The sequence below is a fragment of the Pseudomonas sp. A-RE-22 genome, from assembly GCF_019956035.1.
GTDB lineage: Bacteria > Pseudomonadota > Gammaproteobacteria > Pseudomonadales > Pseudomonadaceae > Aquipseudomonas > Aquipseudomonas brassicacearum.
Window position 1 is genome coordinate 1 of record NZ_JAHBCZ010000036.1, and the last position, 52,023, is coordinate 52,023.

A 52,023-nucleotide genomic window follows, 5' to 3' on the forward strand; every position below is an offset into this window, starting at 1 on the left:
AAGCTCAGCTCCCACAGAACATCCCAGAGTCCATGTGGGAGCAAGGCTTGCCCGCGATGACGGAGGTACATCCAGCATCTGTGGTGACTGATACACCGCTATCGCGAGCAAGCCCAGCTCCCACAGAGCATCCCAGAGTCCATGTGGGAGCAAGGCTTGCCCGCGATGACGGAGGTACATCCAGCATCTGTGGTGACTGATACACCGCTATCGCGAGCAAGCTCGCTCCCGCAGGGAATCGATCGAGTCCACTACGCCACTGTTCCCGTCGGGCGGCGATGCAGGCAAGATGAAGGCCTGCAAGTCAGAACACAGGAAGCTGATCGTGACCGAAGCGTTTATTGTCGTTCAAACCGCCGAACAAGCCGTGGATCGTCTGGCGGCCCTGCACGAGCGTGCGACCACCGCGTTGAACCAGGCGCTGATGCGTTATCTCAAGGACCGCGTCGAGCCGGATGCCGAACAGCGTGCGTTGTTTCGCTATCCGGCCTTGCGGCTGACTTATCACTGCCACGGCGAAGTCCCGCAAACCACGCGTGCCTATGCCAAGGTCCAGTTGCCCGGCACCTACAGCGTCACCGTCACCCACCCCGCCGCTTTCCGTAAGTACCTGCTGGAACAGCTGGTCCCGCTGATGCACGACTTTACCGTCACCGTGGAAGTGGGCGTCAGCGAGCAGAACATTCCGTACCCGTACGTGGTGGAGCAGGGCGACGAACTGGCCGGCTCCGGCGTGACCGCCGCCGTGCTGGCGCGGGTTTTCCCCAGCACCGACCTGTCGGCCGCCACCGATGGCATTGCCGACGGCCTCTATGACTGGGAAAACACCGACCCACTGCCCTTGGCGCTGTTCGACGCCGCGCGGGTGGATTTTTCCCTGCGCCGGCTGGTGCATTACACCGGCAGCGACTGGCGCCATGTGCAGCCGTGGATCCTGTTGACCAACTATCACCGCTATGTCGACCAGTTCATCGTCCATGGCCTGGAGCAACTGCGCAGCGACCCGCGCTTTGTGCGCATGGTCCTGCCGGGCAACGTGATCATCGACAAGAACATGGAGCACAGCGAAGCATCGGCCATCGCCGCCGGTGTGGTCTGGCACCGCTACCAGATGCCGGCCTATCACCTGCAGACCAATGATGGCCATGGCGTGACCCTGGTGAACATCGGCGTCGGCCCTTCCAACGCCAAGAACATCACCGACCACCTGGCCGTGCTGCGCCCGCATTGCTGGCTGATGATTGGCCACTGCGGCGGGCTGCGGCAGTCCCAGACCATCGGTGACTACGTGCTGGCCCACGCCTACATGCGCCGCGACGGCATTCTCGACCGGGTGGTGCCACCGAACATTCCGATTCCGGCCCTGGCCGAAGTGCAGATGGCGCTTCAACAGGCCGCGGCGAACATCACCGGCGAAAAGGGCGACGAGCTGAAAAAGCGCCTGCGCACCGGCACCGTGCTGACTTACGACGACCGCAACTGGGAGCTGCGCTGGGCCCAGGAGCGTCCGCTGATCAACCTGTCCCGCGCGGTGGCGGTGGACATGGAAAGCGGCACCATCGCTGCCCAGGGTTATCGCCTGCGGGTGCCTTATGGCACGTTACTTTGCGTCTCGGACAAACCGTTGCACAGCGAAATCAAGCTGCCGGGCTCGGCCAACGCGTTCTATGAGCGAGCGGTCAACCAGCACTTGAAGATCGGCATCGAGGCGTTGGACTTGTTGCGCACCGAACTCAACTCGTTGCATTCGCGCAAGCTGCGCAGCTTCGACGAGCCGCCGTTCCGCTGATGCCCCGTTGGAGGGGATGGTGGTTATTTAACGGTCGGGCCACTAGCATGGTCGGCCCTGACCGTTAGATATTGTATTCGCCATGCCCCGTCCTCCACGCCCTGCTTCCCGTCGCCCTGGCGCGAAGCTTCCAGCCTCCGCCCCGCGCCGTGTGGCCAAGGCCCCGCCGGCCGAGCCGAAGCTGATCCTGTTCAACAAACCCTTCGATGTACTGACGCAATTCAGTGACGGTGAAGGGCGGGCGACGCTCAAGGATTTTATCGACGTACCGGGCATCTACCCGGCCGGACGACTGGACCGCGACAGCGAAGGCTTGCTGTTGCTGACCAACGATGGGCAGTTGCAGGCGCGGATTGCCGACCCCAAGCACAAGCTGGCCAAGACCTATTGGGTGCAGGTGGAGGGCGAGCCGAGTGCCGAACAGTTGCAGCGATTGCGCGATGGGGTGGAGTTGAACGACGGCATGACCCTGCCGGCCGAGGCGCGCTCATTGGATGAGCCGCAACTGTGGCCGCGCAACCCGCCGGTACGTTTTCGTAAAAGCGTGCCCACGAGCTGGGTGGAGCTGGTGATACGCGAGGGGCGCAATCGCCAGGTACGACGCATGACGGCCGCCGTGGGTTTGCCGACATTGCGTCTGGTACGGGTCAGGATCGGCGACTGGACGATCGAAGGGCTCGATCAGGGCCAGTGGAAGGAAGTGCCAGCGCGCTTATAACGCCCCGGACTCGATCAGGCCGATCACCACGCTCTTGATGACGAACGCGGCCACGCCGAGGCCCAGCACGAAAAACAGAATGAACGAGCCGAAACGTCCGGCCTTGGACTTCTTCGCCAGATCCCAGACGATGAAACCCATGAAAATGATCAGGATGCTGACCAGGCCGGTCATCATCCACTCTTCGAAAACAGCAGGATCCATCAGGACACTCCGGCGTGGGCGGGGTTGAAAAGGCGCGGCGAGTATAAGGCATGGGACGCGGGCGCGGGATTGGCCTGCGGCGGTGTGTCGCAGCTATTCATCGGCTGGGCTGACGCCATCGCGAGCAGGCTCGCTCCCACAGTGGATCTGTGTCAGGGCGCAATTCCTTGTGGGAGCGAGCCTGCTCGCGATGGGGGTTTCAGCTGCGCAGATGAGTCAACGGCAGTTCGGTGCTGTTGAGTACCTGGTTCAGCACAAAACTTGAACGCACGCTGGTGACGCCATCGATCCGGGTCAGGTGCCCCAGCAGCAGTTTCTGGTAGTGGTCCATGTCCGGCACCACCACCTTGAGCTGGTAGTCCGCGTCCATCCCGGTCACCAGGCTGCACTCCAGTACTTGCGGCAGGTTACGGATGGCGGCTTCGAAGTTCTCGAAACGCTCGGGGGTGTGGCGGTCCATGCCGATCAGCACATAAGCCGTCAGGCTCAGGCCCAGCAGCTTGCGGTCGAGCAGGGCGACCTGGCGGGTGATGTAGCCGTCATCCTCCAACTGCTTGACCCGTCGCGAGCAGGGGGAGGGCGACAGGCCGATGCGTTCGGCCAGTTCCTGGTTGGAGATGCGCGCGTCGCGCTGCAATTCCGCCAGAATGCTCAGGTCGTATCGGTCGAGTTTGCTCATCGGTCGGGCCTTTATCTTGATAATTGCGGAAGATTATCTATCCGAGGTTAAAAATTGCGCAAGTGGTGTTTATTTCCGCAATCTTCGCAATCATCTGTCGGCACCTCAGGTTTACTCTTATCACCAAGATCACTGCTCGGACAAACAGTCCAGTGCAGCCCGCCCAATCAGGCCGGCTGCGGTCGCAGTACCCACCGGTACTGGCAGACCCCCGAGCTGCACACTGTCCAGAAGACGGCGTGAGGTGAGCCGACGTCATAAGCGTCGAGCACGGACGAAATTCTCAAGGGGAGGCCGACGGGCCTCCCTTTTTTAATGCCTGCGAAATAAACCCCGTGGCTGATAACCTATCGCAGAACCGGCCTGGGCTTTTCCAGTCTTACTATCAGGCCCTGAACCGTTGTGAGGAATTTCATGAAGTCGCGCATCTGGCGTTTGGCAGGTGTTGGTCTGTTGTGGGCAAGTGTCAGTGCGCAGGGTATGGCCGACGATCAGCAAAACCGTGGCGGCCCCGACGGCGGTCGTGGTCAGGACGGACGCGGCGGCAACGGCCAGGGTTACTCGGGCCAGCCACGGGCGCAGAGCAACGAAATCATTCGGGGCGACAACAGTCGTCAGTTCGAGGTCAAGCCACAGCCGCAATACCAGGGCGGCCAGCGCTATGATCGTGGCCCTCAAGACCCCAACGACCATGGCCGTCCGCAGCCGCAGCCCGGCAACAACCTGCCGATCCAGGGCCGGCCCGACAGCGTGACCCAGACCCGCGAACCGCAACCAGGGTATTACCGCGATGTCCCGCGTCGCAACGACGGTTATCCAAACGGCGGGCCACGCCCAAGCCACGACAATCGTCCCGAGCAGCATTGGCCCGGTCGACCGGACGGCCATGGCAACGGCTGGGGCCCGGGACCGCAGTATCGCCCGGGTTACGTGATCGACCGTTTCCCGGATCGCAACTACCGCGTGCCCTATCGCGGCCAGGATTATTTCTACTCGGGCGGCTACTGGTATCGCCCTCAAGGGCCGCGTTACATCGTGGTCGAGCCACCGCGGGGCATCCGTACCCGTTACCTGCCCGATTACGCCAGGGAAGTGTGGATCGGCAGCTCGCTGTTCTTTCTCGCTGCCGGCGCCTATTACATCTACGAAGCCAGCACCCAGGACTACGTCGTGGTCGAGCCGCCCGTGGCCAACCCGCAGCCTCAACCCCAAGGCAACAGCTTTGACGTGGTGGCCTATCCGGCTAACGGCCAGTCGCCCGAGCAGGTCAATCAGGATGGCTACGACTGCTATCGCTGGGCAGTGCAGCAGAGCGGTTTCGACCCGCGCAACTACAGCTACCCACCGGCGCCGGAAGTGGTGCAGGCCTATCGCCAGGCCCAGGGGAGTTGCTTGAGTAGTCGTGGGTATCAGGTGACGTACTGAGACGCGGTAAAGATCGTGCGGACGCTGCTTTTTGTGGCGAGGGGATAAATCCCCTCGCCACAAGTTATGCGCTGACGGCTTTTACCACTTCCGACGGATCGGCATGCACCAGCACTTCGGCCTTCGGATAAGCATGATGGATCGCATCGGCGGCCTGGTCGCTGATGCCGTGGGCCACTGACAGGGTCAGTTCTCCCGGCAGCTCCAGGTGCAGTTGCACGAACCAGTGGTTGCCGGAGATCCGCGTACGCAGGTCATGGGCACCGAGCACGCCGGGCACGGCGCAGGCCAGTTCCAGCATGTGCTGGCTGACGTCGGGCGGCAGTTCCTGATCCATCAGCACGGCAAAGCTTTCCCGGGCGATCTGGACGGCGCTCCACAGAATGTAAATGGCGATCCCCAGGCCGAACCAGGCATCGAGTTGATACCAGCCGAACCCGGCCAGCACCAGCGCGACCAGGATGCTGCCGTTGAGCAACAAGTCGGAGCGATAGTGCAGCGAGTCGGCGCGCACGGCGTTGGAGCCGGTGGCGCGGATGACCCGATGCTGCAACGCCAGCAGCGCCAGGGTCAGCCCCAGGGAAAACACGATCACGCCGACGCTCAGCCAGGGGGCATCCACCGGCACCGGATTTTTCAGCCGCTCGAAAGCCTGCAAGGCAATCAATACCGCACTGCCGCCGATAAACAGCGCCTGGGCCATGCCGGCCAGGGATTCGGCCTTGCCATGACCGTAGCGATGGTCATCGTCGGCGGGGCGCAGCGCGTAATGCACCGCCAGCAGATTGAGCAGCGAGGTGACGCCGTCCAGTGCCGAGTCGGTCAGGCCGGCAAGCATGCTCACCGAGCCGCTCAGCCACCAGGCCAGGGCCTTGGCGACGACCAGGGTAAGCGCCACGGCCACCGACGCCCGGGTGGCCAGGCGCAGCAGACGGGCGTGTTCGGTGCTGGTGGTCATGGTGCGGTCGTTCCTTGGGTGGCGCCTGTCATGCGGCGGGCTTGAGGCCGAGGGCAGCCAGTTGTTGCGCGCTGCCCTTGTGCTGGATCAGCCGAGGATCGTCCAGCGGGAAGCTGCGGCCCAGTTCGCGTTCCAGGATCGCCTGCAACACGTGGTTATTGACGGTGCCATCGGGGTTGATGGCCGGCTTGAGTTTCTCTGGCTCGATCTGGACGCTCTTGCCCGGCTCGAAGTAAATGGCGCCGGTGGCGAAGTCCACGGCGAACGCGATCAGGCCGGGGATGATGTAGAACAGCAGGCCGACGGCATCGAGCGCGGCAATCGCCGGGTCGATCTTGCCATCGATCTGGCCGCGACGGTCCGGGTAGAAGATCGAGCCACAGGCGCTGATTTGAGTCAGCAAGGAGGCGACCAGGACGCCACCGATCACGCGAAAGGGAATACGCATAGCAATCTCCTGAACAGGTAAAGGCGTTGCTGGTTGGAGTCCAGACCACGCTAAACAGTTCGCCGTTATACTCGGCCCTCTGTTTTGGAGCCAGCATGATTTCTTTGCCGATTGATGAAGTTTTACCCGCCCTGCGTCAAGCCTTGGCATCGCGCCACGAAGCCGTGCTCGAAGCGCCGCCCGGTGCCGGTAAAACCACCCGTGTTCCCCTGGCCTTGCTGCACGAGCCCTGGCTGGCTGGGCAGACCATCCTGATGCTCGAACCCCGGCGCCTGGCGGCACGGGCGGCGGCCGAGCGGCTGGCCAGCGAGCTGGGGGAAAAGGTCGGTGAAACCGTCGGCTACCGGATTCGCCTCGACAGCAAGGTCGGCCCCAAGACCCGCATTGAAGTGGTCACCGAAGGCATCCTCACCCGGCGCTTGCAGGACGACCCGGCGCTGGAAGGCGTGGGGCTGCTGATTTTCGATGAATTCCATGAACGCAGTCTCGACGCCGACCTGGCCCTGGCCCTGAGCCTCAACGGTCGGGAGCTGTTTCGCGAAGACCAGCCACTGAAGGTCCTGCTGATGTCCGCCACCCTGGAAGGTGAGCGCCTGGCCGGGTTGCTGGACAACGCGCCGATCCTGCGCAGCGAAGGCCGCATGTTCCCGGTGACGGTGCGTTGGGGCCGGCCGTTCCAGCCCGGCGAGTTCATCGAGCCGCGGTTGGTGCAGACCGTATTGGATGCACTGGGGGATGAAACCGGCAGCGTCTTGGTGTTCTTGCCCGGGCAGGCCGAGATCCGCCGGGTCCATCAGCAACTGGCCGAGGCCTTGGGCGAGGGTGGCAATGTGTTGCTCTGTCCGCTGCACGGTGAACTGGACCTCGCCGCCCAGCGCGCCGCCATCGACCCCGCGCCACTCGGCCAGCGCAAAGTGGTGCTTGCCACCAACATCGCTGAAACCAGCCTGACCATCAATGGCGTGCGGGTGGTGATCGACGCCGGACTGGCCCGGGTGCCGCGTTTCGACCCGGGCAGCGGCATGACCCGACTCGACACCCAGCGCATTTCCCGAGCCAGCGCTACCCAGCGGGCTGGTCGGGCCGGGCGTCTGGAGCCTGGTGTCTGCTATCGATTGTGGTCCGAAGACCAGCATGAGCAATTGGCCGCCTACGGCAGCGCGGAGATTCTGTCGGCGGACCTGGCCGGATTGGCCCTGCAGTTGGGACGCTGGGGCGTGACGCCGCAGCAATTGGTCTGGCTCGACATTCCGCCCACCGCTGCGTATGCCCAGGCCCAGGACCTGCTGCAACGCCTGGGCGCGCTGGAGGGCGAGCAACTGACCCGCCACGGCCAGGCCATGGCCGAATTGCCGGCCCACCCGCGTATCGCTCATCTGCTGCTGCGCGGTCAGGCGCTGGGACTGGCGGACATGGCCTGCAACGTCGCCGCACTGTTGGGCGAGCGCGATATTCTGCGCGGCGCCGGCGCGGATCTGCACAGTCGCCTGGCCTTGCTGTCCGGCGAAGAACGAGCCGCGCGCGGCGCCCAGGGCGGGGTGCAGCGGGCGCGACAACTGGCCCGGCAATATCGCGGTTACCTGCGGGGCAAGGCCGAAGAAGCCGTGGTCGATCCCGATCATCCGCGCTGGCTCGGCGCGTTGCTGGCGTTGGCCTACCCGGACCGCGTCGCCCAGCAACGCCGGCCCGGCGGCGCCGAATACCGTTTGGCCAACGGCCGTGCGGCGCTGTTTGCCGAGGCTGACAGCCTGATGAAACAAGCGTGGCTGGTGATCGCCGACCTGGGCAGCCGTCAGGGCCAGCGCGAAGAGCGGATCTACCTGGCGACGGATTTCGACCCGGCGCTGTTCGATTCGGTGCTGGCTGAGCAAGTCCGTGTTGTGGATCAACTGGATTGGGACGAGCGCGAAGGCGTGCTGCGCGCCGAGCGCCAGCGCAAGGTCGGCGAACTGGTGCTCAGCCGCGAACCGCTGACCGGCCTGGATGAGTCGGCCCGTAGCCAGGCCCTGGTGAACCTGGTGCGGCGCAAGGGCTTGGAATTATTGTCCTGGACCCCGGAACTGCGGCAATGGCAGGCGCGGGTGGCGCTGCTGCGCCGCCTGGACCTGGACGCCAAGGGCGAGAGCGAATGGCCGGATGTCAGCGATGGCGCATTGCTGGGCAGCCTAGAGCATTGGTTGATGCCGTATCTGGGCCGAGTCTCGCGCCTCAGCCATTTTGCCAACCTGGATTTGTCGAGCATCGTTCACGCGCTGTTGCCCTGGCCCCTGCCGCAACGCTTGGATGAATTGGCGCCGCACCATTTGAGCGTGCCCTCGGGGTCGTCGATCCGCCTGGACTACAGCGAGCATCCGCCGATCCTGGCGGTGCGCTTGCAGGAGCTCTTCGGCCTGGCCGACACCCCGCGCATCGCTGGCGGGCGCCAGGTGGTCAAGTTGCACTTGCTGTCACCGGCGCGCCGGCCGGTGCAGGTCACCCAGGATCTGGCGAACTTCTGGCGCAGCACCTACGCCGAGGTGAAGAAAGACCTCAAGGGGCGCTATCCCAAGCATTACTGGCCGGACGATCCGCTGGTGGCGGAGGCGACGGCGCGGGTCAAACCGCGTAAGTGAGCTGAGGATATTCAGGATATGAAATACAAACTCTGTGGGAGCCGAGCTTGCTCGCGATAGCGGTGTGTCAGTCAATGACCGTGCTGCTGATCCACCGCAATCGCGAGCAAGCTCGGCTCCCACAAAGGGCTAAGGCGCTGCCGGCAACAGGAACCGTGCAATCACCGGCAAGTGATCGGAGATGCGCAAGGTATCGTCCTGCCTTACCTGGGCTTCGACCCGTTTGAGGCGCGGGCTGTAGAAGAGGTAGTCGACGGTGCGGTCGGGGCCGTTGAGGCCGGGGTCGTTCGGGTAGTGGGTCAGCCAGTGTCCGCGGTCGATACCGCTGGCCTCGTTGTTGGTGGGGATCATCGGGTATTTGTCCCACAACAGGTGCAGGGGGCTGTCGGCGGAATAGGGCGTGCGTTGCTCGGCCGGCAGGCGCCGGTACTGGCCCAGGGGCAGCAGGTTGAAGTCGCCGCCGATCAGCCAGGGTGTGCCAGCGGATTCGAGTTTATCCAGGGCCTTGGCCACGGCGGTGATTTGTCTGGGTAGGGTTTCGTCTGGCTCGGTGGCCCGTTCCAGGTGGGTGTTGAGCACCGCCAGTCGGCCGCCGCCGCTCAGCGGCAGATAGCTCACCAACAAGGCATTTTTCGGCTGGAACTGACAGCTGATGATGTTGGCGTCGGCCACCGGCAGTTGTACCCGTTCGGCATGGTCGATGCGGTAGCGACTCAGGGTCGCCAGTTGCCGGCCGACGCTGCCGAAGATGTGTGGATCGGGGGTAAAGTCGGCCTTCCAGTCGAAGGCGCTGGTGCCGCACGGATAGAGGTCGGCCAGCCGCTCCTGCAACAGCTTGAGCTGGTCCTGGTAATCGCTGGCCTTGGCGCCCTTGTCCAGTTCCTGGAGCAGCACGACGTCCGGCTGCTCGTCGCGGATGACCCGTGCCACTTCGTCGAGGCTGAAGGCCATGTCTTCCAGGGTCGGGCTTTCATCGTTGCCCTGGGCCAGGTCGTGCCAGAACACGTAGCGTTTGCCGGCGAGGAACTGGACGTTCCAGGTCATCACCTTCAAGGCCTGGCCGGGCGCCAGCGGTGCTGCGTTGGCGGTGCAACTGACCGGCAAGGTTTCCCGGGGCTGTGGCCGCCAGGTCAGGCCGTAGATCGACAGGGCGGCCAGGCTGAGGATCAACAGCAGGCCCAGAAAGGTGTAGCGCAGTAGACGGGTCATGGCTCGGCTTATGGGCGAAACGCGAAAGTGATCCCGAGCATAACCGAGAGCGGTTCTCAAGCCCAAGCCCAGGGCCTTCGCAGTGTGCGATCAGCGGTTGTCAGGCTTGGCTTCGATCAACATGAACATGCGGAACAGCACCACGCTGGTGAACAGTTGCAAGAAGCTGTGGACGCTGTCGATCAGCAGGCTGAGCACAGGGTTCTGAGGAGGTGGATATACCGAGACGCTGACGCCCTTGAGCAGCCACAGCGGGCCCATCACACAGAGAATACACAGCAGGACCCGCCAGAAGTTGCCGCGGGACATGTTCAGGCTTTCCCTCATCGCCGCCAGGGGTGTCAGGCCCCTGAGGACCAACAGGTATTCACTGAAGGCCAGGGTCACCATCAGCCACAGGCCCGGCAGGAAGTACAACGACAGTCCCACCAGGATCAACAGCGTGTTGAGGGCCGTCAGCAAGGCAAAGCGTGGCCACAGGGTGAGGGCCGTTGCGAGCAGGTCACGGGTGCGTGGTGCTTCACCGCGGCTGCGGGCGTCGAGAAACAGGATCAACGTTGCGGTGTACAAGGGGTACACCAAGAGCCCGACGATCACGCTGTAGCCGGGGAAACCCTCGGGGCCGACGGCGCTGTCCACGCCTTGCTGCAGCAAGGCCTCGAGTATGACCAGCGGCAGGCACAGCTGGGCGATCCGGCCCAGATGGCGCTTGAAGAAATACAAAGAGTCGCGCAGCACGTCAAACGGATTCATGAGTCGGTATCGCAGTTCAAAAGCGGTCTGACACTTTAACCGATCAGGCGCCCGCACAAGCAAACGTAAACATCAGGTAAAGACCATTGAAACCTTTGCGGCGAGCCCCATTACTGGTGGGCACCGGTCTTCAGGACCGGAATGGTTTCTACCCGGCAATCTAATGAGGTCGCCATGAACAGCGAAGAACAAACCCTGATCGATGGACTGTTTTCACGGCTGCAACAGGCCGAAAAGGATTCAGCCCCGCGCGACGTCCAGGCCGAGGCGCGGATCAAGGAACACCTGGCCAGCCAGCCAGCGGCGGGCTATTTCATGGCCCAGGCGATTCTGGTGCAGGAGGCCGCGATCAAGCGCCTCGATGAACAGAACAAGCAACTCGCCCAGCAGGTCGAGCAATTGCAGGCCGAGCTGCAACGGGCCCGTTCCCAGCCATCGGCACCCAGCGGTGGCGGAGGCTTTCTGTCGAGCATTTTTGGTGGCAGCGCCCGGGATTCACGCCCGGCAAGCACACCGACGTCCAGTGGGGGAGGCTGGCGCGAACCGGCACAGCCGTCCTTCAATGCCCAGCCCCAACAGGGCTTCGGCGCGCCGCCCGGCAATTATGGCGCACCGCAACAGCAGGCCCCGGCTGCGGGCAGCTTCCTCGGCGGCGCCCTGAAAACCGCGGCAGGCGTGGCCGGCGGTGTGATGCTGGCCCAAGGCATCAGCAGCCTGTTCCACAGTAACCAGCAACCCCAGGAAATCGTCGAGGTCATCAAGGAGGAGCCGGCTCAACCGGTCAACGACACCGCCAACAGCGGCGACAACGGTTGGGGCGATGACCAACGGGTGGCCGATAACGACGGCTATGGTAATGACCCGGGAGGTTTCAGCGACGCGGACTACAGCGACGATTCATCTTCCTTCGGCGACGACGACTCCTTCGTCTGACCTGCCATTCGTCCGGGGCGCATAGGCGCCTCGGGGCGATTATTCGCGGAACAATCCTTCGGGCTGGCATACTGGGCGACTTTTCGGCCCAGGTGGTCTGCGTGCGTGTGCATCCAAGAGGAAACGCGGTGAAAAAAATTGCAGTGTTCGCCGATGTCCAGAACCTCTACTACACCGTGCGCCAAGCCTACGGTTGCCATTTCAACTACGCCGCGCTGTGGGCTGATGTCAGCAAGCAGGGGCAGATCGTCGAGGCCTATGCCTACGCGATCGATCGCGGTGACAGCAAGCAGCAGCAATTCCAGCAGATCCTGCGCAACCTGGGCTTTATCGTGAAGCTCAAGCCCTACATCCAGCGCAGCGACGGCTCGGCCAAGGGCGACTGGGACGTGGGCATCACGCTGGACATCATGGACGCCGCCGACCACGTCGACGAAGTGGTGCTGGCCTCCGGCGACGGCGATTTCGACATGCTGCTCGAACGGATCATCCAAAAACACGGCGTGCAGGCCGTGGCCTATGGTGTGCCGGGGTTGACCGCCAACTCGCTGATCCGCGCTGCCAGCCGCTACGTGCCCATCGAAGGCGCGTTGTTGCTCAAGAATTGATTTTCACGGAGTTCAAAAGGTTTGGAACGCATCGCAGTCATCGACTTTGAAACCACCGGGATCACCCCGAGCAGCAGTTGCCGGGCTACTGAAATCGCGGTGGTGATGCTCGAGCAAGGCCGAATCGTCGATCGCTACCAGAGCTTGATGAATGCCGGTGTGCGCATCCCTGCGTTTATCGAGCAACTGACCGGCATCAGCAACGCCATGCTGCGCAGTGCCCCGTCGGCGGAAAAAGTGATGAACGAGGTCAACGAATTCGTCGGCATCACACCGCTGCTGGCGCACAACGCCGCGTTCGACCAGAAGTTCTGGGATTTCGAACTGGGGCGAATCAAGCGCACCCGCCTGCAGAATTTTGCCTGCTCACTGTTGCTGGCCCGACGCCTTATGCCAGCGGCGCCGAACCACAAGCTCGGCACGCTCAACACGTTCGCCGGCCTGCCCCATACCGGCCAGGCTCACCGGGCCATGGCCGACGCCGAAATGGCCGCCAACCTCACCGCGCACCTGGCTTCGCAACTGCGGCAAAAGCATGGGCTGCGGGAGTTGTCCCATGATCTGTTGTGCAGTTTGCAGAAAGTGCCGGCGGCGAAGATCAACGAGCACCTCAAGCGGCATCGCGGGTTCTAAACACACCGTCGAACCAAAACTGTGGGAGCGAGCTTACTCGCGATAGCGGTGCGTTCGATCGTTCCCATGCTCCGCGTGGGAATGCCTCATCGGACGCTCCGCGTCCGGCTTCGAAGGGACGCGGAGCGTCCCCAGCTGCGTTCCCACGCAGAGCGTGGGAACGATCAAACTGTGGGCGATCAGTGTTACTTCCCGTTGCCTTCCAACTGCCCCAGCGGCACGCGCTTTTCAATGGCGCTGGACAGCACGATCGAGGTCTTGCTGAAGCCGAACTTGGCGATGCGGTTGATCAGCTCTTCCAGTTCCGGCATCGAGCCAACCGCCGCTTGCATGATCACGCACGGGTCTCCGGTGACCCGGTGGCACTCGGTCAGTTGCGGGATCTTGCACAGTTCGTCGTAGGTCTTCTGGTTGCCATGCTGGTTCATCCGCAATTCGATGACGCACTGCACCGGCAGGCCGATCTTCGCCATGTCGACTTTGGCTTGATAACCGGTGATGACGCCGCTGGCTTCCAGTTTGCTGACCCGCTCGGCTACGGCCGGGGCTGACAGGTTCACTTTGCGGGCCAGTTCGGCGTAAGACGCACGACCGTTTTCCAACAGGGCGCTGAGCAGCATGCGGTCGTATTTATCCACGGTATGGCTTCCTGTTGGTGTGACTTTCGAAAACACGATTTATAGCGTTGATATCCGTGTTTTGAAAAGTGTACGGCTCGGATAAACAGGTTTTGTAACTTATTTTCCGTCTTTCGCCTTTCTAGAATAACGTCTCTCATTGTCCTGACTTCGAGCTGAACATGCCCGGCCCACGCCGTTTTCCCTTGCCATTGATTGCTGCCTTTTTTGCCTTGTACGTCATCTGGGGTTCGACCTACCTGGTGATTCGCATCGGTGTGGAGCATTGGCCGCCGCTGTTGCTGGCCGGGATTCGTTTTGTGCTGGCCGGTTCGCTGATGTATGGCTTCCTGCGCTGGCGCGGGGCACCGGCGCCGACCTGGGCGCAATGGAAGGCCGGGGCCATCATCGGTGTGTTGTTGCTCAGTTTCGGCAACGGCGCGGTCAGTGTGGCCGAGCACACGGGCGTGGCGTCCGGGGTGGCGGCGTTGGCGGTGGCGACGGTGCCTTTGTTTACCTTGCTCTGCGGATATTTCTGGGGCGCGCGTAATACCCGTCTGGAATGGGCGGGGATTGTGCTGGGGTTGATTGGCATCGCGATGCTCAACCTGGGCTCCAACCTGCAGTCCAGCCCGTTGGGTGCGACCTTGCTGGTATTCGCGGCGGCGTCCTGGGCCTTCGGTTCGGTGCTGAGCAAACACGTGCCGTTGCCGGCAGGGGCGATGGCCAGTGCCGTGGAAATGCTGGTAGGCGGCGTGGTGCTGTTGATCGGCAGCGTGGCCAGCGGCGAGCACCTGGACAGCATGCCGCCGCTGGAAGGTTGGTTTGCCTTGGCTTACCTGACCTGCTTCGGCTCGATCGTTGCCTTCAATGCCTACATGTACCTGCTCAAGCATGTGCGTCCGGCGGCGGCCACCAGTTATGCCTACGTCAACCCAGCCGTGGCAGTGTTGCTGGGGATCGTGTTCGCGGGTGAAACCATTGGCGCTGAAGAAAGTCTGGCGATGCTGGTGATCATCAGTGCCGTGGTGCTGATCGGTTTGCCGCAGTGGCGCAAACCCAAGCCTGCGCCGGCCGCTTCCTGATTTAGGGTAAACTGCCGCGCATTGCACACCTTGCGCTGATTTTTCCTACGGTACTTCCATGACTTTCGCCACCCTTGGCCTGATCGAACCCTTGCTGCGCGCCCTCGAGACGCTCGGTTACCAGACCCCGACCCCGGTGCAGGCCCAAGCCATGCCGGCGGTGCTGGCCGGTCGTGACCTGATGGCCGCGGCCCAGACCGGCACCGGCAAGACCGCCGGTTTCGCCGTGCCGCTGTTGCAGTTGCTGGCCACCGAAGGGCCGAAGGTCTCGGCCAACTCGGTGCGAGCGCTGATCCTGGTGCCGACCCGTGAGTTGGCTGAGCAGGTCCATGAAAGCGTGCGTCAGTACGCGCAAAACCTGCCGCTGAGCACCTACGCTGTGTACGGCGGTGTCAGCATCAACCCGCAAATGATGAAGTTGCGCAAAGGCGTCGACCTGTTGGTCGCCACGCCAGGGCGTCTGCTCGATTTGTTCCGCCAGAACGCGCTGAAGTTCAATCAGCTGCAGACCCTGGTGCTGGACGAAGCCGATCGCATGCTCGACCTGGGCTTCTCCGAGGAACTGGCGAATATCTACAAGGCACTGCCGAAGAAGCGCCAGACGCTGCTGTTCTCGGCGACCTTCTCCGACGCGATCCGCCTGCTGGCCGGGCAGATGCTCAACGATCCGCTGAGCATTGAAGTGAGCCCGCGCAACGTCGCCGCCAACACCGTCAAGCAATGGGTGGTGACGGTGGACAAGAAGCGCAAGCCGGAATTGTTCGTGCACCTGATGCGCAAGAACAAGTGGAAGCAGGTGCTGGTCTTTGCCAAGACCCGCAACGGCGTCGATGCGCTGGTGGAGAAACTCCAGGGCCTGGGCATCAACGCCGACGGCATCCACGGTGACAAGCCCCAGGCCACCCGCCAGCGCGCGCTGGACCGCTTCAAGGCCAGCGAAGTGCAGATCCTCGTGGCGACCGACGTCGCCGCCCGTGGCTTGGATATCGAGGATTTGCCGTTGGTGGTGAATTTCGACCTGCCGATCGTGGCCGAGGACTACATCCATCGCATCGGCCGTACCGGTCGGGCGGGCTCGACCGGGGAAGCGATTTCCCTGGTCTGCGCCGACGAAGTGAACCTGCTGTCGGCCATCGAGATGCTGACGCGCCAGACGCTGACTCGTCAGATGGAACAGGATTTCGAGCCTGAGCATCGGGTTCCGGACACCGACGCCAGTGGCCAGGTGATCAAGAAACCGAAAAAGCCGAAGAAACCGAAAACCTCCGGTGGCGGCGGCAAGCGCAACCTGGGCAAGTGGGTGGACAGCGGCGACTCCTCGCCTGTGGAACCTTCGGTCAAGCCTGTGCGCAAAGTGCCGGTGTTCAATACCGGGCCGCGTAAGAAAAAACCCTGATATTAAGGCATTAGTGATCGTTCCCACGCTCTGCGTGGGAATGCCGCCCGGGACGCTCTGCGTCCCAAAAGCCGAACGCGGAGCGTCCGCAGAAGCATTCCCACGCAGAGCATGGGAACGATCACTGCCTCAAGAATTCCAGCATGCCTAGCCCCGCCGCCCGGCCACTGGCAAAGCACGCCGTAAGCAGGTAGCCGCCGGTCGGTGCTTCCCAATCGAGCATTTCCCCGGCGCAGAACACGCCGGGCAATTGCTTGAGCATCAGGCGTTCATCCAGGGCTTCGAAGGTCACGCCACCAGCGCTGCTGATGGCTTCGTCCAAGGGGCGGGTCTTCACCAGGGTGAGTGGCAGGGTCTTGATCGCCTGGGCCAGCCGCGCTGGGTCAGTGAAGCACTCGGCCGGTGTGAGCTCGCGCAATAGCGCAGCCTTGACGCCGTCGATCCCCAACTGGCTGTGCAAGTGCTTGGCCATCGAGCGGGAGCCGCGAGGTTTGTTCAGGGCCTGGAGGATTTTATCCACAGGCCGACCGGGCAGCAGGTCCAGATGGAGGGTTGCGCTGCCGTGCTGGTTGATGGCTTCGCGAATCGCTGCCGACAGGGCGTAGATCAGACTGCTTTCGATGCCGGTGGTGGTGATCACGCATTCGCCGAGGCGTGGTACATCGTCGTTCAGGCCGATGGCGATGTTCTTCAGCGGGGCGCCAGCGAATTTGCTGATCATCAGGTCGCTCCAGGCCTCTACCTCGAACCCGCAGTTGCTCGGTTGCAATGGCGCCAGGGTCACACCGCGTTGTTCCAGCGGCAGCATCCAGGCGCCGTCAGAGCCCAGGCGCGACCAACTGCCGCCGCCCAGGGCCAGCAGTGTCGCGTCGGGGCGTAGCGTTTTCTCACCTTCCGGACTCGCTATGCGCAGGCTGCCATCGGGGTTCCAGCCGAGCCAGCGGTGGCGCGTGTGGATCGCCACGCCGGCATCGCGCAGGCGCTTGAGCCAGGCGCGCAGCAGTGGCGCGGCTTTCATGTCGGTAGGAAATACCCGCCCGGAGCTGCCGACAAAAGTGTCGATGCCCAGCCCGTGAATCCATTCGCACAATTGCTCGGCGCCGAATGCCCGCAGCAGCGGGGCAATGTTCGGCGCACGTTCGCCGTAGCGAGAGAGGAAGGCCGGGAAGGCTTCGGAGTGGGTGATGTTCATGCCGCCCACGCCGGCCAGCAGGAATTTGCGGCCCACCGAGGGCATGCCGTCGTACAGGTCGACTTGAAGGCCCGCCTGGCTTAGCACCTCGGCCGCCATCAGACCGGCGGGGCCGCCGCCGATGATGGCGATGTTTGGGGCGGAAGGCTTGGCGGTCGAGGTCATGATTTGAACTGTGGGGGCTGGAGTAGGCGGGGCATTCTACCAGCACAACTCTTTGTGGGAGCGAGCTTGCTCGCGATAGCGGTGTGTCAGTGACATTCATGTAGCTGACCGTCCGCTATCGCGAACAAGCTCGCTCCCACAGGGGGTGGGTGGTGCTTTCAAAGAGGTGATCAAAAAACAGCCAAGCCTCTGTACGCCACAGGCAGCATAGCCTGTAGGTCGTTTCGCTCAGGTTATCCACAGGCCGCTCCACAGGCATTGTGGGTAAAGCCCAGGTTTCAGTGACAACCTGATGACGTCCAGACCCTTTGTGCGCTGTGGTGCAGGATTCCGTGGCGGCGGGCCAGGGCCTGGCGGTCCTTGCTGTAGCCGCCACCGATCACGCCGACCACCGGGATATCGCGCCCCAGGCAATGGCGCATGACGCTCTCGTCCCGGGCGGCGAGGCCTTCGTCGGTCAGTTTCAGGTAGCCGAGGGCGTCATCCTTGTGTACGTCGACGCCGGCGTCATACAACACCAGGTCCGGCTGATAGAGCGGCAGCAAGTAGTTGAGCGCATCGTCCACCACCTTCAGATAAGCCGCGTCTTCCATGCCCATCGGCAGGGGGATGTCCCAGTCGCTTTGCGCCTTGCGTGCAGGAAAATTCTTTTCGCAGTGCAAGGAAACTGTCACGGCGTCCGGGGTGTCATGGAGTATTCGGGCGGTGCCGTCGCCCTGGTGCACATCACAGTCGAAAATCAGCACCCGCGAGACTCGGCCGCTGGCCAGGAAATAGCGGCTGATCACCGCCAGGTCGTTGAAGATGCAGAACCCGGCCGGGTGGTCGTAGTGGGCGTGATGGGTGCCGCCGGCCAGGTGGCAGGCCAGCCCATGCTCAAGGGCTTGTTCGGCGGCCAGGAGCGAGCCGCCCACGGCGCGCACCGTTCGGCGGGCCAGGGCTTCGCTCCAGGGCAGGCCAAGTCGCCGTTGGTCCTCACGGGACAACTCGCCGCCCATGTAGCGTTCGATATATGCACGGTCGTGGGCCAGGGCGAGAATGTCCGGCGGACACAGCGACGGGCGCAGCAGGTCGGCGTCGCGGGTCAGCCCGCTGTCCACCAGGTGATCGCGCAACAGGCGAAACTTGTCCATGGGGAAACGGTGTTCCGCCGGGAAGTCGGGGCTGTAGTCTTCGTGATAGATCAGTGGCAGCGACATGGTGTTTTCAGTGACGATTGAGTGACGGATCCTACCAGCGATGTAGACTCTGGGGCATGGAAAGGGAGTGAAAATGGAGCCGATACTGGAACTGGAAAGCGCGCGGCTGCTGTTGCGGCAGTGGCACGATGATGACTTGCCGGAATTTGCCGCCATGTGCGCAGACCCGCAGGTGATGCGTTATTTCCCGGCGCGCCTGAGCCGCCTGGAAAGCGCTGCCCTGATCGGTCGCGTGCGGGGGCATTTCGCCGAGCATGGTTTTGGTTTGTGGGCCTTGGAACGCAAGGACACTGGCGCCTTCATTGGCTTTACCGGGCTGGGTGTGGTCGGGTTCGATGCGCCTTTCACACCGGCTATCGAGATCGGTTGGCGCCTGGCCCGGGAACACTGGGGCCTGGGGTATGCCAGCGAAGCGGCCTGGACCGCCCTGCGTTGTGCTTTCGACCAGTTGACGCTGGACGAAGTGGTGGCGTTCACCGCCGTCGACAACCTGCCATCGCAAAAGGTCATGCAGGCCATTGGCATGCAGCACGACCCGGCTGACGATTTCGAACACCCGACACTCGCCGTCGGTCATCCATTGCGTCACCATGTGCTCTATCGCATCAATCGTGAGCAGTGGTTGCAGACCCTGCACGGTTAGCCGACACGGACGTTTACAATGCCCGCCAAAATGGCCCGGGCCACTATCGATCCGCCGCCGCAGCATAGACTGCGCGGTTTTTGCGCTGTGTGAGGAAAGTCTGAATGAGCCACGTGTTGGAAGATCTGGTCGACCTGCTGACCCTGGAACCGATCGAAGAGAACCTGTTTCGCGGGCGTAGCCAGGACCTGGGATTTCGCCAGTTGTTCGGCGGCCAGGTCCTGGGCCAGTCGTTGTCGGCGGCCAGCCAGACCGTGGAAGAGGCGCGCCATGTGCATTCGATGCACGGTTACTTCCTGCGTCCGGGCGACGCCGCGCTGCCGGTGGTCTACCAGGTGGACCGGGTGCGCGACGGTGGCAGCTTCAGTACTCGCCGGGTGACGGCGATCCAGAAGGGCAACCCGATTTTCACTTGCAGTGCGTCATTCCAGTACGACGAAGAGGGCTTTGAGCACCAGAGCAGCATGCCGCAAGTCGTCGGGCCGGAGAACCTGCCGTCCGAGCTGGAACTGACCCAGCAACGTGCGCACCTGCTGCCCGAGCACATGCGCGAAAAACTGCTGTGCCCCAAGCCGATCGAGGTGCGCCCGGTCACCGAAAAAGACCCTTACAACCCGCAACCGGCGGACCCGGTCAAATACGTGTGGTTCCGTGCCGATGGCGCCCTGGCGGATTCGCCGGCCTTGCATAAATACCTGCTGGCCTACGCGTCGGACTTCGGCCTGTTGACCACTTCGTTGCTGCCCCACGGCAAATCGGTGTGGCACAAAGATATGCAGGTCGCCAGCCTCGATCACGCCTTGTGGTTCCATGCCGACCTGCGCGCCGATGACTGGTTGCTCTACGCCATGGACAGCCCGTGGGCCGGCAACTCCCGCGGGTTTTCCCGTGGCAGCGTGTTCAACCGCGCCGGGCAACTGGTGGCCTCGGTGACCCAGGAAGGCTTGATCCGCCATCGCAAGGACTGGGCATGAGCCTGGCCGAGGTTCGTCACTGGGTATTCGACATGGACGGCACGCTGACGATTGCCGTGCATGACTTCGCGGCGATCCGCGTGGCCCTGGCGATTCCGGCCGAAGACGACATCCTCACCCACCTGGCGGCGTTGCCGGCTGATGAAGCTGCGGCCAAGCATGCCTGGCTGCTGGAGCATGAACGGGACCTGGCGCTGGGCTCCAGGCCCGCGCCGGGGGCGGTTGAACTGGTGCGAGAGCTGGCCGGGCGCGGTTATCGCCTGGGCATCCTCACCCGCAACGCCCGCGAGCTGGCCCACGTCACCCTCGAAGCCATCGGCCTGGCGGACTGCTTCGCCGTGGAGGATGTACTGGGCCGCGACGAAGCACCGCCCAAGCCCCACCCCGGTGGCCTGTTGAAGCTGGCCGAGGCCTGGAACGTGGTGCCCGAGGCGATGGTGATGGTGGGCGATTACCGCTTTGACCTGGACTGCGGGCGTGCGGCGGGCGCACGGACGGTGCTGGTGAACCTGCCGGACAATCCGTGGCCGGAGCTGACGGATTGGCATGCGCGCGATTGTGGGGAGTTGCGGCGGATGCTGTTGGCTTGAGCGCTGGGTTGACTGCTCGATCGCTATCGCGAGCAAGCTCGCTCCCACAGTGAATTTGTGTCGAGCACAGATTTTGTAATCGACAGAGAACCCCTGTGGGAGCGAGCTTGCTCGCGATAGGTCCCTGTCATTCGCTACAAAACTCACTGACCAAACAACACCTTCAGCCCCTCAGGCGAAGTCAACATCCCATCCCCGTTATGCCCCACCCCGGGCACTTCGATCAGCCGCTGGTTCAACCCCACGGGATGGCGCCGGGTCAGGTAGTCGAAAAAGAAATGCCCGCGCAGTAACCGATACGGCCCCTGGGTTTGTGCTTCGCAGCCTTTATCCAGCGCCGGATGTTCCGGGTCTGTGTCTTGTTGCCCGAGCAAATAGACGATGTCGCGCTTGACGTAGTTCTCTTCCAGTTGCGCGGGTGTTTGCCCCGCCGCGTAGGCTGGCAAGTTCTGCGGGCCGTACTTCCAATGATTGAAGCCAGGGCAACTGGCCGGGTCGAAAGCCATGGGCCGTTGCGCATCGAAGTAGGCATAGGACGACGGGTTGGCGATGACAAAGCGTGGGTTGATCCGGTACTGGCTGTGGGCGAGCAGAGCATAGCGCTGCACGACCTGGGCGCCGCCGGAATGGCCGGCGATGACGATCTCTTTCACTTCGGGAAACTGTTGCCGGTCACTGACTCGCGCAACGATGTCGTCGAGTACCTGGTAGGAACTGACCGGGTTCGGCCCTGTGGATAAACCACCGGCCATCCAGTCGTTGCCTTGCCAGCGCAGGATGTCATTGGGCAATTGATGGCGCGCCACGTCCTGTTCATTGAGGAACTGCGGGGCGATGATCAGGGTGGTGCCCAGTTGCCCGGCCTGCCCGGCAGCCTTTTCGGCGCTGTGCAGGTAGGTGTCGGCATTGCGCAGCCGACCGTGGAGGATGATCAACACGCGCTGGATGGACGCCGGCGGTGGGCTTACGCCGACGGCCAGGGCACCACCCTTGAACTGCAGTCGCCCTTGGGCGACCACGTTGACGCCGTGTTCCTCGGCCTGGGCAACGGCGCAGCACAGCACCAGCCCGATCAACGCCCCCCACTTCATCTACAGGGTTTTCGCCGCGAACGTGTCGCACTGGCTGACCTGGCCCTGGGCGAACCCGGTCTTGAACCAGCGCACTCGCTGCGCCGAAGTGCCGTGGGTGAACGAGTCCGGCACCACGCGGCCCTGGCCTTGTTGCTGCAAGCGGTCATCGCCGATGGCATTGGCGGCATTCAAGGCCTCTTCGATGTCTCCCGGCTCCAACCAGTTCAGGCGTTTTTGCGCATGGTTGGCCCACACACCCGCCAGGCAATCGGCCTGCAACTCCTGGCGTACCAACAAGCCGCCATCGCCCTCCATCTGCCGCCCTTGCTGGCGTGCTTCCTGGATTTTCGCCGACACGCCGAGCAGCGTCTGCACATGGTGTCCGACTTCGTGGGCAATGACGTAGGCCTGGGCGAAGTCTCCGGCGGCGGCGAAGCGTTGGGACATTTCCTTGAAGAAACTCATGTCCAGATAGACTTGCCGGTCTGCCGGGCAATAGAACGGACCGGTCGCCGACGAGGCAAGGCCGCAGGCCGAGTTGACCCGGCCGCTGAACAACACCAGTTTCGGTTGCTGGTATTGGCGTCCGGCCTGTTGGAAAACCTGGCCCCAGGTGTCTTCGGTATCGCCAAGGATCGAGCGCACGAACTCGGCCTGTTCATCGTTGGCCGGTGGCGCCTGGCGGGTCTGTGAAGAGGTGGGTGCGGATTGATCCATCTGCCCGGCCAGTTGGCCGAGAATCTGCATCGGGTCCTGGCCGGTGATCCAGCCGATGCCGACGATCAGGAGGACGGCCGTCAGGCTCAAGCCCTTGCCGCCGCCGAAACGCATCCCGCCACCGCCCCCACCGTCACCGCGAGCGTCCACCACGTTGTCACTGCGGCGACCTTTTTTCCATAACATGTGGGCGTTCCTCTGATTGGCCGGGGTGTCACTGTATTGCCGTTGCGGTGAGTCTAGCTTTTGGGGCGTCAGGATGCGCGTGATGCCTGAGCTTTCAGGCAACCGTCGCGGGGTTTGGTTCATCAGCGCATGAATGAATGGCGCACCGGTTCCAGAATTTGCATTACACTTTGCATATTCTAGAATCGACGAACTTACCTTTGGATCGCTCATGGCCGGCAGTCAAATCGAACGGGTTTTCAATGTGCTGGAAAGCCTCGCCAGCGACCCTCGCGGCTGGCCGCTGCTAGGCTTGGCCGAACAGTTGCAGATTCCCAAGAGTGCCACCCACCGTTTGCTCGCCGAACTGATGCGCCTGGGCTATGTGCGCCAGAATCCCGAGAACCTGCGTTATCACTTGTCGACTCGCCTGGTCGCCATGGGCTTTCGTTATCTGTCGCGAAGTGGAGCCGACATCGTCCAGCCAGTGCTCGATCGCCTTGCACAGGAAACGGGTGAACTGGTGCGCCTGGGTGTCATCGAAGGGGAGTGCCAGACCTGGATCGCCAAGTCTCAGGGGGCCCGTTCCGGCTTGCGCTACGACCCGGACATGGGGCGTGAGACGCCGTTGTCCTATACCGCGTCGGGCCATGCCTGGCTGGCTTGCATGAGTGACGCCGAGGCGTTGGCACTGGTGGCGCGCCAGGCTGTGCAAGTGCCGGCGGACGCCGGGCCAAACGCACCACGCAGCCCGGCTGAACTGCTCCAGTACCTGCACCAGGCCCGCGAGCAAGGCTATGCCTGTGTCGAGGAAAGCTCGGCGATCGGCACGTCGGCCATTGCCGCTGTGGTTCGTCATCCATTGGATGGCCGAGTCATCGGCGTATTGAGTGTTGCCGGCCCCAGCGCACGGATGACGCTGGCGCGGTTGCACGAGCTGGCACCGACCTTGCTGGCGTTTGCCGAGGAGCTATCGCAAGCCAGTCAGGCCTCGGAGTTGTTCAGCTGAATGCGGTCTCATCCGTCACAGGCAAGCCTTGCTCCCTACATCACGCAACGCAGGATTCCTACATGACCGTCAGCACTCCGCTTTCCGGCGTCAATCAGGCTTTCAAGGGCATCCTGCTTATTCTGGTGGCGACGTTTCTGTTCTCCAGTCATGACGCCTTGTCGAAATATCTCTCGGGTTTCTACCCGATCATCATGGTGGTCTGGGCACGTTACGTGGTGCACACGTTGTTGATGGCGGGTATTTTCCTGCCGCGCTCGGGGTTGCGGGTCCTGCGGACCAAGCGTCCTTTGTGGCAACTGGCCCGGGCGCTGTGCCTGCTGGGCACCAGCCTGTTCTTCACCACGGCGCTGTTGTATATCCCGTTGGCCGAGGCGACGGCGGTCAACTTCCTCGCGCCCGTGCTGGTCACCGCGTTGTCGGTGCCATTGCTGGGCGAACACGTGACACGCGGCCAATGGATCGCGGTGATCTTCGGCTTTATCGGGGTGTTGATCATCGTCCATCCGGGTGGGGATCTGTTCACCCCGGCGGTGATATTGCCGTTCTGTTCGGCGCTGTTCTTCTGTTTCTACCAACTGCTCACGCGCAAGCTCAGCGAGATCGACAGCCCGACCACCAGCAACTTCTTCGCTGGCCTGTGCAATACGTTGGTGATGAGTGCGCTGGTGCCGTTCTTCTGGCAAGTGCCGAGCCTGTTGCACGGTGCGATGATGCTGGCGCTGGGTGCCTGCGGGATGACGGCGCACCTGATGCTGACCCAGGCCTTCCGCTTTGCCGCCCCGGCGCTGCTCGCGCCATTCGGGTACTGCCAGATCGTGTTTGCCGGGCTGCTGGGCTGGTTGTTGTTCAACCACACGCCGACGCTGACCACCGTGGTGGGCATCACCTTGATCTGCTTGAGTGGGTTGGCGGCGGCGTGGCAGCAGCGGCGGGCTTAACACCGATTGTGAAGGGGGTAATTGTGGGAGCAAGGCTTGCCCGCGATGAAGGCGCTTCGGTTCACTTGGGACCGTATCGTCTTCATCGCGGGCAAGCCTTGCTCCCACAGTGGGATAAATAATCCCGGGCTGACGGGAATCAGTTTTCCAGCGTAGGCACCTTGCGCGGTGCCATGAAGTACAACCAGGTCAGGGCAATGAAGTACATCGCCGGGATCAGGGTGAACAGCACGGTGTAGTTGTTATTGGTGATCGTGAGGATGTGGCCCACCAGTTGAGTCATGAACATCCCGCCGATGGCCGCGCACATGCCGCCGAAGCCGAACACCGTGCTCATCATGTGCTTGGGCGTGTAGTCCATCACCAGGCTCCAGATGTTGGCGGTCCAGGCCTGGTGCGCGCCGATGGCCAGGGAAATGGCGAATACTGCCATCCACAGGCTGCTGGAGCCCGCGGCCATGATCACGCCGATGATGCAGCAGGCGAACAGCAGCATGGACACCAGTCGCGCCTTGATCGGATTGAGACCACGGCCGATCAGGAACGAAGACAGGATACCGCCGCCCACGCTGCCGAAGTCGGCGGTGAGGTAGATGATGATCAGCGGGATGCCCATCTGGGTCACGTTGATGCCCAGGTTGTATTGCTGGTTCAGGAACGGCGGCAGCCAATAGAGGTAGAACCAGAACACCGGGGCGGTGATCGAGTAGGCCAGGGCAAACGCCCAGGTGCCGCGCATGCGCAGGATGCGTGAGAACGGCACGCGGACCTGGTCCGGTTCCTCCTGGGCCTGGATGTAGTCCAGTTCCGACTGTTTGACGCTGGGATGGTCTTCGGGGTTGAAGTATTTCAGGCCCCAGAACAGCAGCCAGATCCCGCCCAATGCCGACATGCACAGGAACGCCGCCTGCCAGCCCCACACGTGCAGGACCAGTGGCAGCAGCATCGGGGTGAACATCGCGCCGACGTTGGTCCCGGCGTTGAAAATGCCAGTCGCCACGGCCCGTTCACCGGCCGGGAACCACAGCCGCGTAGTCTTCACGCAGGCCGGGTAGTTGGCGGCTTCGGTCAGGCCGAGGATGAAGCGGCAGACCATGAAGCCCACCGCCGAGGTGGCCAGGCCGTGGGCGCCGGTCGCCAGGCTCCAGAGCAGCACCGCGCAGAAGAACACGCGCTTGACGCCGATCCGGTCGATCAGCCGTCCTTGCAACACGAAGCCGACGGCATAACCGACCTGGAACCAGAAGTTGATGTTGGCGTAGTCCATCGCCGTCCAGCTCATTTCCTTGGCCAGGATAGGCTGCATGACGCCCAGGGCGGCACGGTCGATGTAATTCAGGGTCGTGGCGAAAAACACCAGGGCGAGCATGCCCCAACGGGTCTTGCCCACGGCCATGGCGCCGCGGATCTTGTCGCCGATGCCGCTGGAGGAGACTCCCAGGCTGGGGGCCAGGCGGGAACTTTGGGAAGGGATCATAGCGTGTACCCGTTTTTGAAATTCTTATGGTTGGTCTGGGTCTGTCCATCGAGGTCGGCAGGGCCGGCGTCAATGTGGGAGCGATGGTGCGCAGTGAGCAAAAAATCGTCAATTCGGCAATGGCCATTTTGTTCGATAATCGCCCAAAAAACTAACTGGATGGTACATATTAAATTGCTGAAAGAAACCGGCAGCTCAATAATCGGCTGACTCTTTAAAAAAGCGGCGCACTTTTTGTAGCCGATGCCTGTCCCGGGAGCCGAAGTCATGCAGCGTTCCATTGCCACCGTGTCCTTGAGCGGTACCTTGCCGGAAAAACTCGAAGCCATTGCCGCCGCCGGGTTTGACGGGGTGGAAATTTTCGAGAACGACCTTCTCTACTACGATGGCAGCCCCCGGGAAATCAGGCAGATGTGCGCCGACCTGGGCATCGCCATCACCTTATTCCAACCGTTTCGCGACTTCGAAGGCTGCCGCCGCGATCGCCTGTCGCGCAACCTGGAGCGGGCCGAGCGCAAGTTCGACCTGATGCAGGAACTGGGCACCGACCTGGTGCTGGTGTGCAGCAACGCCTCGGCCGACAGTGTCGGCGATGAACGGATTCTCATCGATGACCTGCGCCTGCTGGCCGAACGCGCCGGTGCGCGCGGCTTGCGGATCGGTTATGAAGCGCTGGCCTGGGGCCGGCACGTGAATACTTATCAACAGGTCTGGAACATTGTGCGCCAGGCCGATCACCCCAGCCTCGGCGTGTTGCTCGACAGCTTCCATACCTTGTCCCTCAAGGGCGATCCGAGTGCGATCGCCGAGATTCCCGGCGACAAGATCTTCTTCGTGCAAATGGCCGACGCGCCGATCCTGGCCATGGATGTCCTGGAATGGAGCCGACATTTCCGTTGTTTCCCGGGGCAGGGCGAGTTCGACTTGCCGGGTTTCCTGGCGCCGATCATCAAGAGTGGCTACACCGGACCGCTGTCGCTGGAAATCTTCAACGACGGTTTCCGCGCCGCGCCGCCACGGGCCAATGCCGCCGACGGCCTGCGCTCGCTGCTGTACCTGGAAGAAAAAACCCGTCAGCGGCTGGCTGAAGAAGTGCCCTCCATGGGCAATGCCGACATCCTGTTCGCCACGCCGCCGGCCAGCGAATACAACGGCATCGAATTCCTCGAGTTCGCCGTGGACGATAACCTCGGCGCCAAGCTGTCCCATTGGCTGGAACGGCTGGGGTTCGTCAAGGCCGGCCAGCATCGTTCCAAGAATGTCAGCCTGCTGCGCCAGGGTGATATCAACCTGATCCTCAATAGCGAGCCGTACTCGTTCGCCCACAGTTTTTTCGAAGCCCACGGACCTTCGTTGTGCGCCACCGCCGTGCGCGTGAAAAACAGTGCCAGCGCCCTGGAGCGGGCTGTTGCCTACAAAGGCCAGCCTTATCGGGGGTTGGTGGGCCCCAATGAGCTGGAGCTGGCTGCGGTGCGGGCACCGGACGGTAGTCTGATTTACCTGGTGGACCAGCAGGCCGATGTCTATGGCACCGATTTCAACCTGCAGCCGGGTGCGGTCATTGGGGCCGGGCTCAAGCGCATCGACCACATGGCGATGGCGCTGCCGGCCGACAGCCTCGACAGTTGGGTGCTGTTCTACAAGAGCCTGCTGGATTTCGAGGCCGACGACGAAGTGGTCTTGCCCGACCCTTATGGCCTGGTAAAAAGCCGTGCGTTGCGTAGCCGCTGCAGTTCGATCCGCTTGCCGCTGAACATTTCCGAGAACCGCAACACTGCGATCTCACACGCGCTGTCGAGTTATCGTGGCTCCGGCGTGCATCACATCGCCTTCGACTGCGACGACATCTTCGCCCAGGTCAGTCGTGCCAAAGAGGCGGGTGTGCCGTTGCTGGACATCCCGCTCAATTACTACGACGACCTGGCGGCGCGTTTCGATTTCGACGACGAGTTCCTTAGCGAACTGGCCTACTTCAACGTGTTGTACGACCGTGACGCCCAGGGTGGCGAGCTGTTCCACGTCTACACCGAGCCGTTCGAAGGGCGTTTTTTCTTCGAAATCATCCAGCGCAAGAATGGTTACGCCGGTTACGGCGCAGCCAATGTCGCGGTGCGACTGGCGGCCATGGCCAAGTCCCGCAGCGGTGGTTTGCGGCACGCCAAGTTGTAGGAAAATCGTAAACGTGGCGGTAATGGGCCGTGTCCTGGCTTCCTTCAGTGCACGGTGCGGCCCATAATCGCCAGCCTGTGCAGTGATGGCCGTGAGCCCCGCAATGACTATGAATCCAGAGCTTTCCGCAGCGCTCGACGAACCCGTCGCCGCGCCGCGCAAGAGTCGCAAGAACAACCCGGAGAAGACCCGGGAAAACATTCTTCAGGAAGCCATCGTCGAGTTCGTCCAGCAAGGCCTGGCCGGTGCCCGGGTCGACGCCATCGCCGAGCGCATCCACACCTCCAAGCGCATGATCTACTACTACTTCGGTAGCAAGGAGCAGTTGTACGTCGAGGTGCTGGAGAAACTCTACGGTGACATCCGCACCACCGAGAGCCGCCTGCACCTGGCGGAGCTGGCCCCGGTCGATGCGATCCGGCGCCTGGTGGAGTTCACCTTCGACCACCATGATCGCAATGTGGATTTCGTGCGCATCGTCTGCATCGAGAACATCCACAACGCCGAGTACGTGAAGCAGTCAGGTGCGATCAAGGCGATGACCAATACCATCCTCGATTCCCTGGGCGTGATCCTGCGGCGCGGTGCTGAAGAGGGCGTGTTCCGTGCCGGCCTCGAGCCACTGGATGTGCATCTGCTGATCAGTTCGTTCTGTTTTTACCGGGTGTCCAATCGCCAGACGTTCGGTGAGATCTTTCAGATCGACCTGTCGGATGAAGCTATCAAGCAGCGGCATCGTGAGATGGTCTGCGAGTCGGTGTTGCGCTATCTGCAAGTCTGACCTCGACCCCTTGTGGGAGCGAGCTTGCTCGCGATAGCGGTCGATCAGCCAGCATCGATTGCGACTGACACACCGCCATCGCGAGCAAGCTCGCTCCCACAAGGGCTTATCACCAGGCTTTAGTGATTCATGCTTTGGAAATGCGCCAGCATCCGCTGCGCATCTGGTGCCACGCCGCTGAACAGTTCGAACGCCTTCACCGCCTGGAACACGGCCATGTTGCCGCCATCCAGTGTGCGGCAGCCGACCGCGCGGGCGTTGCGCAGCAGTTCGGTTTCCAGTGGGAAATAGACGATTTCCGCGACCCACAAAGTGCCGCGCAACAGCTCGACCGGCACCGGCATGCCCGGTAGTTTTGCCATGCCCATGGGCGTGGTGTTCACCAGGCCATCGGCCTCGGCCATGGCGGTGGGCAGGTCATGCCCGGCGCGGGCGCGGCCAGCGCCGAAGTGTTGATTCAAGTTATTGGCCAGCGCCTCGGCACGGCTGACCTCGACGTCAAAAATGCTCAGGGTTTCTACGCCTTCCATCAACAGCGCGTGGGCCACCGCCGCGCCAGCGCCACCGGCGCCCATCTGGACCACGCGCTTGCGCGCCACATCCCCCAGGCCGCGACGAAAACCTTCGGCGAACCCGAGGCAGTCGGTGTTGTGGCCGATGCGCTTGCCGTCCTTGAGCACCACGGTATTGACCGCGCCGATACCACGGGCCTCGGGTGACAACTCATCGAGTAGCGGGATGATCGCCTGCTTGCAGGGGAAGGTGATGTTCAGGCCGGTGAAGTCCATGCGCTCGGCGGCCACCAGTAGATCGGCCAGGGCGCCGCTGTCGAGTTTCAGCGCATCGAGGTCGATCAGCCGATAGAGGTAACGCATGCCTTGGGCATCGCCCTCATGTTCATGCAGCGCAGGCGTGCGAGAGGCTTGGATGCCCGCGCCGATCAGGCCGGCCAGCACAGTGATATTCGACATGCTCATCAACCCTTCAACCGCTGACTGAAATGTTCAAGGGCCAGGCGATAACCATGGCTGCCAAACCCGCACATCACGCCAATGGCGACGGATGAGACGAAGGAGTGATGACGGAAGGTTTCACGGGCGTGGACGTTGGACAGGTGGACTTCGATGACCGGTACTTCGCTGGCCACCAGGGCATCGCGGATCGCCACGGAGGTGTGGGTCCAGGCCGCCGGGTTGATGACGATACCGGCGCATCGGCCACGGGCGCCGTGAATCCAGTCCAGCAGCTCACCTTCCTGGTTGGTCTGGCGAAACTCCACCGCCAGGCCGAACTCTTCAGCGGCGCGGCCGCACAGTGCCGAGATGTCAGCCAGGGTTTCATGGCCATAGGTCGCCGGCTCGCGGGTGCCGAGCAGGTTCAGGTTCGGGCCGTTGAGCACCAGAACGATCGGAGGCATCGCAATTTCTCCACATTTTTATTGTTGGTGTCGGCCAGGTTTCAGCCGCTGGAGATAAATTGTACTAGATGGTTAATTTGGTCAAATAAAGCAGCCGACATCGGCCAATAAGTGTTCGATGATCGAACATGGCCTTTGCCAAGAGAGGAGGGAGGGCTCTTGTGGCGAGGGCATTTATTTGTGGGAGCAAGGCTTGCCCGCGATATAGGCGATGCGGTCTTTCAGAAATTGAGTCGCCTGTATCGCGGGCAAGCCTTGCTCCCACAGAGCTTTGCCTAGTCCAGCCCGGTGGGAGATCGCCCCAGCGTTTAGCGCCGAGTCAACAACACCCCGGACTCCATGTGATGGGTCCAGGGAAATTGATCGAACAACGCACAGCGCGTGATGCGGTGGGTGTCGTTCAGTTGCGCGATATTCGCGGCGAGGGTGTCAGGGTTGCAGGAGATGTACAGGATGTTGTCGAAGCGTCGGGTCAGCTCGCAGGTGTCCGGGTCCATGCCGGCGCGAGGCGGGTCGACGAAGACGCTGCCGAATTCGTAGCTTTTCAGGTCGATGCCATGCAGACGACGGAACGGCCGGACTTCGTTCAGGGCTTCGGTCAGTTCTTCGGCCGACAGGCGCACCAACGTGACGTTATCCACCGCGTTTTCGCTGAGGTTGCTCAGCGCGGCGTTCACCGAGGTCTTGCTGATCTCGGTGGCCAGCACTTTGCGCACGCGGGTGGCCAGGGGCAGGGTGAAGTTGCCGTTGCCGCAGTACAACTCCAGCAGATCGTCGCTGCGATCGCCCAGCGCGTCATAAGCCCAGTTGAGCATCTTCTGGTTCACCGTGCCGTTGGGCTGGGTGAAGGCGCCTTCGGGCTGGCGATAGCTGAAGGTACGACCGCCTACTTCGAGTTTCTCCACCACGTAGTCATGGCCGATCACTTCGCGCTTGCCCTTGGAGCGGCCAATGATGCTCACGCCCAGGTCCGCCGCCAGCTTCGAGGCGGCAGCGTGCCAGTGCTCGTCCAGCGGGCGGTGATAACACAGGGTGATCATCGCATCGCCCGCCAGGGTGGTCAGGAACTCCACCTGGAACAGCTTGTGGCTCAGGGGCGCGCTGGTTTGCCAGGCGGCCTTGAGTTGCGGCATCAACTGGTTGATGCGCAGGCTGGCGATGGGAAATTCCTCGATGAGGATCGGTGTGCGCTTGTCGTCCTGGGAGAACATTGCGTAGTGCCGTTCGCCGGCCTCGCGCCACAGACGGAATTCGGCGCGCAGGCGGAAGTTCTTCAGGGGCGAATCGAACACCGCAGGTTCTGGTGCATCGAACGGCGCCAGCACGTCACGCAAGCGGGTGACCTTGTCCTGGAGCTGAGCGGTGTAGGCCTGGGAATCAAAAGTCATGCGTTGTACCAACCCAACTTGATCACGAACAGGATCGACAGGATGACCAGCGCCGAGTTCAGCTCACGACCACGGCCAGATACCAGTTTGATGGCGGTCCAGGCGATGAAACCGAAAGCGATGCCGTTGGCGATGGAATAGGTGAACGGCATTGCCAGGGCGGTCACCACCACTGGTGCGGCGACGGTGATGTCGTCCCAGTCGATTTCCGCCAGGCCCGAGGTCATCAGTACGGCGACGAACAACAGGGCTGGGGCGGTGGCGAAGGGCGGGACGCTGGCGGCCAGTGGCGAGAAGAACAGCGCCAGCAGGAACAGGATCGCCACGACGACGGCGGTCAGGCCGGTGCGGCCGCCGGCACTGACGCCCGCCGCCGATTCGATGTAGCTGGTGGTGGTGGAGGTGCCCAGCAGCGAACCGGCCATGGCGGCGGTGCTGTCGGCGATCAGCGCACGGCCCATCTTCGGCATGTGGCCGTCCTTGCCCATCAGCCCGGCGCGCTTGGCGACGCCGATCAGGGTGCCGGAGTTGTCGAACAGGTCGACGAACAGGAAGGCGAAGATCACGCTCACCAGGCCGATGTCCAGGGCGCCCTTGATGTCCAGTTGCAGGAAGGTCGGGGCCAGGGACGGCGGCATGGACATCACGCCGCCGAACGGCGTGAAGCCCATCAGGATCGAGACGATGGTGACCGCCAGGATGCCGATCAGTACCGCGCCGCGTACTTTCAAGGCTTCAAGGGCGACGATCAGGACAAAACCGAGGGTCGCGAGGATCGGCGCCGGTTGTTTCAAGTCGCCTAGGCCGACCATGGTCGCCGGGTTTTTCACCACGATGCCGGCGTTATTCAGGGCGATCAGCGCCAGGAACAGGCCGATACCGGCGGCAATGGCCGAGCGCAGCGGCAGCGGGATGCTGTTGATGATCCATTCGCGGATGCGAAAGATCGACAACATGAAGAACAGTACGGCGGAAATGAACACTGCGCCCAGCGCCACTTGCCAGGTGTGGCCCATGTGCAGGACCACGGTGTAGGTAAAGAAGGCATTCAGGCCCATGCCCGGTGCGAGGGCTATCGGGTAGTTGGCGATCAGGCCCATGACCGTGGAGCCAATGGCCGCTGCCAGGCAGGTGGCGACGAATACCGCGCCCTTGTCCATGCCGGTTTCGCCGAGGATGCTCGGGTTGACGAACAGAATGTAGGCCATGGCCAGGAACGTTGTGACGCCCGCCAGGATCTCGGTCCGCACGTTGGTGTTATGTGCCTTGAGTTGAAACAGCCTTTCCAGCATGTCTGCTCCCCGTGGCGCGCCCGGCGCCGTGAATGTATCGACCTCAACAGCAAAGCACAGGTCGCCAGCGGCGCCCGGGAATTTTCTGTGGGTCGGAAAAAGCCGCGCATCATACCAGCAGCGTAGCGTTGTGGCTGCGATCGTCGTCGATGTTTTGCCAACGCGCCAAGTGGGCCATACTGCGCGCGGTTCCGGGAGGTCTCTATGTATTGCATGAATAAAAAGCTGCTGGCGGCGGTGGGCTGCATGCTGGGTTGGTGGTTGTCCGGCCAGGCCGCCAATGCCGCGTCGGCACCGCCCTTGAGCGAGGTCAAGGTGCTCAAGGTCGAGTCGCCGGCCTGTGGCTTCGAGGACATCGTCCCGGGGCAGGCGCAGACGCGTTGCGATCACAGTGGCCCGAATATCAAGGTCTACGTGCTGGAGGTCGGTTATGGCCGCCAGCCCCATGTCACCCTGGACGGCTTTGAAGTCGACGGCACCCGCTCGCCCGTGTGTGCGTACAGTAACGGCAACCTTAACGACTGCTCCGTGCGAACCAAAGTCGTCGGCTATGTGTACATCTTCGACCTGAAGGGCAAGCAAGAGGGCACCTTCAGCTTCAGCAACATCTCGATCAACGCACCGGGCAACCGGATGTCGACCCAGCTGTATATCAAGTAGCCCGCCAACCTGTGTAGGAGCTGTCGAGCGAAGCGAGGCTGCGATCTTTCCCTCTGACGCTTGAATTTCAAGCGCCTATCAAAAGATCGCAGCCTTCGGCAGCTCCTACACTACAAGCATCACCCAGCGGAGAGCGCCCATGATTCCTGGAACCAAGATCCCCCGAGCCCTGATAGCCGTTGCCGAGGGTGTCGACGACTTGCAGACGGTCACCCTGATCGATGTGTTGCGTCGAGCGCAGATCGAAACCGTGGTGGCGAGCATCGAAGGGCGGCGGATGCTCACTTGCGCCCGCGGCACGCGCCTGACGGCCGATGGCATGCTGGTGGACGTGCTCGTGCAGGATTTCGACCTGATCGTCCTGCCGGGCGGCATCATCGGCGCCCAACACCTGGCGGCCCATCAGCCGCTGCAACAACTGATCAAGGGCCAGGCCGCCACCGGACGGTTTTTCGCCGCCATCGCCGAAGCCCCGGCCCTGGCGCTACAGGCATTCGGTGTCCTGCGCCAGCGACGCATGACCTGCCTGCCCGCCGTGAGCCAGCAACTGTCCGGTTGCAGCTTCGTCGATCAACCCGTGGTGGTGGATGGCAACTGCATCACGGCCCAGGGTTCAGCCGCCGCCCTGGCGTTTGCCTTGACGCTGGTGGAGCAACTCAGTGGCAAGGGCGTGAGGAGTGTGGTGGCGGCGGAGTTGTTGGCCTGACAGGCATCAAGCGTGTTGTGGGAAGGGTTCAATCACAGGCTGCACGCGCTGCTCGGCTTGCCACAAATCGTAATCGGTCTGGACGCCCAGCCAGACCCTGGCCTTGCCGATCCCGGCACGCTCCAGACGCACGGCCAGATCAGGGCTGATGGGCGCATGACCATGCAGGACCCGGGAAAAATGAGGCCGGGCGAAACCCAGGTGTCGCGCCAGTTCGGTGACCGTGATGCCCAGTTCGGGCAGCACGTCCAACCGCAAGGTTTCGCCAGGGTGTGGCGGATTGTGCATGGGCATGTTCCAGCCTCCTGATCAGTGGTAGTCCAGATAATCGACCAGTTCGATATCGGACCCGATGAAACGAAAAATAACCCGCCAGTTTCCCGAAACCCCAAGCGACCAGTATCCATCCAGCTCACCCTTGAGCGGATGCAATCGCCATCCGGGGATATCTAAGTCGTTGGCGACCTGAGCCCTGTCCAGGAACTGGAGCATGCGGGCCAGGCGTTTCCCGTGGTCCGCCCGGATACCACGGGTCGACCCCGTCTCATAAAAGAGCCTGAGGCCTTTGTGCTGGAAAGATTTAATCATGGAATGGAGTGTAAGGCGATACATTACACTCGGGGCGGTACATATATACCGCACAGCCCCGTTAAAACCGTGCCTCTTGCGTTACCACGGCATCGCAAATTGCCTTGAACGCTCCACCCCACCCTGAAGTCGTACCCCTTATGACGGCGGTTTCCCAAAACGCCGCGAGTACGACCAACCGTGAGGTGTTCCATGAGCGCAACCCTGTCCGAAGCGACGCCGGTGTCCTTCGTCCGTCATCCGATCCGCCTGACTCTCAATGGCCAGGTGCGTGAGTTGCAAGTGCTGGCCTGGACCACGTTGCTGGACCTGCTGCGTGAGCAACTGGACCTGGTGGGCAGCAAGAAAGGCTGCGACCACGGCCAGTGCGGCGCCTGTACGGTGCTGCGCGATGGCAAGCGGATCAATGCCTGCCTGACCCTGGCGGTGATGTGCGACGGCGCCGAATTGACCACTATCGAAGGCCTGGCCGGTGATGACGCATTGCATCCCATGCAGCAGGCTTTCATCACCCATGACGCGTTCCAGTGTGGTTACTGCACGCCGGGGCAGATCTGTTCAGCGGTGGGGCTGGCCAACGAGGGCAGGGCGCAGACCCGCGCGCAAATCAGTGAACTGATGAGCGGCAACCTGTGCCGCTGCGGGGCCTATACCCACATTTGCGATGCCATCGAAGAGGCGTTGCCGCTCTGCCGGCAACCGGGAGGTGATCAATGAATCCCTTCCAGTACAGCAAGCCCGATACCGTGCAGGCGGCCGTCGATTTGTCGAGCCCGGTTTCCCGCTTCATCGCCGGTGGCACCAACCTGCTGGACCTGATGAAAGAGAACCTGACCCGCCCCGAGCACCTGATCGACATTACCGGGCTGCCCCTGGCGGACCTCAGTGAAACGCCGTCCGGCGGGGTGATGATCGGGGCATTGGTGAGCAATGCCGACCTGGCCTGGCACCCGTGGATCGAGCGCCGCTATCCGCTGCTGGCCCAGGCCATCCTGGCGGGCGCCTCACCGCAACTGCGCAACATGGCCAGTACTGGCGGCAACCTGTTGCAACGCACACGCTGCTATTACTTCTATGACGCGAGCGTACCGTGCAACAAACGCCGGCCCGGCAGCGGTTGCCCGGCCCGGAACGGTTTGAACCGGATCCATGCGATTTTCGGTGCCAGCGATCAATGTGTCGCCACCCATCCCTCCGACATGTGCGTGGCCTTGGCCGCTCTGGAGGCGGTGGTCCATGTCCTGGGTCGGGGCGGTGCGCGGACCATCGAATTCGCCGACTTCCATCGCCTGCCCGGCGATGCCCCGGAGCGCGATAACCAATTGGCCGACGATGAGCTGATCACCGCCATCGAGTTGCCTGCCGCCGGTTTTGCCGAGCATAGCCACTACTTGAAGATCCGTGACCGCGCCTCCTACGCGTTTGCGCTGGTTTCGGTGGCGGCGGCGCTGGAACTGGATGGGCCGGTGATTCGCCAGGCGCGCCTGGCCCTCGGTGGCGTGGCGCACAAACCGTGGCGCGACCGGGCCGTGGAGAGCTGGCTGGTCGGACAGACCGTCAGTCGCGAAGCCTTTGCCGTCGCCGCCGATGCACTGCTGCAAGACGCCGAGCCGTTGGAACACAACGGTTTCAAGATCCGATTGGCGCGCCGGGCAATTATCCGCGCCTTGAGCGATGCCGCGTTGGGTCGCGCACCGCAGGGAGGACAAGCCTGATGAACGCTCCGAGCAAATCCATAGGGCAACCACTCGACCGGGTCGATGGCCAGCTCAAGGTGACGGGCCAGGCCCGTTATGCCGGTGAATACCCCGAGGACGGCTTGCTGCACGGCAGCGTCGTGTCCGGTACGGTCGCCCGTGGTCGCGTGCTGCGCATCGATGCTTCCCGCGCCCTGGCGCTACCTGGCGTGGTCGCGGTCATCGACCACACCAACCGGCCGAGGATCGCCAGCTACGACGAACCCTACCAGGATGCCGATGCGGCGGACGGCTCGCCGTTCCGGCCGCTGTACAACGACCAGGTCCTCTACAGCGGCCAGCCCCTGGCCTTGGTGGTGGCGGAAAATCTCGAGTTGGCCCGGTATGCCGGTTCGCTGATAGACATCGAATACGCGACTGGGGAGCATCAGACCGATCTGATAATCCTGCAAAACGACGCCCATCCAGCGCCGGCTGAATTACCCAAGCCCCGTGGGAATTTTCAGGGCGAGTACGCCAGCTCCGCGCTCAGCGTGGATGTGTCCTACAGCACGCCGATTGAACACCACAACCCCATGGAGCCACACGCCTCCACCGTGCTGTATCAGCCTGATGGCAGCCTGCACATCCACGACAAGACCCAAGGCACGCAAAACGGCCAGGCCTATGTGCAAAAAGTCTTCGGGCTCGAGAAAGAGCAAGTGCGAGTGTTTGCCGCGTTTGTCGGCGGCGCCTTCGGTTCCGGGCTGCGTCCGCAATATCAACTGCCGTTGGCCGTGATGGCGGCACTGGCCCTCAAGCGTTCCGTGCGAGTCAGCCTGACGCGCCAGCAGATGTTTACCTTTGGCTATCGGCCGCGAACTATCCAGCGCGTGCAACTGGGGGCGGCGGCCAACGGTCGCTTGCTGGCCGTGGCGCACACCGCCGTCGGCCAGACCTCACGCTTCGAGGATTTCACCGAGCATGTGGTGGAGTGGAGCGGCATGCTCTATCACTGCGACAACGTCGAGTTGACTTACAAACTGGTACCACTGGACGTCTACACGCCTTTGGACATGCGCGCACCCGGTGCGGCCCTCGGCTTGATTGGCCTGGAGTGCGCCATGGATGAACTGGCCTGTGCCCTGGCGATCGATCCGGTCCAATTGCGGTTGATCAACTACGCCGAGCGTAACGAGAACGAAGGCAAGCCGTATTCCAGCAAGGAACTGCGTGAGTGCTATGCCCAAGGCGCCCGTCGTTTCGGCTGGGACAAGCGCAACCCGGAACCGCGCAGCATGCGTGAAGGCCGGCAACTGGTGGGCTGGGGCATGGCCGGTGGTGTGTGGGAGGCCATGCAGCAGAAGGCCAGCGCCCAGGCGTCGCTGGATACCAATGGCAAGTTGACCGTCAGCAGCGCCACCACTGACATCGGCACCGGGACCTACACGGTCATGACCCAGATCGCCGCCGAGGCGTCAGGCGTTTCCCTTGAGGACATCACGTTTGTCCTGGGGGATTCATCGCTGCCCACCGCGCCGCTGCAGGGCGGCTCGTTCACCGTATCGTCGGTAGGCACCGCCGTGCAGCAGGCCTGTGAAGCACTGAAGGAAAAACTCCTGGCCGTGGCCCGCCAGGCGTGTCCGGCCTTCAGCGGCGCGACCCTTGAGCAAGTGACATTTGTCGATGGTCAGCTGCGACTGGGCGAAGCGAGCGTTGCGCTCGCGGAGCTGGCGCAGAAAAGCGGCGAGACGCCGTTGCAGGCCCAGGTCACTGCCGAGCCGGATGCAAAACGCCAGGCCTACGCCACGGCCACTCACTCGGCGGTGTTCGTCGAAGTGCGGGTGGACGAAGACCTGGGGACGGTGAAGGTCAATCGCGTGGTCAGCGCCATCGCCGCTGGCCGGGTCGTGAACCCGAAAACCGCCCGCAGCCAGATTCTTGGTGGCGTGGTGTGGGGCGTCGGCATGGCCTTGCATGAAGAAACCCTGACGGACCACGCCCTGGGTCGCCACATGAACCACAACCTGGCCGAGTATCACCTGCCGGTCAACGCCGACATCGGCGACATTGAGGTGATTTTCGTCGAGGAACAGGACGAGATCGTCAATGCGCTCGGGTCCAAGGGCGTGGGTGAAATCGGTATCGTCGGGGTGGCAGCGGCGGTGGCCAATGCGATTTACCATGCCACCGGCAAACGGGTGCGGGACTTTCCCATCACCCTCGACAAGTTAATCTAGTGGCCTGTGTGGCTAATTCGTGCACTCAAATTAACCGTACAGGCCACTAGGCTTTTGCTTCTTCCACCAGTTCGTGCATCCGGTCACGGTTGGCCAGGGTCGGGAACAGTTTGATCCAGGCCCCGGTCACCAGCAGCGTGCCGACGCCGCCCATGACCACCGCCGGCACGGTGCCGAACCAGTGGGCGGTGAGGCCGGACTCGAACTCGCCCAACTGGTTCGAGGCGCCGATGAACAATCCGTTCACCGCGCTGACCCGGCCGCGCATTTCATCCGGTGTTTCCAGTTGTACGAAGGAGGCGCGGATCACCATGCTGATCATGTCCGCCGCGCCCAGCACTACCAGCACCGCCAGGGAAAACCAGAACGAGGTGGAGAGGCCGAATGCAATGGTGGCGACGCCGAACACGCCCACCGCTGTGAACATCACCCGGCCGACCTTGCGCTCCACGGCAAACCGCGCCAGCCACAGCGACATCAGCAAGGCCCCGACCGCCGGTGCCGACCGCAACAGGCCCAGGCCCCAGGGACCGGTGAGCAGGATGTCCTTGGCAAACACCGGCAGCAGCGCCGTCGCGCCGCCGAGCAACACCGCGAACAGGTCCAGGGAGATCGCCCCGAGAATGTCCGGGCGACTGCGAATGAAGCGAATCCCGGCCAGCAACGAATCCAGCGTCGCCTTGCCTTTGTTCAGCGGTGTCTGTCGGGCGGGCAGGTTGAGCATCAGGCCGCAGGCGATGAGGTAAAGCAGTACCGTCGGCCCGTAGACCCAGACACTGCCAAAGGCATAGAGCAAGCCGCCGAGTGCCGGGGCGACGATGGTGGCCGACTGCTGGGCCGATTGCGCGGCGGCCACGGCACGGGGAAACAGCGCAGCCGGCACGATGCTCGGCAGCAGCGCCTGGGTGGTCGGCATTTCGAAGGAGCGGGCGGCGCCCAGCAGGAAGGCGAGGATGAAGATCATCTCCCGCGTGACGTTGTCAGTGGCGCTGCCGATCACCAGCGCCAGGGCAATCATGGCCTGCATTGACTGGCAGATGGCCGCCACCTTGCGGCGGTCATAGCGGTCGGCCACATGCCCGGTGTGGAGCATGAACAGCACGCGCGGGGCAAATTCCACCAACCCCACCAGGCCGAGGTCCAGGACGTTGCCGGTCAGTTGATAGAGGTTCCAGCCGATAGCCACGGTGAGCATCTGGAAGCCGCTGGCGGTGAATATCCGCGCCAGCCAGAAGGCGATGAAGGGGCGATGGTGGCGGAGCAGCAGCGGCGCTTGGCTGGGCATCTATGACGGGTCCGGTGATGAAGGCATCGAGATTATCACCGAGCTGTAACTGGAAGTTGCGGTGGCGGAAAAAATAGTTAGCCAAGCATCGATCTTCCACATAGCACCTTTTTTGTGGCGAGGGGATTTATCTGTGGGAGCAAGGCTTGCCCGCGATGGACGCGACTCGATTTCTGAAAGACCGCATCGCCTTCATCGCGGGCAAGCCTTGCTCCCACATATCCCCTCGCCTCAGTCAGCACTGGGACAACCTGTCACGCGACAAACGACCACGCCGTTCATCGACGAGAATGCGGCTACTCTTTGATCATTGCTTGATCCAGATCAATACCTTTCGGGGTGTTGGGCTGGCGGCCATCCGGCCAGAGTCCTGCGTTGTGACGGTTATAAAAAGAACGATTTGAAAAGCATCGCACTCCATATCCCTGGGGATTGTGATGCAGGCCCCGCCCGCAGCCGGTTTTACCTGACAGAGGAAGACTTATGTTCGGTTTGGAGGCGCTTGATCTCGCCCGAATCCAGTTCGCGTTCACCATCTCGTTCCACATCCTGTTCCCGGCCATCACCATCGGCCTGGCGAGTTACCTGGCGGTACTCGAAGGCTTGTGGCTCAAGACCCGCGATGACACCTACCGCGACCTGTACCACTTCTGGTCGAAGATCTTTGCGGTCAACTTCGGCATGGGGGTGGTGTCCGGGTTGGTCATGGCCTATCAGTTCGGGACCAACTGGAGCCGTTTCTCGGACTTCGCTGGTGCGGTGACCGGACCGTTGCTGACCTACGAGGTGCTCACGGCGTTTTTCCTCGAGGCGGGTTTCCTGGGCGTGATGCTGTTCGGCTGGAATCGCGTTGGCCGCGGCCTGCATTTCTTTTCCACGGTCATGGTGGCGATCGGCACCCTGATCTCGACCTTCTGGATCCTGTCCTCCAACAGCTGGATGCAAACCCCCCAGGGCTACGAAATCATCGACGGCCGGGTGATCCCGGTGGACTGGCTGGCGGTGGTGTTCAACCCCTCGTTCCCTTATCGATTGCTGCACATGTCCACCGCAGCGTTTGTCGCCACGGCGTTCTTCGTCGGCTCGTCGGCGGCCTGGCATTTGCTACGCGGCCGCGATAACCCGGCCATCCGCCGGATGCTGTCGATGGCGATGTGGATGGCCTTGCTGGTAGCTCCGATACAAGCGGTCATCGGCGACTTCCATGGCCTGAACACCCTCAAGCATCAACCGGCGAAAATCGCCGCCATCGAGGGCCACTGGGAAAACGTCGGCAATGAACCGACCCCGCTGATCCTGTTCGGTCTGCCAGACATGAAGGCGGAAAAGACCAAATACGCCGTGGAAATTCCTTACCTGGGCAGCCTGATCCTGACCCACAGCCTGGACAAGCAGGTGCCGGCCCTCAAGGAGTTCCCGCCGGAGGACCGACCGAACTCGACCATCGTGTTCTGGTCGTTCCGGGTCATGGTCGGCCTTGGGTTGCTGATGATTTTCACCGGCCTGTGCAGCCTGTGGCTGCGCCGTAACGATCGGATCTATCAGTCCCGGCCGTTCCTCTACATGGTGCTGTGGATGGGGCCGTCCGGCCTGGTCGCGATCCTGGCCGGCTGGTTTACCACGGAGATCGGCCGCCAGCCGTGGGTGGTCTATGGCTTGATGCGCACGGCCGATGCGTCGTCCGGCCACAGCTTCGCCCAGATGAGCATCACCCTGGTGTTGTTCGTCGTGGTGTATTTCGCGCTGTTCGGCGCCGGCCTGAGCTACATGATGCGTCTGGTGCGCAAGGGGCCGGAGGCCCACGAAGCCGAGCCGAGCGATGGTGGCCCGGGCCAGAAACGTACGCCGGCCCGGCCATTGTCGGCCGCCGATGACGGCGACGACATGGACCATAACGAACGCTCGAACAAGGGGAATTGAATCATGGGTATTGATCTTCCGCTGATCTGGGCCGTGGTCATCATCTTCGGCATCATGATGTACGTGGTCATGGACGGCTTCGACCTGGGGATCGGCATTCTCTTCCCCTTCGTCAAGGGCGAGCGCGACCGCGACGTGATGATGAACACCGTGGCACCGGTCTGGGACGGTAACGAAACCTGGCTGGTGCTGGGCGGTGCCGGGCTGTTCGGGGCGTTTCCGCTGGCTTATTCGGTGGTGCTTTCGGCGCTGTACCTGCCATTGATCCTGATGCTCATCGGCTTGATCTTCCGCGGCGTGGCCTTCGAGTTCCGCTTCAAGGCCAAGGCTGAGAAGCGCCACCTCTGGGACAAGGCATTCATTGGCGGTTCGCTGACGGCCACCTTCTTCCAGGGTGTGGCGCTGGGGGCGTTCATCGACGGCTTCGAGGTGGTCAATCGCCAGTTCGCCGGTGGCTCCCTGGACTGGTTCACGCCATTCACGATGTTCTGTGGCCTGGCGTTGATCGCGGCCTACGCGTTGCTCGGCTGCACCTGGTTGATCATGAAGACCGAGGGCAAGCTGCAAGAGCAGATGCATGACCTGGCCCGGCCGCTGGCGTTCGTGGTGCTGGCGGTGATCGGCATTGTCAGCATCTGGACACCGCTGGCCCATGCAGACATCGCGGCCCGCTGGTTCACCTTGCCGAACCTGTTCTGGTTTCTGCCGGTGCCGATCCTGGTGCTGGTGACCATGTACGGATTGTTCCGCGCCGTGGCGCGCAACGCCAACTACACGCCCTTCATCCTGACTCTGGTGCTGATCTTCCTCGGCTACAGCGGCTTGGGCATCAGCCTGTGGCCGAACATCGTGCCGCCGTCCATCTCGATCTGGGACGCCTCGTCACCGCCCCAGAGCCAGGGCTTCATGTTGGTCGGCACGCTGTTCATCATTCCGTTGATCCTGGTGTACACCTTCTGGAGCTACTACGTGTTCCGCGGCAAGGTGACCCATGACGACGGCTACCATTGAGGGCGTCGAGCATGGCCAAACCTGACTTGAAAGACATCGAGGCCGCCGAACGCAAGCCACTCTGGCAGCGGCTCGGCTGGCTGGCGCTGATCTGGGCCGGCAGTGTGCTGGCGCTGTTCATTGTTGCCAGCCTGATGCGGATGTTCATGAATGCCGCAGGGCTGACCACCCACTGATTTCTCTGTGGGGGCAAGCTTTGCTCCCACAGGGGACGATTTATTTGCGGGCTTTGAGGATCACGAATTTCGGCGTGGCGGCCACTTGCTCGACACCGCGGAACAACCGCGCCAATTTGCTGTGGTAACCCAGGTGCCGGTTGCCGACGATGTACAGCGCGCCGCCCACCACCAGCGCTTCGCGAGCCTGCTGGAACATCCGCCAGGCGAGGAAATCGCCCACCACTTGCTGCTGGTGGAAGGGCGGATTGCACAGCACCACGTCCAGTGACTGCGCCTCTTGTCCGGCCAGGCCATCACCGGCCCGCAGGGTCACTTCGCGTTCGCCCAGGGCCGCACGCCAATTCTCGGCGGCCGATTGCACGGCCATATACGACTCGTCCACCAGGGTGTAGTGGGCCTCGGGGTTTTGCAGGGCACTGGCGATGGCCAGCACGCCGTTGCCGCACCCCAGGTCCGCGACCCGTGCCGTCCCGAGGTTTTTCGGCAGATGTGGCAGGAACGCGCGGGTGCCGATGTCCAGGCCTTCGCGGCAGAACACATTGGCGTGGTTGAGCAGCTCGATCTTCGGCTCGTCCAGCCAGTAACGCGTGGGGTAGGGCGATACGATCGGCGCACTGCCTTGTGAAGAGCCAGGTTGTGGCGTGGCAATCAACAGCCGTGCTTTTTTCACCGCCAGGGAGGCTTGCACCGGGCCGATATACCGCTCCAGCAAATCGCCAGCGGCCCGGGGCAGGTGCTTGATCATGGCCCCGGCAATCACTTGGGCGCCTGGCGCGAGTTGGCCTTGCAGGCGAATCAGCTGTTCCTCCAGCAAGGCCAGGGTTTTCGGTACTTTGACCAGGACGCGATCGAACGGGCCGGTCAGCGGCTCGCTGGCAGGTAGCGTCGGCACCGCATCGAAGGAGCGGCCGTTGCGCACCAGGTTTTTCTCCAGCGCCTGCAATGCCAGGAAGGAGTCACCGCTGCTGGTTACCAGGACGTTGCCCGCCAGGCTGGCGGCCAGGGCGCCGAAGCTGTCATTGAGCACCAGGACCCGAGTCTGCGCGCTCGGCTGTTGTTCGGCCAGGTACGCGAGCAGGTATTCATCGGCCGCATCGAAGGCTTGCAGCGGTTCGTTCTGCTGTTCGGGTTGGCGGATCAGGTCGAGTTGGGCGAAGGGGCTGTCGAGCAGGGGCATGGCTGGGGACTCTGGAGATCAACGAATGTCCCGCTGCCTGGAGATAGGTGTCTGTGCGGGACCGCCTGAATGAACTGCGTCGCGTGCAAGAAGCGGCATCATCCAAGTGGAACCGTAAATGGTACGTTTTTTTGTTGCACATTACTCGCGGGTTTTTCAGCCCGGCGCTGTCACTCCACTGTTCAGATCACATGGATCTGGGCGGCTTTTGCCACCGCTGAAATTTTATTGCTGACGTTCAGTTTTCGCATGCAACTGCACACATGGAAATTCACGGTCCGTTCGGAAAGACAGAGAATCCTGCCCACTTCCGACGCCGTCTTGCCTTCGGCAGACCACCTCAACACTTCGATCTCTCTGGGTGACAGGTGGCATTTGGGCTGGATTGCGAGGGCGTCAGACAATTTTTTGCTGGCGAGTGCATGCAGCCTTTGACTGGCGAAGATGGCATAGCCGAGATTTGCATAGTGTTCCTCGATATCGATGGGACAGTGGCTCCGTGCGAGGCTGAACAGGCTGCAATGTGCGCCCTGTTCATCATGAACGGACTGGGTCCAGCCGTACTTGAGTCCTTGTCGATTAAGTTCTCGCCATAACTTGGGGGCTTGAGCAAAGACAGTCTCATCCCACAAGATGGGGAGTGGTGATTGATTGCAATGTGCTACTAATGGATCGTTCGACGCATAGCCATTTTGTTCATAAAGTCTGTCCCATCCATAAGGGTAGTTATTCAGGTTCACTTTGCTGGTGTGCTTGTCGGGGCTTCCTAGATAGGCTGCAAATGCGCAATATTCAAATCCCTGATTATTAAAGAAATTCAGAACCAGACGATAGGCCGTCTGCAGGTCCTTTTCGCAGGATAGCTTCCTCAATAACAAGTCTTTCCACTTGTCCATCGCTCTCTCCTGGGTTTGATTCGTTCATGCGGATCCAATCCATGATGCGAAATTTGAGTGTAGGACTATTCTTAATTTGTAGTGAGTTTTTTTTAGTTTGCTTACATTCTGAGATGTTTAAGGAACTGAACTTTTTAGTTGGCTATTTTTACAGTTCTGTGAGGTTTGTATAAGTTAGGTAAAAGATTTTGTTGGTCAGACGTTGTTTGTGGCTAAAGTGCCATTACTCGTCATCGGTGGTGAAGACGCTCGCTTTGCGGGACACTGCAAGTCTCGTCCCATTGGAGTGGCTCATGACCGACAGCGCAGAGAAGTTCAGCCGCCAAACCCTGCTCGATGTCCAGCCGTTGACGCCTCATTTGTTTACTTTGCGCACGACCCGGGACCGCGGTTTTCGTTTTCGGGCGGGTCAGTTTGCCCGGCTGGGGGTCGTCAAGGCGGACGGGACCGCCGTCTGGCGGGCGTACTCCATGGTGTCTTCGCCGTTCGACGAGTTCCTCGAGTTCTTTTCCATCGTGGTTCCCGATGGCGAGTTCACCAGTGAGCTTAGCCGCCTGCGACCGGGTGACGAACTGTTGGTGGATCGCCAGGCTTTCGGCTATCTGACGCTGGATCGCTTTGTCGATGGTCGGGATTTGTGGCTGTTGTCCACCGGGACGGGGGTGGCGCCGTTTCTTTCTATCCTCCAGGATTTTGAGGCCTGGGAAAAATTCGAGCGGATCATCCTGGTGTACAGCGTGCGCGAGGCGCAGGAGCTGGCGTATCAGGCGCTGATCAAGGAGCTGCCCCAGCGCGACTACCTGGCCGAGTACGCTCATAAGTTTCATTTCATTGCGACCGTCACCCGTGAGCAGCATCCGGGGGCGCTCAGTGGGCGGATCACCACGCTGATCGAAAATGGCGAGCTGGAGCGGGCGGCCGGCGTAGCGCTGACGCCGGAGCATTCGCGAGTGATGCTGTGCGGCAATCCGCAAATGATCGATGACACGCGCAAGCTGCTCAAGGCCAGGGGGCTGCAACTGAGCCTGACCCGTCGGCCGGGGCAGGTGGCGGTGGAAAACTACTGGTAGGACTGTGGCGAGGGGATGAATCCCCTCGCCACAAGAGGCGTCAGTGACTGACTGCCTCAGGGCCGCTCGTTCTGGGCCTTGAGTAGATCGCGAATCTCACTCAGCAGCAGTTCTTCCTTGGTCGGAACAGGAGGCGCGCTGGGGGCTACGGCTTCTTCGCGCTTGAGGCGGTTGATCGCCTTGACGCCCATGAAAATGGCGAACGCCACGATGATGAAGTCGATGGTGCTCTGGATGAATTTACCGTAGGCCAGTACCACGGCAGGCGCATCACCCTGGGCGGCCTTGAGGGTGATGGCCAGGTCACTGAAGTCCACTCCACCAATCAGCAGGCCGATGGGAGGCATGACCACGTCGCCAACGAATGACGAAACGATTTTGCCGAAAGCGGCACCGATGATGATCCCGACGGCCATGTCGACGACATTGCCTTTGACCGCGAAGGCCTTGAACTCGCTTAGCACGCCCATGAGCTATTCCTTGTAACAAATGAAAGATGAGTGGCAGTGTAAATCAGCCCAACGAGTCCTGCTCGAAACGCCTGCTTACAAAGCTTCAGTTATCGACCTGGCCTTGGGTGAAAAGTTTTCAAAGTGCCATCAATCGCGCGTGATACGCGGTTTCAGCCTGGCGCCCCACAACGTTTTTTCTATCGATGCGGTACGGCATTTCTATTTAGGTTTTCCTTTTTCGAGCACTAGCCTCTGGATGGCGCACATGGATGCGCTCTATAACATCAGAGGAACACGCCTATGAACACTTCCCTTGGCCACGGGGCTTATTCCCATCGCCGCGCTTTTTTTGTGCTGACCGCGAGCCTTTTGTCCTTGTCTGTCAACGCGGCCACCCTGACCCGGGACAATGGTGCGGCTGTCGGCGACAACCAGAACTCGCAAACGGCAGGCCCCAATGGCCCGACCTTGTTGCAAGACGTGCAGTTGATCCAGAAGCTCCAGCGCTTTGACCGTGAACGCATCCCCGAGCGCGTGGTGCATGCACGTGGGACCGGCGCCCACGGCACCTTCACGGTTTCCGACGATCTCAGCGACCTGACCAAGGCCAAAGTCTTTGCCGCAGGCCAGGTCACACCAGTGTTCGTGCGTTTTTCTGCCGTGGTGCACGGCAATCATTCGCCGGAAACCCTGCGCGACCCCCGTGGTTTCGCCACGAAGTTCTACACCGCCGACGGTAATTGGGACTTGGTGGGTAACAACTTCCCGACCTTCTTCATCCGCGATGCCATCAAGTTTCCGGACATGGTCCACGCCTTCAAACCCGACCCGCGGACCAACCTGGACGATGATTCACGCCGCTTCGATTTCTTCTCCCATGTTCCAGAATCGACCCGCACCCTGACCGAGTTGTATTCCAACTCCGGGACACCGGCCAGTTACCGTGAGATGGACGGTAACGGTGTACATGCCTACAAACTGGTTAACGCCAAGGGTGAAGTTCATTACGTGAAGTTTCATTGGAAAAGTTTGCAGGGGCTGAAAAATCTCGATCCGAAAGAAGTTGTGAAAGTTCAAGGCCAAGATTACAGCCATATGACAAATGATCTGGTGAATCATATTAATAAGGGCGACTTCCCGAAATGGGACTTGTACATCCAGGTGCTGAATCCACAGGACCTTGCCAAGTTTGACTTCGACCCACTGGACGCGACCAAGATCTGGCCGGGTGTGCCTGAGCGAAAAGTCGGGCAAATGGTCTTGAACCGCAATCCGGCGAATGTTTTCCAGGAAACCGAGCAGGTCGCCATGGCACCGGCCAATCTTGTACCGGGTATCGAACCTTCCGAGGATCGTTTGCTTCAGGGGCGAGTATTTTCCTACGCTGACACGCAGATGTACCGCCTGGGTGCCAATGCCCTGCAACTGCCGATCAACGCCCCCAAGGTGGCGGTGAACAACGGTAACCAGGACGGTGCGATGAATCCAGGCAGCACCAGCACCGGCGTGAACTATCAGCCGAGTCGCCTGACGCCGCGTGAAGAACCGCAAGCGGCACGCTACAGCCAGACCGCGCTGAGCGGCAGCACCCAGCAGGCGAAGATCCAGCGCGAGCAGAACTTCAAGCAGGCCGGTGATTTGTATCGTTCGTTCAGCAAGAAAGAGCGTGATGACCTGATCGACAGCTTCGGCGGCTCTTTGGCGACCACCGATGACGAGAGCAAGCACATCATCCTGTCGTTCCTCTACAAGGCTGACCCTGAGTACGGTACTGGCGTGGCCCGTGTCGCCAAAGGTGACTTGGCCCGGGTCAAGGCCCTGGCGGAAAAACTGACTGACTGATCCACAGCCAGGCAGGTGCATGACCTGTGGGAGCAAAGCTTGCTCGCGATACAGGCGCTGGGGTCTGAAACCGGACTGAGTCGTCTGCATCGCGGGCAAGCCGTGCTCCCACAACCATGCCCCCACAGTCATCTGCCAGAGGAGACGTCATGATGCGCAGATTTCTTTTATTGATGCTTGCGACCTGGTCACTGGGCGTACTGGCCGATCAGCCAATACCCACCGAACCGGCCGCCGTACAAGAACAGTTGCAAAACTACTACTTCGACGCCGCTCGCCGCGGCGATGTGCCGATGCTCGAGACTTTTATCGAGGCCGGTTACTCGCTCAATACCCAGGATGAAAAGGGCTACACCGCGCTGATTTTGGCGGCTTATCACGGCCACGGCCCGGCGGTGGAGCGGCTGCTGGCCGCTGGCGCCGATGCCTGTGCCCAGGACAAACGCGGTAACACGGCGCTGATGGGCGCCATTTTCAAGGGCGAAGTGCAGATCGCCCGTCGTTTGCTGTCCACCGATTGCAGCCCGGACCAACGCAACGGCGCCGGGCAGACCGCGGCGATGTATGCCGGCCTGTTCAAACGGGATGAATTGCTCGATGCCTTGAAGGCCAAGGGCGCCGATCTGCAGGCCCAGGACCCGTTGGGCAACACTGCGGTGGATCTGGCGAGGGGTGAAATCAGAATGCCGGCCCCGCGTTGACCTCCGCGTGGGCTATCATCGCGGTTTTTACCCGGAGTTCAGATGGCCAAGGCAAAGCGCATGTACGGCTGCACCGAGTGCGGCTCGACCTTTCCCAAATGGGCCGGCCAGTGCAGCGAATGCGGGGCCTGGAACACCCTGACTGAAACCATGGTGGAAAGCGGCGGCGCGGCGGCACCCACCGGTCGCACGGGCTGGGCCGGTCAGCAGGCGCAGATCAAGACCCTGGCCGAAGTCAGTGTCGAAGAAATCCCGCGTTTCTCCACCGCATCCGGTGAACTGGACCGCGTGCTGGGCGGCGGCCTGGTGGACGGTTCGGTGGTGCTGATCGGCGGCGATCCGGGCATCGGCAAATCCACCATCTTGTTGCAAACCTTGTGCAACCTCGCCACCCGCATGCCGGCGCTGTATGTCACTGGCGAAGAGTCCCAGCAGCAGGTCGCCATGCGCGCCCGGCGCCTGGGCTTGCCCCAGGACCAGTTGCGGGTCATGACCGAAACCTGCATCGAGACCATCATCGCCACGGCGCGCCTGGAAAAACCCAAGGTGATGGTGATCGACTCGATCCAGACGATTTTCACCGAACAACTGCAATCGGCCCCGGGCGGTGTGTCCCAGGTGCGCGAAAGCGCGGCGTTGCTGGTGCGCTACGCCAAGCAGAGTGGCACGGCGATTTTCCTGGTGGGCCACGTTACCAAGGAAGGCGCACTGGCGGGGCCGCGGGTGTTGGAGCACATGGTCGATACCGTGTTGTATTTCGAAGGCGAATCCGATGGGCGCCTGCGTTTGCTGCGGGCGGTGAAGAACCGCTTTGGCGCTGTCAACGAACTAGGTGTGTTCGGCATGACCGACAGAGGTCTGAAAGAAGTCTCAAACCCTTCGGCGATCTTTCTGACGCGTGCCCAGGAAGAAGTCCCCGGTAGCGTGGTCATGGCAACGTGGGAAGGCACTCGGCCGATGCTGGTCGAAGTGCAAGCGCTGGTGGACGACAGCCACCTGGCGAACCCGCGCCGGGTCACCCTGGGCCTGGATCAGAATCGGTTGGCCATGTTGCTGGCGGTGTTGCATCGACACGGCGGGATTCCGACTCACGACCAGGACGTGTTCCTCAACGTCGTGGGTGGGGTCAAGGTGCTGGAAACCGCGTCCGACCTGGCGTTGATGGCCGCGGTCATGTCCAGCCTGCGCAACCGGCCGCTGCCCCACGACCTGTTGGTGTTCGGCGAAGTCGGGCTGTCGGGTGAAGTGCGGCCGGTACCCAGTGGCCAGGAGCGGCTCAAGGAAGCGGCCAAGCACGGCTTCAAACGCGCCATCGTGCCCAAGGGCAACGCGCCGAAGGAAGCCCCGCCGGGGTTGCAGATCATTGCCGTGACACGCCTGGAACAGGCGTTGGATGCGTTGTTCGAATAACCCTGGCAATTGCGCAAGGACTGTATGTGGGAGCAAAGCTTGCTCGCGATGCAGGCGACTCGATTACCGATCGTTCCCGCGCTCTGCGTGGGAATGCCGCCAGGGACGCTCCGCGTTCCGATTCTGGAGTGTGACGCAGAGCGTCACGGGATGCATTCCCACGCAGAGCGTGGGAACGATCAAATACTGGAGGCTGGAGCAGGGCTGCTCAGATCTGGATCAACGCCCCCAACTCCCGCTCCAACTCGTCATGGTCGCCCACGTTCAGCTCTACCAGCCGGCGTAGGTGTGCGATGGAGTCCAGGTCAATGTGCTCGCAGGCGAAGCCCAGGTGACCATGGTCATCATGGGCCAAACGAACTTCCATTTTGATCTCGGCATCAGGGCTCAAATGAATATCGGCCATGAAGGGGCGCTCGATATCGCCAAGCCAGGGTTCGGGTTTCTTGATCAGCAACCCCTTGAGGGACAGATCCAGCAACTCTACCGGCCAGATGAACGGGCCCTGGCTCAGCTCGGTCCTGGCATTGAAGTCAACTCGTACGAAGCGGCGACGTTCGCTCATTACGCATTCCCTCTGGAGATTCACTGACTATAGACCCAACTGACGGGGCATCGTCACCGTTCGGCTGCTGACAAACGAACGTCGAGTATGGCCTTTGCCCGGGTTAGCGCTAAACTCCAATGGCTATCTTTCTTGTCACCCTGGCTGGAATATAAAAATGAAAAACAATAATAGCCTGCTGCGCCATCTACCCTGGCTACTGCTGGCCGTCGTGGGAGCGTGCGCCCTGGGCGTCGTGGCATTGCGTCGAGGCGAGGCGATCAACGCCCTCTGGATCGTCGTCGCAGCCGTGGCCATCTATCTGGTCGCCTACCGCTACTACAGCCTCTTCATCGCCAACAACGTGATGCAACTCGATGCGCGCCGGGCTACTCCCGCCGTGCTCA

The 52,023-nt window shown here is 61.9% G+C and carries 53 protein-coding genes; 29 read left to right on the plus strand and 24 right to left on the minus strand.

The genetic code is table 11. From position 1 onward, the window contains the following. The first annotated feature begins 289 nt into the window (after positions 1-289). Entirely contained in the window at positions 290-1,789 is a 1,500-nt protein-coding gene (gene amn / locus KGA89_RS18560) for an AMP nucleosidase (protein ID WP_161796662.1), read from the plus strand. 151 nt (positions 1,790-1,940) lie between these two features. Further along, positions 1,941-2,507 (plus strand): pseudouridine synthase, encoded by a 567-nt coding sequence (locus KGA89_RS18565; RefSeq protein WP_161796661.1) that lies wholly within the window; start codon positions 1,941-1,943, stop codon positions 2,505-2,507. Here the strand turns inward: KGA89_RS18565 and KGA89_RS18570 are convergent. Further along, the gene (locus tag KGA89_RS18570) at positions 2,502-2,711 is read right to left on the minus strand and encodes a DUF2788 domain-containing protein (RefSeq protein ID WP_003185724.1); all 210 of its coding nucleotides are present in this window, start codon (positions 2,709-2,711) and stop codon (positions 2,502-2,504) included. The two genes, KGA89_RS18565 and KGA89_RS18570, sit on opposite strands and share 6 nt — an antisense overlap. 199 nt (positions 2,712-2,910) lie before the next feature. After that, positions 2,911-3,390, minus strand: a complete 480-nt coding sequence (locus KGA89_RS18575) for an Lrp/AsnC family transcriptional regulator (protein WP_003185723.1) — start codon at positions 3,388-3,390, stop codon at positions 2,911-2,913. A gap of 414 nt (positions 3,391-3,804) precedes the next feature. On the opposite strand from KGA89_RS18575, the gene KGA89_RS18580 reads away from it, so the two are divergent. Beyond that, positions 3,805-4,815 (plus strand): DUF6515 family protein, encoded by a 1,011-nt coding sequence (locus KGA89_RS18580; RefSeq protein WP_223472236.1) that lies wholly within the window; start codon positions 3,805-3,807, stop codon positions 4,813-4,815. A gap of 64 nt (positions 4,816-4,879) precedes the next feature. Here KGA89_RS18580 and KGA89_RS18585 read toward each other — a convergent pair whose 3' ends face one another. Next, a complete protein-coding gene (locus KGA89_RS18585; RefSeq protein WP_223472237.1) occupies positions 4,880-5,773 on the minus strand; it encodes a cation diffusion facilitator family transporter in 894 nt (297 codons plus the stop codon). A gap of 28 nt (positions 5,774-5,801) precedes the next feature. Continuing rightward, positions 5,802-6,221 carry a polyribonucleotide nucleotidyltransferase gene (locus KGA89_RS18590; RefSeq protein WP_092149960.1) on the minus strand — a complete coding sequence of 140 codons (420 nt, stop codon included), beginning with the start codon at positions 6,219-6,221 and terminating at the stop codon, positions 5,802-5,804. 95 nt (positions 6,222-6,316) lie between these two features. On the opposite strand from KGA89_RS18590, the gene hrpB reads away from it, so the two are divergent. Beyond that, on the plus strand, positions 6,317-8,833 hold the full coding sequence (hrpB, locus tag KGA89_RS18595; protein ID WP_223472238.1) for an ATP-dependent helicase HrpB: 2,517 nt from the start codon (positions 6,317-6,319) through the stop codon (positions 8,831-8,833). A gap of 129 nt (positions 8,834-8,962) precedes the next feature. On the opposite strand, the gene KGA89_RS18600 is transcribed toward hrpB, so the two are convergent. Both KGA89_RS18600 and KGA89_RS18605 read right to left on the minus strand, forming a co-directional pair. Continuing rightward, positions 8,963-10,042 (minus strand): endonuclease/exonuclease/phosphatase family protein, encoded by a 1,080-nt coding sequence (locus KGA89_RS18600; RefSeq protein ID WP_223472239.1) that lies wholly within the window; start codon positions 10,040-10,042, stop codon positions 8,963-8,965. A 90-nt stretch (positions 10,043-10,132) separates the two neighbouring features. Then, positions 10,133-10,795, minus strand: a complete 663-nt coding sequence (locus tag KGA89_RS18605; protein WP_223472240.1) for a YciC family protein — start codon at positions 10,793-10,795, stop codon at positions 10,133-10,135. Between the two features lie 174 nt (positions 10,796-10,969). On the opposite strand from KGA89_RS18605, the gene KGA89_RS18610 reads away from it, so the two are divergent. The 3 genes from KGA89_RS18610 (at position 10,970) to KGA89_RS18620 (ending at position 12,969) form a co-directional block, all read left to right on the plus strand. After that, positions 10,970-11,728: a DUF2076 domain-containing protein gene (locus KGA89_RS18610; protein WP_003205839.1), complete on the plus strand. Its 759-nt coding sequence runs from the start codon at positions 10,970-10,972 to the stop codon at positions 11,726-11,728. A 128-nt stretch (positions 11,729-11,856) separates the two neighbouring features. Beyond that, positions 11,857-12,336: an NYN domain-containing protein gene (locus KGA89_RS18615; protein WP_013694260.1), complete on the plus strand. Its 480-nt coding sequence runs from the start codon at positions 11,857-11,859 to the stop codon at positions 12,334-12,336. Positions 12,337-12,357: 21 nt separating this feature from the next. After that, positions 12,358-12,969, plus strand: coding sequence for a PolC-type DNA polymerase III (locus tag KGA89_RS18620; RefSeq protein WP_223472241.1), 612 nt, complete (start codon positions 12,358-12,360; stop codon positions 12,967-12,969). Between the two features lie 185 nt (positions 12,970-13,154). On the opposite strand, the gene KGA89_RS18625 is transcribed toward KGA89_RS18620, so the two are convergent. Then, positions 13,155-13,607, minus strand: coding sequence for an Lrp/AsnC family transcriptional regulator (locus KGA89_RS18625; protein ID WP_003205835.1), 453 nt, complete (start codon positions 13,605-13,607; stop codon positions 13,155-13,157). A 161-nt stretch (positions 13,608-13,768) separates the two neighbouring features. Here KGA89_RS18625 and yedA point away from each other — a divergent pair, with 161 nt between their 5' ends. Both yedA and KGA89_RS18635 read left to right on the plus strand, forming a co-directional pair. Further along, entirely contained in the window at positions 13,769-14,671 is a 903-nt protein-coding gene (gene yedA / locus KGA89_RS18630) for a drug/metabolite exporter YedA (protein WP_003205832.1), read from the plus strand. Between the two features lie 58 nt (positions 14,672-14,729). Next, positions 14,730-16,067, plus strand: a complete 1,338-nt coding sequence (locus KGA89_RS18635; RefSeq protein ID WP_223472242.1) for a DEAD/DEAH box helicase — start codon at positions 14,730-14,732, stop codon at positions 16,065-16,067. Between the two features lie 121 nt (positions 16,068-16,188). Here the strand turns inward: KGA89_RS18635 and KGA89_RS18640 are convergent, their stop codons facing one another. Continuing rightward, positions 16,189-17,424, minus strand: coding sequence for a TIGR03862 family flavoprotein (locus KGA89_RS18640; protein ID WP_223472243.1), 1,236 nt, complete (start codon positions 17,422-17,424; stop codon positions 16,189-16,191). Between the two features lie 278 nt (positions 17,425-17,702). After that, complete coding sequence (locus tag KGA89_RS18645) at positions 17,703-18,623, minus strand: histone deacetylase (protein ID WP_003205826.1); 921 nt, start codon at positions 18,621-18,623, stop codon at positions 17,703-17,705. Between the two features lie 73 nt (positions 18,624-18,696). On the opposite strand from KGA89_RS18645, the gene KGA89_RS18650 reads away from it, so the two are divergent. The 3 genes from KGA89_RS18650 (at position 18,697) to KGA89_RS18660 (ending at position 20,830) form a co-directional block, all read left to right on the plus strand. Beyond that, positions 18,697-19,266: a GNAT family N-acetyltransferase gene (locus KGA89_RS18650; protein WP_003205825.1), complete on the plus strand. Its 570-nt coding sequence runs from the start codon at positions 18,697-18,699 to the stop codon at positions 19,264-19,266. Between the two features lie 104 nt (positions 19,267-19,370). After that, positions 19,371-20,240, plus strand: coding sequence for an acyl-CoA thioesterase II (gene tesB / locus KGA89_RS18655; protein ID WP_003205823.1), 870 nt, complete (start codon positions 19,371-19,373; stop codon positions 20,238-20,240). Continuing rightward, a complete protein-coding gene (locus tag KGA89_RS18660; protein ID WP_223472244.1) occupies positions 20,237-20,830 on the plus strand; it encodes an HAD family hydrolase in 594 nt (197 codons plus the stop codon). The genes tesB and KGA89_RS18660 overlap by 4 nt, the downstream gene beginning before the upstream one ends. 143 nt (positions 20,831-20,973) lie before the next feature. Here KGA89_RS18660 and KGA89_RS18665 read toward each other — a convergent pair whose 3' ends face one another. Beyond that, positions 20,974-21,921, minus strand: coding sequence for an alpha/beta hydrolase (locus KGA89_RS18665; RefSeq protein ID WP_223472245.1), 948 nt, complete (start codon positions 21,919-21,921; stop codon positions 20,974-20,976). Then, a complete protein-coding gene (locus KGA89_RS18670; protein ID WP_003205817.1) occupies positions 21,922-22,806 on the minus strand; it encodes a neutral zinc metallopeptidase in 885 nt (294 codons plus the stop codon). It abuts the gene before it with no gap. A 211-nt stretch (positions 22,807-23,017) separates the two neighbouring features. Here KGA89_RS18670 and KGA89_RS18675 point away from each other — a divergent pair, with 211 nt between their 5' ends. Both KGA89_RS18675 and KGA89_RS18680 read left to right on the plus strand, forming a co-directional pair. Then, a complete protein-coding gene (locus KGA89_RS18675; RefSeq protein ID WP_123351415.1) occupies positions 23,018-23,794 on the plus strand; it encodes an IclR family transcriptional regulator in 777 nt (258 codons plus the stop codon). 62 nt (positions 23,795-23,856) lie between these two features. Beyond that, positions 23,857-24,735 carry a DMT family transporter gene (locus tag KGA89_RS18680; RefSeq protein WP_003205814.1) on the plus strand — a complete coding sequence of 293 codons (879 nt, stop codon included), beginning with the start codon at positions 23,857-23,859 and terminating at the stop codon, positions 24,733-24,735. 139 nt (positions 24,736-24,874) lie between these two features. Here KGA89_RS18680 and KGA89_RS18685 read toward each other — a convergent pair whose 3' ends face one another. Next, on the minus strand, positions 24,875-26,212 hold the full coding sequence (locus KGA89_RS18685) for an MFS transporter (protein ID WP_003205813.1): 1,338 nt from the start codon (positions 26,210-26,212) through the stop codon (positions 24,875-24,877). Further along, positions 26,209-26,481, minus strand: coding sequence for a hypothetical protein (locus KGA89_RS18690; RefSeq protein ID WP_223472246.1), 273 nt, complete (start codon positions 26,479-26,481; stop codon positions 26,209-26,211). Before KGA89_RS18690 ends, KGA89_RS18685 begins: the two co-directional genes overlap by 4 nt. Between KGA89_RS18690 and quiC the strand changes: the two genes are divergently transcribed. Together quiC and KGA89_RS18700 are read left to right on the plus strand one after the other, a co-directional pair. Continuing rightward, complete coding sequence (gene quiC / locus KGA89_RS18695; protein ID WP_003205811.1) at positions 26,480-28,381, plus strand: 3-dehydroshikimate dehydratase QuiC; 1,902 nt, start codon at positions 26,480-26,482, stop codon at positions 28,379-28,381. The genes KGA89_RS18690 and quiC overlap by 2 nt on opposite strands. Positions 28,382-28,484: 103 nt before the next feature. Further along, positions 28,485-29,162: a TetR/AcrR family transcriptional regulator gene (locus tag KGA89_RS18700; protein WP_041931260.1), complete on the plus strand. Its 678-nt coding sequence runs from the start codon at positions 28,485-28,487 to the stop codon at positions 29,160-29,162. Between the two features lie 119 nt (positions 29,163-29,281). On the opposite strand, the gene KGA89_RS18705 is transcribed toward KGA89_RS18700, so the two are convergent. From KGA89_RS18705 to KGA89_RS18720, 4 genes are all read right to left on the minus strand, one after another. Next, positions 29,282-30,133 (minus strand): shikimate dehydrogenase, encoded by an 852-nt coding sequence (locus tag KGA89_RS18705; protein WP_013694252.1) that lies wholly within the window; start codon positions 30,131-30,133, stop codon positions 29,282-29,284. A 5-nt stretch (positions 30,134-30,138) separates the two neighbouring features. Further along, positions 30,139-30,579, minus strand: a complete 441-nt coding sequence (gene aroQ / locus KGA89_RS18710; RefSeq protein ID WP_003205806.1) for a type II 3-dehydroquinate dehydratase — start codon at positions 30,577-30,579, stop codon at positions 30,139-30,141. A gap of 308 nt (positions 30,580-30,887) precedes the next feature. Next, entirely contained in the window at positions 30,888-31,967 is a 1,080-nt protein-coding gene (gene trmA, locus KGA89_RS18715) for a tRNA (uridine(54)-C5)-methyltransferase TrmA (protein ID WP_223472247.1), read from the minus strand. Next, positions 31,964-33,259, minus strand: coding sequence for an NCS2 family permease (locus KGA89_RS18720; protein ID WP_003205804.1), 1,296 nt, complete (start codon positions 33,257-33,259; stop codon positions 31,964-31,966). The genes trmA and KGA89_RS18720 overlap by 4 nt, the downstream gene beginning before the upstream one ends. A 204-nt stretch (positions 33,260-33,463) precedes the next feature. Here KGA89_RS18720 and KGA89_RS18725 point away from each other — a divergent pair, with 204 nt between their 5' ends. Both KGA89_RS18725 and KGA89_RS18730 read left to right on the plus strand, forming a co-directional pair. Then, a complete protein-coding gene (locus tag KGA89_RS18725; RefSeq protein ID WP_003205802.1) occupies positions 33,464-33,919 on the plus strand; it encodes a DUF4879 domain-containing protein in 456 nt (151 codons plus the stop codon). Between the two features lie 139 nt (positions 33,920-34,058). Continuing rightward, entirely contained in the window at positions 34,059-34,625 is a 567-nt protein-coding gene (locus tag KGA89_RS18730) for a DJ-1 family glyoxalase III (protein ID WP_003205801.1), read from the plus strand. Between the two features lie 6 nt (positions 34,626-34,631). On the opposite strand, the gene KGA89_RS18735 is transcribed toward KGA89_RS18730, so the two are convergent. Both KGA89_RS18735 and KGA89_RS18740 read right to left on the minus strand, forming a co-directional pair. Further along, positions 34,632-34,919 (minus strand): HigA family addiction module antitoxin, encoded by a 288-nt coding sequence (locus KGA89_RS18735; RefSeq protein WP_003205799.1) that lies wholly within the window; start codon positions 34,917-34,919, stop codon positions 34,632-34,634. A gap of 15 nt (positions 34,920-34,934) precedes the next feature. After that, positions 34,935-35,213 carry a type II toxin-antitoxin system RelE/ParE family toxin gene (locus KGA89_RS18740; protein ID WP_057451873.1) on the minus strand — a complete coding sequence of 93 codons (279 nt, stop codon included), beginning with the start codon at positions 35,211-35,213 and terminating at the stop codon, positions 34,935-34,937. A 192-nt stretch (positions 35,214-35,405) separates the two neighbouring features. Here KGA89_RS18740 and KGA89_RS18745 point away from each other — a divergent pair, with 192 nt between their 5' ends. Genes KGA89_RS18745 through KGA89_RS18755 form a run of 3 tightly spaced genes read left to right on the plus strand, consistent with a single transcriptional unit; the run spans position 35,406 to position 39,129 of the window. Further along, positions 35,406-35,930 carry a (2Fe-2S)-binding protein gene (locus KGA89_RS18745; RefSeq protein WP_003205795.1) on the plus strand — a complete coding sequence of 175 codons (525 nt, stop codon included), beginning with the start codon at positions 35,406-35,408 and terminating at the stop codon, positions 35,928-35,930. Next, complete coding sequence (locus KGA89_RS18750) at positions 35,927-36,928, plus strand: FAD binding domain-containing protein (protein ID WP_003205794.1); 1,002 nt, start codon at positions 35,927-35,929, stop codon at positions 36,926-36,928. The genes KGA89_RS18745 and KGA89_RS18750 overlap by 4 nt, the downstream gene beginning before the upstream one ends. Then, positions 36,928-39,129 carry a xanthine dehydrogenase family protein molybdopterin-binding subunit gene (locus KGA89_RS18755; RefSeq protein ID WP_223472248.1) on the plus strand — a complete coding sequence of 734 codons (2,202 nt, stop codon included), beginning with the start codon at positions 36,928-36,930 and terminating at the stop codon, positions 39,127-39,129. The genes KGA89_RS18750 and KGA89_RS18755 overlap by 1 nt, the downstream gene beginning before the upstream one ends. A gap of 46 nt (positions 39,130-39,175) precedes the next feature. Here the strand turns inward: KGA89_RS18755 and KGA89_RS18760 are convergent, their stop codons facing one another. Next, positions 39,176-40,414 (minus strand): MFS transporter, encoded by a 1,239-nt coding sequence (locus tag KGA89_RS18760; RefSeq protein ID WP_003205791.1) that lies wholly within the window; start codon positions 40,412-40,414, stop codon positions 39,176-39,178. A gap of 483 nt (positions 40,415-40,897) precedes the next feature. Here KGA89_RS18760 and KGA89_RS18765 point away from each other — a divergent pair, with 483 nt between their 5' ends. Genes KGA89_RS18765 through KGA89_RS18775 form a run of 3 tightly spaced genes read left to right on the plus strand, consistent with a single transcriptional unit; the run spans position 40,898 to position 43,521 of the window. Further along, positions 40,898-42,334: a cytochrome ubiquinol oxidase subunit I gene (locus KGA89_RS18765; protein ID WP_003205789.1), complete on the plus strand. Its 1,437-nt coding sequence runs from the start codon at positions 40,898-40,900 to the stop codon at positions 42,332-42,334. Between the two features lie 3 nt (positions 42,335-42,337). Further along, a complete protein-coding gene (gene cydB, locus KGA89_RS18770; protein WP_003205787.1) occupies positions 42,338-43,345 on the plus strand; it encodes a cytochrome d ubiquinol oxidase subunit II in 1,008 nt (335 codons plus the stop codon). An 11-nt stretch (positions 43,346-43,356) separates the two neighbouring features. Continuing rightward, a complete protein-coding gene (locus KGA89_RS18775; protein ID WP_003205785.1) occupies positions 43,357-43,521 on the plus strand; it encodes a DUF2474 domain-containing protein in 165 nt (54 codons plus the stop codon). A gap of 40 nt (positions 43,522-43,561) precedes the next feature. Here KGA89_RS18775 and KGA89_RS18780 read toward each other — a convergent pair whose 3' ends face one another. Further along, positions 43,562-44,701, minus strand: coding sequence for a methyltransferase (locus tag KGA89_RS18780; protein WP_013694248.1), 1,140 nt, complete (start codon positions 44,699-44,701; stop codon positions 43,562-43,564). A 182-nt stretch (positions 44,702-44,883) separates the two neighbouring features. After that, positions 44,884-45,597 (minus strand): autoinducer binding domain-containing protein, encoded by a 714-nt coding sequence (locus tag KGA89_RS18785; RefSeq protein ID WP_223472249.1) that lies wholly within the window; start codon positions 45,595-45,597, stop codon positions 44,884-44,886. A gap of 293 nt (positions 45,598-45,890) precedes the next feature. On the opposite strand from KGA89_RS18785, the gene KGA89_RS18790 reads away from it, so the two are divergent. Further along, positions 45,891-46,667 carry a ferredoxin--NADP reductase gene (locus KGA89_RS18790; protein WP_003205780.1) on the plus strand — a complete coding sequence of 259 codons (777 nt, stop codon included), beginning with the start codon at positions 45,891-45,893 and terminating at the stop codon, positions 46,665-46,667. A gap of 56 nt (positions 46,668-46,723) precedes the next feature. Here the strand turns inward: KGA89_RS18790 and mscL are convergent, their stop codons facing one another. Further along, positions 46,724-47,137, minus strand: a complete 414-nt coding sequence (gene mscL, locus KGA89_RS18795; RefSeq protein ID WP_003205779.1) for a large-conductance mechanosensitive channel protein MscL — start codon at positions 47,135-47,137, stop codon at positions 46,724-46,726. A gap of 282 nt (positions 47,138-47,419) precedes the next feature. Here mscL and katB point away from each other — a divergent pair, with 282 nt between their 5' ends. The 3 genes from katB to radA all read left to right on the plus strand — a co-directional run bounded on the left by katB (position 47,420) and on the right by radA (position 51,072). Then, on the plus strand, positions 47,420-48,961 hold the full coding sequence (gene katB, locus KGA89_RS18800; protein ID WP_028237291.1) for a catalase KatB: 1,542 nt from the start codon (positions 47,420-47,422) through the stop codon (positions 48,959-48,961). A gap of 152 nt (positions 48,962-49,113) precedes the next feature. Then, a complete protein-coding gene (locus KGA89_RS18805; RefSeq protein WP_003205776.1) occupies positions 49,114-49,662 on the plus strand; it encodes an ankyrin repeat domain-containing protein in 549 nt (182 codons plus the stop codon). A gap of 42 nt (positions 49,663-49,704) precedes the next feature. Further along, on the plus strand, positions 49,705-51,072 hold the full coding sequence (gene radA / locus KGA89_RS18810; protein ID WP_003185644.1) for a DNA repair protein RadA: 1,368 nt from the start codon (positions 49,705-49,707) through the stop codon (positions 51,070-51,072). A 208-nt stretch (positions 51,073-51,280) separates the two neighbouring features. On the opposite strand, the gene KGA89_RS18815 is transcribed toward radA, so the two are convergent. Next, positions 51,281-51,637: a PilZ domain-containing protein gene (locus tag KGA89_RS18815; protein WP_223472250.1), complete on the minus strand. Its 357-nt coding sequence runs from the start codon at positions 51,635-51,637 to the stop codon at positions 51,281-51,283. Positions 51,638-51,794: 157 nt separating this feature from the next. On the opposite strand from KGA89_RS18815, the gene KGA89_RS18820 reads away from it, so the two are divergent. After that, the coding region (locus tag KGA89_RS18820; protein ID WP_290369182.1) for a carbon starvation CstA family protein at positions 51,795-52,023 on the plus strand (229 nt) is incomplete at its 3' end.

Coding starts and splice junctions, on each gene's coding strand:
- KGA89_RS18645 (WP_003205826.1), bottom strand. CDS start 18,623: ATGTCGCTGCCACTGATCTATCACGAAGACTACAGCCCCGACTTCCCG.
- KGA89_RS18815 (WP_223472250.1), bottom strand. CDS start 51,637: ATGAGCGAACGTCGCCGCTTCGTACGAGTTGACTTCAATGCCAGGACC.
- yedA (WP_003205832.1), top strand. CDS start 13,769: ATGCCCGGCCCACGCCGTTTTCCCTTGCCATTGATTGCTGCCTTTTTT.
- KGA89_RS18750 (WP_003205794.1), top strand. CDS start 35,927: ATGAATCCCTTCCAGTACAGCAAGCCCGATACCGTGCAGGCGGCCGTC.
- mscL (WP_003205779.1), bottom strand. CDS start 47,137: ATGGGCGTGCTAAGCGAGTTCAAGGCCTTCGCGGTCAAAGGCAATGTC.
- KGA89_RS18605 (WP_223472240.1), bottom strand. CDS start 10,795: ATGAATCCGTTTGACGTGCTGCGCGACTCTTTGTATTTCTTCAAGCGC.
- KGA89_RS18685 (WP_003205813.1), bottom strand. CDS start 26,212: ATGATCCCTTCCCAAAGTTCCCGCCTGGCCCCCAGCCTGGGAGTCTCC.
- KGA89_RS18580 (WP_223472236.1), top strand. CDS start 3,805: ATGAAGTCGCGCATCTGGCGTTTGGCAGGTGTTGGTCTGTTGTGGGCA.
- radA (WP_003185644.1), top strand. CDS start 49,705: ATGGCCAAGGCAAAGCGCATGTACGGCTGCACCGAGTGCGGCTCGACC.
- KGA89_RS18760 (WP_003205791.1), bottom strand. CDS start 40,414: ATGCCCAGCCAAGCGCCGCTGCTGCTCCGCCACCATCGCCCCTTCATC.
- KGA89_RS18610 (WP_003205839.1), top strand. CDS start 10,970: ATGAACAGCGAAGAACAAACCCTGATCGATGGACTGTTTTCACGGCTG.
- KGA89_RS18575 (WP_003185723.1), bottom strand. CDS start 3,390: ATGAGCAAACTCGACCGATACGACCTGAGCATTCTGGCGGAATTGCAG.
- KGA89_RS18785 (WP_223472249.1), bottom strand. CDS start 45,597: ATGGACAAGTGGAAAGACTTGTTATTGAGGAAGCTATCCTGCGAAAAG.
- KGA89_RS18735 (WP_003205799.1), bottom strand. CDS start 34,919: ATGCCCATGCACAATCCGCCACACCCTGGCGAAACCTTGCGGTTGGAC.
- KGA89_RS18675 (WP_123351415.1), top strand. CDS start 23,018: ATGGCCGGCAGTCAAATCGAACGGGTTTTCAATGTGCTGGAAAGCCTC.
- KGA89_RS18700 (WP_041931260.1), top strand. CDS start 28,485: ATGACTATGAATCCAGAGCTTTCCGCAGCGCTCGACGAACCCGTCGCC.
- KGA89_RS18730 (WP_003205801.1), top strand. CDS start 34,059: ATGATTCCTGGAACCAAGATCCCCCGAGCCCTGATAGCCGTTGCCGAG.
- KGA89_RS18790 (WP_003205780.1), top strand. CDS start 45,891: ATGACCGACAGCGCAGAGAAGTTCAGCCGCCAAACCCTGCTCGATGTC.
- quiC (WP_003205811.1), top strand. CDS start 26,480: ATGCAGCGTTCCATTGCCACCGTGTCCTTGAGCGGTACCTTGCCGGAA.
- KGA89_RS18690 (WP_223472246.1), bottom strand. CDS start 26,481: ATGACTTCGGCTCCCGGGACAGGCATCGGCTACAAAAAGTGCGCCGCT.
- KGA89_RS18670 (WP_003205817.1), bottom strand. CDS start 22,806: ATGTTATGGAAAAAAGGTCGCCGCAGTGACAACGTGGTGGACGCTCGC.
- KGA89_RS18725 (WP_003205802.1), top strand. CDS start 33,464: ATGTATTGCATGAATAAAAAGCTGCTGGCGGCGGTGGGCTGCATGCTG.
- amn (WP_161796662.1), top strand. CDS start 290: ATGAAGGCCTGCAAGTCAGAACACAGGAAGCTGATCGTGACCGAAGCG.
- KGA89_RS18740 (WP_057451873.1), bottom strand. CDS start 35,213: ATGATTAAATCTTTCCAGCACAAAGGCCTCAGGCTCTTTTATGAGACG.
- KGA89_RS18590 (WP_092149960.1), bottom strand. CDS start 6,221: ATGCGTATTCCCTTTCGCGTGATCGGTGGCGTCCTGGTCGCCTCCTTG.
- KGA89_RS18665 (WP_223472245.1), bottom strand. CDS start 21,921: ATGAAGTGGGGGGCGTTGATCGGGCTGGTGCTGTGCTGCGCCGTTGCC.
- KGA89_RS18705 (WP_013694252.1), bottom strand. CDS start 30,133: ATGTCGAATATCACTGTGCTGGCCGGCCTGATCGGCGCGGGCATCCAA.
- KGA89_RS18765 (WP_003205789.1), top strand. CDS start 40,898: ATGTTCGGTTTGGAGGCGCTTGATCTCGCCCGAATCCAGTTCGCGTTC.
- KGA89_RS18640 (WP_223472243.1), bottom strand. CDS start 17,424: ATGACCTCGACCGCCAAGCCTTCCGCCCCAAACATCGCCATCATCGGC.
- KGA89_RS18570 (WP_003185724.1), bottom strand. CDS start 2,711: ATGGATCCTGCTGTTTTCGAAGAGTGGATGATGACCGGCCTGGTCAGC.
- KGA89_RS18635 (WP_223472242.1), top strand. CDS start 14,730: ATGACTTTCGCCACCCTTGGCCTGATCGAACCCTTGCTGCGCGCCCTC.
- hrpB (WP_223472238.1), top strand. CDS start 6,317: ATGATTTCTTTGCCGATTGATGAAGTTTTACCCGCCCTGCGTCAAGCC.
- trmA (WP_223472247.1), bottom strand. CDS start 31,967: ATGACTTTTGATTCCCAGGCCTACACCGCTCAGCTCCAGGACAAGGTC.
- KGA89_RS18780 (WP_013694248.1), bottom strand. CDS start 44,701: ATGCCCCTGCTCGACAGCCCCTTCGCCCAACTCGACCTGATCCGCCAA.
- KGA89_RS18745 (WP_003205795.1), top strand. CDS start 35,406: ATGAGCGCAACCCTGTCCGAAGCGACGCCGGTGTCCTTCGTCCGTCAT.
- KGA89_RS18805 (WP_003205776.1), top strand. CDS start 49,114: ATGCGCAGATTTCTTTTATTGATGCTTGCGACCTGGTCACTGGGCGTA.
- KGA89_RS18650 (WP_003205825.1), top strand. CDS start 18,697: ATGGAGCCGATACTGGAACTGGAAAGCGCGCGGCTGCTGTTGCGGCAG.
- KGA89_RS18720 (WP_003205804.1), bottom strand. CDS start 33,259: ATGCTGGAAAGGCTGTTTCAACTCAAGGCACATAACACCAACGTGCGG.
- KGA89_RS18755 (WP_223472248.1), top strand. CDS start 36,928: ATGAACGCTCCGAGCAAATCCATAGGGCAACCACTCGACCGGGTCGAT.
- KGA89_RS18775 (WP_003205785.1), top strand. CDS start 43,357: ATGGCCAAACCTGACTTGAAAGACATCGAGGCCGCCGAACGCAAGCCA.
- KGA89_RS18585 (WP_223472237.1), bottom strand. CDS start 5,773: ATGACCACCAGCACCGAACACGCCCGTCTGCTGCGCCTGGCCACCCGG.
- cydB (WP_003205787.1), top strand. CDS start 42,338: ATGGGTATTGATCTTCCGCTGATCTGGGCCGTGGTCATCATCTTCGGC.
- tesB (WP_003205823.1), top strand. CDS start 19,371: ATGAGCCACGTGTTGGAAGATCTGGTCGACCTGCTGACCCTGGAACCG.
- aroQ (WP_003205806.1), bottom strand. CDS start 30,579: ATGCCTCCGATCGTTCTGGTGCTCAACGGCCCGAACCTGAACCTGCTC.
- KGA89_RS18680 (WP_003205814.1), top strand. CDS start 23,857: ATGACCGTCAGCACTCCGCTTTCCGGCGTCAATCAGGCTTTCAAGGGC.
- KGA89_RS18660 (WP_223472244.1), top strand. CDS start 20,237: ATGAGCCTGGCCGAGGTTCGTCACTGGGTATTCGACATGGACGGCACG.
- KGA89_RS18600 (WP_223472239.1), bottom strand. CDS start 10,042: ATGACCCGTCTACTGCGCTACACCTTTCTGGGCCTGCTGTTGATCCTC.
- katB (WP_028237291.1), top strand. CDS start 47,420: ATGAACACTTCCCTTGGCCACGGGGCTTATTCCCATCGCCGCGCTTTT.